Raw genomic sequence first — 57,671 nt, 5'->3', positions numbered from 1 at the left:
CAAAAATCCAGCGGCCCCGCATTTCAACGCATAGCAGGGCGGCCGCAGAGAATGTTAGTATACTCCGAGCCTCCAGACTGCTAGTACCAGTTTGGCGGTTATGCTGTCCATTGCTGTTGGTAGCAGCTTTGGGTGGAACGAAGTGGAGGGAGTGCAACTAGATTTTTGGGGGACGCGGGTTGCCTCCTGTGCAAGCAAAGCAACCTTTCATTTAAAAGCGTAGCCGCAGATGGGGGCCTCCGTCAACCAATTTTGGATTTTAGATTTTGGATTTTAGATTCGAGGGTCGATCGCACGGATCAATCTGTATTTTAGGTGTTTTGATGCGGGATTGCGAAGATTTGGGCGATCGGGCTAATGATGGTAAAAAGCGTTTTTTGAAAGTGCGATCGGCATTTTTACCCTAAAATTTAAGATCAACGTCCAGTAAATACTCGAAATACCCAGCCAAAAAGCATCACGCTCAAGAAAATCACGCCTCCGACAATTAACATCAAACCTAACAACAAAGCAGCGACAAACAGCCAGTCAGCTTTTTTTCCTGGATCGGGGCTACCTAAATGAGCGTCTAGCAATTCCATATTCTTGACATTAGCTTTCCAAGTAACATCAAGTAAATCTCCAGCAACCGGTACAGTGCCGGCAACTGTATCAAATACGATGTTAGCTGCCATTTGGATTAGGGTTTCTTGCGGTACTCCGAGTTGCGCGGATTTGAAGACTACGTAACCTGCAAAAATCGATCCGATTAAGTCGCCGCCGCCCGGTAGGAGTCCTAATATCGGATCGAGTCCGATGCGATATTTTGTGCCGGGAATGGGAATTGCATTGTCGAGTAAGTGGCTGATGCGGCGCAGACGGCGTAAGGATGCAGTCTGGGATTTGTTGAGTGTATTTGTCGCGGGAGTTTGTATAGGAGAACGTGACATTTGATTGCTCTCGATTGCGATATTACTGCTATTTTGACAAATTGTTGATACGCTTATTAAGCTATAAATTATCTGTCATTATCATAAATTGCCGCAGACAGCTTGGCATAAGTCCCTACAGGTAAAAACCTCTAATTTCTTTTTTGTAGCAATGTTTTTTCACGCTTACTATTATATCATGTCCGGTCGATTACCATCACAAAAACGGTTCGTTCGTTCGTAGTGCGTCCTGGCGTCCGCATCCTGAGAGCGGACTGAAGTCCTCACTACGAACCTTGCTCATTGCGGTTAATTGAGCAGACATCATATTACTGCTATTTTATGATGTTTATTGCAGAATATTTTAGCTTTTTTACTATGTCTCAAGTAATATTTTTTGTTGTTTTGTCCGATCGCCCTTTCGACATTCGACAATACGCAAGAAACCCGGTTTCTCTTCAAAACCGGGTTTCTTGCTTCTAGCTACCTGTTCTCAGTTTAACCAGGAAAGCCCCATCTATTTGCCATCAGTAAAGTCAGCATCAATCACGTCGTCGTCGCCGCCAGTTGGGCCGCCAGTCGGGCCTGCACCACCGTCAGTGGGGCCGCCTGCTTGCTGGTACAGGTTGCTGCTGACTGCGTAGAATGCTTGTTGCAACTCGGTTGTCAGTGTCTTGATGGCTGCGTCGTCTTCTTTGGCGATCGCCTCCCGCAAGTCTTTGATCAAGCCTTCAACCTTCGTTTTGTCAGCCTCAGGAACCTTATCGCCCAACTCTGCCAACTGCTTCTCAATTTGATAAGCTAAGGAGTCTGCTTGGTTTTTGCGATCGATCTTTTCGCGACGTTCCTTGTCAGCAGCCGCATTCGATTCGGCTTCGCGAACCATGCGATCGACTTCATTGCTGGGCAAAGTTGAAGCACCGGTAATGCTGATCGATTGCTCTTTACCAGTACCTTTATCTTTAGCAGCTACATTCAAAATACCGTTAGCATCGATATCAAATGTAACTTCAATTTGAGGTACGCCACGGGGAGCTGGGGGAACTCCATCTAAACGGAAAGTTCCTAAATCCTTGTTGTCATTAGCCAGTTCCCGTTCGCCTTGCAAAACGTGAATTTCTACGTTTGTTTGGCCGTCTACAGCAGTCGAGAATGTTTCCGACTTCTTGGTAGGAATTGTGGTGTTGCGAGGAATGATTTTGGTCATCACGCCGCCCAAGGTTTCGACACCGAGAGACAGCGGGGTAACATCGAGCAACAAGATGTCTTTGACTTCGCCTGCGAGCACGCCGGCTTGAATTGCTGCACCGACTGCGACCACTTCATCCGGGTTTACCGTTTGGTTGGGGTCTTTACCGAGGATTTTTTTGACGAGTTCTTGCACCGCTGGAATGCGTGTAGAACCACCAACTAAGACAACTTCATTAATTGCAGATTTGTCGAGTTTGGCGTCGCGGATGGCGTTTTCTACAGGAATGCGAGAGCGATCGATCAAATCGGAACAAAGCTCTTCAAACTTGCCGCGAGTCAAGGTGGTGTCCAAGTGTTTTGGCCCGTCTTGAGTCGCAGTAATAAACGGCAAGTTGATTTCTGCTTGAGTAACGCTCGACAGTTCAATCTTGGCTTTTTCGGCCGCTTCCGTCAGACGTTGCAATGCTTGCTTATCTTTACGGAGGTCAATTCCTTCGGCTCTTTGGAATTCATTAGCGATGAAATCGACGATTTTTTTGTCGAAGTCGTCACCGCCGAGGTGAGTGTCTCCAGAAGTTGCGAGCACTTCAAATACGCCGTCGCCGACTTCGAGAATTGATACGTCGAAAGTACCGCCGCCCAAGTCAAATACGAGAATGGTTTCGTTGCTCTTTTTATCTAATCCGTAGGCTAAAGCCGCCGCTGTAGGTTCGTTAATAATCCGCAGAACTTCAATACCGGCAATTTTTCCAGCGTCTTTAGTAGCTTGGCGCTGGGAGTCGTTGAAGTAAGCGGGCACTGTAATTACCGCTTGGGTAACAGTTTCGCCGAGGTATTTGCTGGCATCTTCTACGAGTTTACGCAACACTTGCGCGGAAATTTCTTCCGGAGCGAATTGCTTGCCGCGGGCGGGACAGTCGAGTTTGAGGCTGTTTCCGACTTTCAGGACTTTGTAGGAAACTTCAGTGGTTTCGTGGGTTACTTCGTCAACCCGACGCCCGATAAACCGTTTTACTGAGTAAAAGGTGTTTTCGGCGTTCATCACGGCTTGACGCTTGGCGATTTGTCCGACGAGTTGATCGCCATTTTTAGCATATGCTACTACGGAAGGTGTGGTGCGACCCCCTTCGGCGTTGGCTATGACGGTGGGTTTGCCGCCTTCCATAACTGCGACGCAGGAGTTTGTCGTACCTAAGTCAATTCCAACTACTTTTCCCATAGGGGTGTTCCGGCTCCAATCTCTACAAAATTTTGGTTTTCTATCTGTGCGATAGTCTGGTTATTCAGGACTGCGATTTTTACCTCGCGGTTTACGGGTACTGAGTCCTGCTTTAATACAGTCTTCGATAGGGTGCTTATCTCTATACTGCGGGCGGTTAGACCTTGGGATGAAGGCGTGTTTACCGAACCTGTTAGGGACGGTTGCATCGGTGGGGCTTGCACCGCTACAGCTTTGGACTGCTTTTTCTTTACTCTTCCTAATGTACGGGGTGCGATCGATTCGGGTATTGTGGCAAACCGTATATATTGTGTTGTATTTGCCGTCTTGTGCATCTAAATTGGGGAAATGCCCATTTTGGCGATTCCGGCTCGATAGCGCTACGCTTGACGCTGTTTTTGAATTCAAATATGATTGAATACTAATTTTGAAAAAGGACACGGCATTGCCGCGTCCCTACTCGTTTCTAAGCTGTGCCGGGGAGGACTATATTGAGCCATATGCTCAATCTGCCTGGTGGGCTTCTCGGATAATTATTGAATTATCCAGCCTTTGATAGCTATTTTTTACCGATGAGCAAAGCTGCGGGAAAGTAGCCGAGAGCATCACCAATTGCCAGCGTACCGTTACTTTCAACCACCTGATTTGTGATGGCATCTTTCCAAACCGACGGCATTTGCTCGGACAATTCTAGATTAGTATCTTTCCAGACTTGTTTGCCGATCGCCATTTCTTCCGGTTTGACAACTCCCGTCAAAAACCGGGGAGCGATCGCGATAATTGTAGTATCTTCAAAGCTGCGGGCAAAGGCAATCACATTATCTTTAAACGTGCCGACTACTTCCACAGGTCGATAGTCGCCGGAGCGAAAAACTTGCAGGTATTTTTTTCGGGCTTCTAGGACTCTTGCCGTCAAAAACAACTTAATTCTAGCATCTTCCCGGGTTGCCAGTAAATCTTCCACCAGTGCCAAAATATCCGTTTCAGCTTGCTGTTTAATTGACCGCAAAACCTCGATTCTGCGATCGAAATCCACGGGACGGCGGTTATCTGGATCGACATGGCTTAAATCCCAGAATTCCGTGCCTTGATAAATATCGGGAACTCCGGGCGCCGTAATTTTTAGCAGCGTTTGAGATAAAGAATTGAAAATTCCGTAATCAGCTACTTTTTTCCAGAAAGGTAGAAATTTCTTGAAAAACTGATTTTGTTCGCCTGATTCTAGAACGCTATCGATAAAGGTCATAAACCCAGTTTCGTAGTCGTTGTCAGGTCTCAGCCAAGCTGTGTACACTTTTGCTTCCCGCACAGCTTTAATGGCATAATCCTTTAGGCGATCGACATAATCAGTGTTTTCAATTCCCTCAAACGGAAAACTACCTAGCACAGTTTGGTAAAAGAAGTATTCGTCGTTAGTATCGGGAACCATGCGATTCACAAAGTTGACTTTCTTAGAAGAGTTTACCTCTCTCCAAGACCTGACTTGCTGTTCCCATTCATCGGGAATTTCTGAGAGTACATTAATTCTGGCTCGCACATCTTCGCCCCGTTTGGTATCGTGGGTAGCTGTAGCATTCATTTTGTGAGGCCAAGCTGCTTGCTGCTGCTTGTTGAACTCGTGAAAATCGGTCAGCGAAACGCCGAACTGACTGGGATTTCCTCCGACTTCGTTGAGGGATAAAAGCCGATAGTAGACGTATAGCAATGTGTCTTCAACGCCTTTGGCCATCAACGGGCCTGTCAACTGCTGAAGTTTCATCACAAAGTGGCGGCGCTGCTCTTTTTGTTCGGCTGTCAGGGTTTCTTCTTCTTCCAGCAACAGCACCGTTTCGATAAATTTCAGTTCTTTGAGGAGTCGCGGTACTAATTCTTTCGCCTGGGCGATCGCATATTTGACGTAAATGCGATCGGACTCTCGCAAACCCTCTTGATTTATGTAAGTTCGGTAGACTGGAAAAATTGTCAAAACCGCAGCCAGCGCTTTTTCCAAACCCGGACGAGTAAAGTCATTTCCCTGTCGGGATTGACCAGAAATATTTTTCAAAAGTTGAGCCAGATTGTCTACGTCTCCCGCCAAATTCTTCTCAACAATCAGCCCTTTTTTGTCTAAAAATAACTGTTGGTAAGGAACAGTCAAGCGAGTAAATCTCTGATATATTTCGGTAAACTGCTGTTCGCGATCGCACCGACAAAAAACGCCATTTACGTAGTTCAAAAAGTCGTAGCCGCTCGTTCCTTCGATCGGCCAATAGGAGGGCAAATCTTCTTCATGTTCCAGAATCTTTTCCACAGTAGTGTAAGTGTCTCCAACTCTCTCGCGGAGGCGTTTTAAATATTCTGTGGGGTCGTAAAGTCCGTCGATGTGGTCGATTCTCAATCCAGTAAATTTTCCCTCTTCCACCATGTCGAAGATCAAAGCGTGGTTTTTGTGGAAAACTTTAACCTCTTCAACTTTTACCGAAATCAATTCGTTGACTGTAAAAAACCTGCGGTAGTTGATTTCTTCGGCGCCAACTTTCCAGAATGACAGGCGGTAAAACTGCTCTGAAAGCAAACCATCTAGCAAATTAAAGCTTTCGGGATTGCCCTTTTCTCCATTAAAAGAATTGATATTTTCATCGATAAATTCCTGCACGATGGGATTTTGATTGTAGAGTTCCCACAGCAGTCCTTTCACAAAAGCTATCTGATCGTATCGGGCTTTACCTTTAGTTTCAGAAGGTGTATTCTTAATCAAATAAAGAATTCCCAGGAATTTAATAAAATCTGGATGCCGTCTACCTAATTCCCTGCCTAAGTGCCCCAAATTTTGACTAATGAAATTAGCATAAGATTCAATTTTTACGGGCAGTTTTAAGTCATAGTAATTGATAGTTAGCCCAATCTCACTGTATTTGAGTTGAATCTCGCCATTTTCCAGACATTCGCCATAAAAATTGCCCAACAGCGGAGCTAGCACTCGACCTCTGAGATGTTCGTAAGCGTGATTCCATTCAATATCAAAGTAATCGAAATAGTCGGAATCCGGGCCGTGTTCTAATACGTCTAAGAGCAACAAATTTTGAGTATCGTAGGCCATGTGGTTCGGGACAATATCTTGCAGCCATCCCATCTTCCGTTTCTGAATTTCGTATGTCAGGGCTTCAAAGTTTTCTGAGGTTCCTAATTCGGGATTGATTTGATTTGAGTCAACCACATCGTATCCGTGACTGCTGCCTTTTCTGGCTTTGAATATCGGCGAGGCGTAAATGTCGGTAATTCCTAATTCTTGCAGATAGCTGAGGATTTGTTTGGCAGCTTCAAAGTTAAAACCTGCATGAAATTGAATTCGATAAGTGGTTGTGGGAATTCTCAGCACTGTTAATTTTACTCCTAATTGATTAGTCGATCGGGTAATTTACAGAAATTAGAAAGAGTAGATTGGGTTGAGCGGTAGCGTATTAGTATCAGCCTAAGACTAAAACTATATAAAAATCTCGCTTGTATCTGAATTTCGATCCCCCTAAATCCCCCTTAAGAAGGGGGACTTTGAGAAGGCTCTTGTCCCCTTTAGCTGAATTTCGATCCGCTTTAATCCCCGAGATAGTCGGGGGACTTTGATGCTCTTGTCCCCCCCTTATTAAGGGGGGTTAGGGGGGATCGGGAAGACTAGGAAGTCGGTGATGGTAGGGTGCGTCAGCCGGCGCAACATCACGGCTACCGACTCCAGCATATTTCCCCGCTGACGCACCCTACGGGCGTGTCGGTGATGGTAGGGTGCGTCAGCGGGCGCAAGATAACGGCTACCTACTCAAGCATATTTCCCCGCTGACGCACCCTACGACAAAGAGTGATGGTAGGGTGCGTCAGCGGGCGCAAGATAACGGCTACCGACTCCAGCATCTTTCCCCGCTGACGCACCCTACGACTACGACAAAGAGTGATGGTAGGGTGCGTCAGCGGGCGCAACATCACGGCTACCGACTCCAGCATATTTCCCCGCTGACGCACCCTACGACAAAGAGTGATGGTAGGGTGCGTCAGCGGGCGCAACATCACGGCTACCTACTCAGGCATATTTCCCCGCTGACGCACCCTACGACAAAGAGTGATGGTAGGGTGCGTCAGCGGGCGCAACATCACGGCTACCGACTCCAGCATCTTTCCCCGCTGACGCACCCTACGACAAATACTAGGTGAGGTTTCTCTGCTGCTCGAACCAACCAACTATTTGATTAACTCGTAGAGTGCGAAACTCTGCGGCTTAACAGTCAATTCTTGCTCTGAAGTTATTTTTTCAGGCAAGCTAGAACCTGAACCCATCCATTTTACATCAGCAGAGTCTAAAATTTTGTGACAGTTACCTTGGGGAAATGCAGCAGTACAAGCTACCTCTTGCTTGTTAAAGTTTAGAATGCAGAATATCTGGCTTTCATCTGTCCAGCGACGGAGAAATAAGATTTTTTCTGCTTCTATACAGGAAACTTCTAGACTGTTTTTGTCTAGTTTTTTCAGGGCGGGAATTGTCCGTCGCAGTTGAATCAAATGTTGGTGCCATTCCCAGAGACTTTTGTGTTTCCCTGCTGTTTGTTTCTCCCAGTTTAACTTACACTTTTGGAAGCTTTCAGGACTCTGCGGATCTTGAAACTCGCCTCGATCTTCAAAAGCTTTAAATTCTTGTTGTTTGTCTTGGCGAATCGCTTCAATTAAGTCAGGATCTGAGTGGGAAACAAAGTACAAAAATGGTGCTGTTTCTCCGTATTCTTCGCCCATAAACAAGAAGGGAATGTATGGAGAAATTAAAACCGTACCCGCTGCGAGTTTGAGTGCTTCAAAGTCAACTATTTGCGAGAGTCGGTCTCCTAAAATCCGGTTGCCGATTTGGTCGTGGGTTTGGGCAAATACCAGAAATTTTTCGCCCGGTTCATCCTTGACAGAATTGCCATGTTTTCGCTTTCTGTGGGGTGCATACTGGCCGGAGTAAACAAAGCTTTCTTTGAATGATTTTTCTAGGTGTTCACACTTGCCGAAGTCTTGGTAATATCGGTCATTTTCTCCGGTAAGCAAGGCGTGCAGTGCGTGGTGGAAATCGTCGCACCATTGGGCATCTAATCCGAAGCCACCGAGTTCTTTGGGACGTACTGTGCGGACATCGTTTAAGTCACTTTCTGCGATTAAATAAATTTTCCTGCCGAATTCTTGGGAAATCTCGGCTGTGGCGTCGGAGAGTTCTTGCAAAAACGGTCGAGCACCTACTTCAAATATGGCTTGAATTGCATCTAATCTCAGGGCATCGATGTGATAGTCTCGAAACCAGTAGAGGGCGTTTTCAATAAAGTAGTTACGCACGCCGTCGCTGTAGGCGTCGTCGAAGTTGAGGGGGTCTCCCCAAATTGAGCCGTATTTTGATGTAAAGTACGGGCCGAATTGACTGAGGTAGTTTCCTTCTGGGCCGAGGTGATTGTAAACGACATCGAGTATTACTGAAATGCCGTGTTCGTGGCAGGCGTCGATCAGTTTTTTGAAGCCTTCGGGGCCGCCGTAGGAGTTTTGAACTGCGTAGGGATATACGCCATCGTATCCCCAGTTGCGATCGCCTGGAAATTGGGCAACTGGCATGATTTCGATCGCGTTGATTCCCAATTCTGTGAGTTGTTTGAGTTGGGGAATGATTGCTTCAAAGGTTCCGGCTTGGGTGAATGTGCCGACGTGCAGTTCGTAGATAATCATTTCGGCTAGCGGCACGCCTTGCCAATTTTTATCAGTCCAAGCAAAGGCGCTGTCATCTATTACTTGCGAGGGTGTATGTACGCCTTGGGGTTGATATTTGGATGCTGGGTCTGGTCGGTCGGTTTTTCCTTCGAGTTGGTAGGTGTAAAGGGTTCCGGGTGCGATGTCTTTAGCTGTGGTTTGCCAGTAACCTGCTGCCGATTGTTGCATGGGTATGAGGCGTTTGTCTGGGGAAACTATTTGGACTGCCATTTGTTTGATGGTGGGCGCCCAAACGGTAAATTCACATTGGTTGTTGCCGAGGTAGTTTGCTCCTATCTTCACTTTGAGTTATTCTCCTTATCAAATATGTTGGTTGTGCGATCGATCGCCCTTTGGACGCAATCAAATGCTATGTTGTTAAGATCCAGCACCTGTGTAGAGGGTAATATTACTTTAAATAACAAACAACTAACTTTAGACAGAGCAACGGTTAGAATTACCGCTGGCTAAAAAGTAGCGGTTGGTCATGTCTAAATTAGACCATGAATCTGCACTTTTAGCGATCGCCATTCTTGGCCACCTGCAATAATTAATATTTCTCGTTTATATTGTCTAAAATATATCTAAAGGTAGATCGCAAATCAGCGTGAGCGTGTATTCTATGGCTATTGCTTTTGGACGGGAAATCTGCTGCAATCTCGACTCGGCGGAGTCTCGGGAGTGGTTAGTGACAAACGGGATCGGCGGTTATGCTAGCGGGACGATCGCAAATCTGCTCACCCGCCGCTATCACGGGCTGCTGGTAGCCGCCCTGAAACCCCCGCTGGGAAGGACTTTGATGCTTGCCAAGCTGGACGAGACGGCCGTGTATGCCGATCGCGCCTACCCGCTTTATACCAACCGCTGGGCCGACAATATGATCGAACCCCACGGCTACAACTGCATCGAAAGCTTCCACCTCGAAGGTACAACGCCTGTTTGGAGGTATGCCCTCGCCGACGCTATCCTCGAAAAGCGGATTTGGATGCAGCAAGGTGCTAACACAACATATATTCAATACCGCTTACATCGCGCCTCACAACCGATCGCGATCGCCGTCAAAGCCTTAATCAACTACCGCGACTACCACCACATGACGGGCGCTGGCGACTGGCCTGTCAGCCTAGAAACCTTGAGTGCCGGGGTTTGTGTCACCGCGTTTCCCTGGGCGACGCCACTTTACCTGCTGACAGATGCCACACCAGAAGCTAAATTCAAAGTTGCTACGCCCTTATACAATTGGCACTACGGATTTAATTTGGCAGCCGAACAGCGGCGCGGGTTGGACTACTGCGAGGATCACTTGCACGCGGCAACTTTGCACTTTGCGATCGCACCGGGCGAGTCTCTCACATTGATCGCTAGTACAGAGAAAAATCCCGAACTCAACGGCGGTACAGCTTTAGAATTGCGTCGCACCTACGAGCAAGAATTGTTGCAAAAATGGTCAAAAGTGAGCGAATCTCCCGACTGGATCGAGCAGTTGGTGCTAGCAGCCGACCAATTTATCGTCAACCGCCCGCTACCGCAGGAACCCGACGGCAAAACGATTATCGCCGGATATCCCTGGTTTAGCGACTGGGGGCGCGATACCACGATCGCCCTGCCCGGCCTCACAATCTGTACCGGGCGCTGGGAAATTGCCCGATCGATTTTGCGGACTTTTGCACAATATGTCGATCGAGGAATGCTCCCGAACCGCTTCCCGGATGCTGGCGGCGCCCCGGAATACAACACCGCAGACGCTACGCTGTGGTACTTTGAAGCAATTCGCGCTTACTGCGACTGCACCGGCGACGACCAACTTTTGGCGGAACTCTGGCCGACATTATGTGAGATTGTGGATTGGCACGTGCGGGGAACTCGGTATAACATCCGTGTCGATCCTGACGACGGTTTGCTCTACGCGGGGGAAACAGGCGTACAACTGACTTGGATGGATGCGAAAATCGGCGATTGGGTGGTGACTCCTCGAATCGGTAAGCCGATCGAACTTAGCGCGCTTTGGTACAATGCCGTGCAAGCAATGGCCAGTTTTGCTCGCAGATTGGGCAAGTCTCATGATGAATATCAGCAGTTGGGCGATCGTACCGCCACCGGATTCACCCGCTTCTGGAACGACTCAACCAGTTACTGCTACGACGTTCTCGACGGCCCCGACGGCAACGATATTTCCCTGCGCCCCAATCAAATATTCGCCGTATCCCTACCCCTAGATTCGATTCCGGCGCACTCCGCAGCAGGGCGAATGGGGGGGACGGCAACTCGTTATACACCGTTACTCACGCCCATCCAGCGCCGCGCCGTCGTGGATGCCTGCGCGAGCGGACTTCTCACTTCCCACGGCCTCCGCAGCCTCTCGCCGCAGCACCCGCAGTACCGCGCAACCTATGAAGGCGACCCATTACAGCGCGACAGTGCCTATCACCAAGGCACAGCTTGGGGCTGGTTGATGGGCCCATTCGTCTTAGCGCACTTGCACGTATACAAAGATCCAAAACAAGCTCGCGAATTCCTGGAACCGATGGCACATCATATAAGAGCGGGCGGAGTTGGCAGTTTGGGCGAAATTTTTGAGGGCGACGCCCCCCACTCGCCCCGGGGCTGCACGGCTCAAGCTTGGACTGTGGCTGAGGTGTTGCGGGCTTGGTTGGCAATTAATAATCTGGATGTTTAAATGGGGAATGTTCTGTTGGGTGGAATCAGAGGTTTATGGCATTATTATTAGCGGGCGATATTGGCGGAACTAAGACGATTTTGCGATTGGTGGAAAGGACTGCTGATGGTGCAATGAATGCTCTTTACGAGTTTCGTTATCCGAGCGGAGAGTTTCCTGATTTAGTGCCGATGGTACAGCAATTTTTGACAGAAGCTGCTACTAAATTGGAGTTTACCCCAGAACTCGAAAAAGCTTGTTTTGCGATCGCCGGGCCAGTAGTCAACAACAGCGCTAAACTGACTAATTTACCTTGGGTGCTCGAAGCGAAGCGTCTCGAACAAGAATTAGGAATTTCCCGCGTCAGTTTAATTAATGATTTTGTCGCGGTTGGCTACGGCGTGTGGGGTTTGGAGGCCAATGATTTGCACACTTTGCAAGTGGGAAAACCCAGCCAGCACGATCCGATTGCTGTAATTGGTGCGGGGACTGGTTTGGGACATTGTTTTGCAATTCCCGAAGCAAATGGTATCAGAGTTTTTTCTTCCGAAGGGGGACACGGTGACTTTGCTCCTCGATCGGAGTTGGAGTTTGATTTGCTAAAATATTTGTTAGCAAAACATGACATTCAAAGAATATCGATCGAGCGTGTAGTTTCCGGCCAGGGGATTGTTTCAATTTACCAGTTTTTGCGCGATCGCAAGTTTGCTGCTGAATCACCCGAGGTGGGAGAAGCGATCGACAAATGGGAGTCGGAAATTGGTAAAAGCGAGAAGACAGTCGATCCAGGTGCGATAATTGCAGGGGCTGCACTCCAAAAGTGCGATCGGCTTTCCGAACAAACAATGCAAATGTTTGTAGAAGCTTACGGCGCTGTAGCCGGAAATATGGCTGTGTCACTTCTACCTTACGGCGGTTTCTACATCGCCGGCGGCATCGCTGCCAAGATTTTGCCACTAATTCTAGAAGGAAGTTTTATGCGAGCTTTCACCCACAAAGGCCGCATGGATTCGCTGTTAGAAATGATGCCAGTTCGATTAGTTTTGAATGACAATGTAGGGTTAATTGGAGCGGCGGTTTGTGCGGCAGGCCTTTAAGGTATTGTAGGGGCGGTGCCCCCGTGCCCGCCCCAGTTAATAATTGTAGGGTGCGCCAGCTTTAATCTGCTCGATTTTTGCTAAAATGGCGATCGGCTGACGCACCCTACTAATCTATAATTACCTCACCTTCAAAATCTTCATAGCCGCACTCTCAGACACCGGCATCACCGACAACCGATTACCTTTCCTCACCACCAAAAGCTCATCAGCACTAAAATGTGACTTCAGTTCATCCAAAGAAATTAACTTAACAAACTCCTCAACAAACTCAACCCTCACAGTTTGCCAGCGAGGCGCATCTAGCTGCGATTTAATATCATAATACTCGCTATTCATATCAAACTGACTCGGGTCAGCAATCCCCGTTTCCACAACGCGCGCCAACCCGACAATTCCGGGAGTTTTAGTATTAGAATGGTAAAAAAATACTAAATCTCCTGGACTCATTTGCCGCATAAAATTGCGCGCTTGATAGTTGCGAACACCGTCCCAAATAGAAGTGCGATCGCCCTGCAAGTCTGCAATACTGTAAACATCCGGTTCCGACTTCATCAGCCAATAATTCATACAATCAATTCGCTTGGGCTAGCCAAATATTCTTGAATATTATCTAAACACTGCTGCATAGCTTTTTGCATAAAAACCTGAACTAGCAACAATCCAAGCGGATAGAATACCGGAGAAGTCAGCATAAAATAAAACTCCCAATCAATCCGAGTTCCCTTTGCTGTAGCAGTGAAATTCCAATCTCCGCCACCAGACTCAATGAGTAGAGAAATGGGAAACTTAAACCCTCTAACCAGTCGGTAGGTTTGTCTTTCTGGCTTTTTGAAAGTAATGATTTCTTCATCAATCACCGAAGTATCGGAATTTTCTATCCGCCGCACACCGCCTTCACGCATCTCTCCACCATCAGCCATTTCAGCTTTAATAATTGCTGGAATTGGACCAAATCCGCGAAAGGATTTTGGCACATTCGATAGTGATGCCACAAAATCAAACACTACTTCCGGTGATGCAGCAATTTCTACTGACGCGTTGGTTTTAACTAACATTTAATCCTCATTTTTTTGCATTAATTAAGTGCAGATCCCTAATTATATAATACTTACGCAAAGCCTATAGCGGTTCTCAAAAAAGTGAGGTATGCCCACGGAGGCCACGGAGGCCTATGCCCATGAGTACCTCATCTTTTTGAGAAAGGCTATATGTCAATACGGTTTACTTAAGATTGTCATTGCGAGGAACGAAGCAATCGCAGTATCTATTTTTCATAGTGTTTTACCCCCAAGACGGCCTTAAGTAAACCGTATTGGGCTATATGTGTCCTATTGTTGATTTTAGGCAATTATTGTCGGCGAGGATAGATCCTTGTAAGGTGCGTCGCTGTGAGATTTTTCACTTTTCCAAGTAGATGATTGATAGCGACGCACCCTACGGTATTGACTCTTTAACTGTCAACCCCTCGACTCCGCGGGCGGGCTCTTCTGTCAACTCTTCGACTTCGCTCAGCGCAAGCTGTCAACCCCTCGACTCCGCGGGCGGGCTCTTCTGTCAACTGTCAACTCTTCGACTCCCCTCGACTTCGCGGGCGGGCAAGTCGCGAGCGCGCAAGCTGTCAACCCCTCGACTCCGCGGGCGGGCTCTTCTGTCAACTGTCAACTGCTATAAAATATCCTTCCGCTTCTGCAACCACAGAGTCAACATCAAATAAACGAAAATATGCACGCACAAAATCCCCCAATTTAAACTGAGATTGTGCCAAGTTGGATCGTAAACAGGAGTAGGCTCAAACGGCTGAGGAAGTATGCTCCCATCGGGCAAAGTAGTAGGCGCGGGAACCATCGCATTTACATTAACTAAAGAACCGTAAGCACCCACAGACCAGCGGCTTAACATCAACCAAGAAAACTTGCTCGCCACACCTTCCATCTTAAACAAAACTCCAGAAAAAATAATCTGAGGCAACAATATTAGAGGTAAAGCGCTATTAGCTTGAGAGCCATTTTTGACGATCGCAGAAACCAGCAATCCAAGACTTATACAGCTCATTAAAGTCAGGAATGTGGTAATAGCTGCTCCCACCGGCCAGGAAATTAAACTCGGTTCCGGGGATTTAAAAGCAATCAGAATCACTCCTACCATCAACAGCGTTTGCAATACCGCTAAGCCGGAAAGTATGAAAAGCTTTGAACCCAAATAAGCAAACAATCCTAAATTAACTAAACGTTCGCGCAAATAAATAGCCGATTCTTTGACAATCTCTTGCAGAGAAGTTGCGAGTCCTACCCAAATAGCCGCGCAGGTAAATACAAACAAAACGCGCATCGCTAAAGGTGCTAAAGTTGGTTCGGGTGCGCCAATTAACGGGTCTTTATCCCTGACGGCAAGCCGTAGCAAACTAATCCCGATCGGAGCCGTTAAAAGAGCTAAACTCAAGTTAACTAAGTCGCGGCAAATAAGCTGAAAATAGCGCTGAGCAAGCAGAACGAGTTGGTTTACAAAAGATACAGATTTGGGCTTGGGAGGCGCAGCAGGTGTTTTTCCATTAGCGTTGCCGGTGCTGAAGTGGTTGACAATATACTGCTGATAGTATGGAGATTTATTGAACTTTTCTGCCCAGCTTTGAACGTTGGTTTCTCCTGTTTCTAATTCGTTGTAAATGTCGGCAAAATCCCCAGTTTTGACATCGAAAAAATCCAGGGCTTCGGTGGGCGGGCCGAAGTAACAAAGCCGTCCGCCGCGGCCCATAAAGACAATGCGATCGCACATGGTGATATTTGCCGTCGCGTGAGTCACCAGAATCACCGTCCGGCCTTGACTTGCCAACTTTCGCAGTAGCTGCATCATCTTCTTATCCAACCCCGGATCTAGCCCGGAAGTCGGTTCGTCCAAAAAGAAAAGTTTCGGATCTGCTAACAGTTCAACTCCGATGCTAACCCGTTTGCGCTGTCCGCCACTAAGCTGTCTGACAACAGCAGTACGGCGGTGAGTCATTTCAATATCTTCTAAAGTTTTTGCGACTACTTGCTTAACATCTGTATCGGGAGGTAAGCGCAATTTAGCAGCATAACTCAACACTTCTTCTACGGTTAAATCTGCGTGAATAATATCATCTTGAGGGACGTAACCAATTTGATTGCGATAAATATTGAAGTTTTGGCGCAAGTTGTCGCCGTTGAGAAACACAGCGCCTTCAGTAGTTTTCTCAATCCCTAAAAGCGTCCGCATTAAAGTAGATTTACCCGCACCACTACCGCCGACTAAAGCCACAAACTGCCCTGGTTCGATCGCCAAAGTGATACGATCCAAACGCTTGGGAATCACCAGACTGTCAGCATCGAGGCGAATTTGATTGCCTCGGTCTTGCACCTCTAACGTATGATTGCGGTAAGTTAGAGTAAACGGGCCGATCCGAATCGCATCTCCCTCGGCCAACTGTGCAGAATTTGTGATGCGCTGACCGTTGACAAAAACGCCATTAACACTGTGGTCTCGTAAAATATAATTACCGCGACTGTCTGCATCGATTGTCGCGTGGCGCCTCGAAACCAGCGGCGCATCCAATTGCAGCGAAGCATTTGGATCGCGGCCCAACAAAACCGATCGATTGCTGAGAGGAATTGACTGTTTGCTGGGCGGAAAAATTTGACTCGCCAGCGGATTAAAATAAGTGACTAAAACTTGATTTTTTGGATCGAGACCGATTTTAATTTCTGTACCGTTTTTGAGACAATAACCGTCATTGGGAGTAATGCGAGTGCGATCGACAAATAAGCCATTAGTGCTCGGGCGCTGTCCGTCACCGTCGTAAATCCAGTAAGTATCCCCCTTTTGGCGCAACACAGCATGAACGCCGGAAACTGCCCGCCAAGGCTCGGGAACCACGAAATCAGCACGAGTGCGATCGCGCCCTAGTACGTGCTGCGGCTGTTTTAACTCTAACTGTATGGTTTGATCTTGACTCGTTAATACTAAATAAGGGCGATCGCTGACAGCAGTCGGTTGTCCTATATTACCTATCATATTTAAATCACATTTTTGGCGCTAACTTTTGTCAGCATATCAAAACTAGCGCCACAATCGACTTATTTATTTGAGAACTTATGCAAAATGTATCGTCTTCCGCGCACGTTACACCTATATTCTCTATTCCCTATTCATTCTGTCAACTGACAACTAACAACTGACAACTGACAAATGACTAATGACAAATGACAAATGACTAATGACTAATGACTAATGACTAATTACTGAATTTCCAATAGTTTAGCTGCGGCATTGACCACGATTTGGGCAGAACCGGCGAAAAAAGACCGATCGATAGTTGCGAGGGTATCGGTAGATTGGTGGTAGTGGGGCGATCGCAAATTTGCAGTATCCGTCACCAACACAGCACCAACTCCTTTATACCAGAACGGCGCGTGGTCGCTGCGTAAAACATCGGGAGTCAGCACCCCTTTCAGAGGAACCGGTAGAGTTACCACAGCAGGTAAATCAGCTTTTGGCGACTCCGCAAAAGCGCGCAACAGCAACGGATGTTCCGCATCCCCAACCACAGCGATAAACTCGCCCTTATCGGGAGATGTTACCCCGGCTGCATCTAGAAACGGTTGCGGTGTCAATCCTTCGGGATATTGCTGACAGCCTGACTTGTGGCAAGAATAACCGATCATATCTAGGACGATCGCACCCTGCAAATTTTTTAATCGCGCTGGGCTACCGGCGAATGCTAAACTGCCTAAAAGTCCGATTTCTTCCCTATCGAAAAATGCCACTTGCAATGTCCGAGGCGTGGGACTAGAACCCAGCAATCTTGCTACTTCTAAAACTGCTGCAACTCCTGTCGCATTGTCGTCAGCCCCAGGCGATTTTGGTACAGTGTCGTAGTGTGCAGCAACGAGAATTGCCCCAGCTTTTGAGTCAGTACCTTTTCTCTCGGCAAAAACATTGATTCCGCGATCGAATTCCTGCAATTTTGGCGAAAAACCGAAGGTTTGCAGTTGTTGCGAAATGTAGTCTCTCGTAAAAGTGCGAGATTGTTCTTCCACCCGTTCTCCTGCTAGAGTTTCAACGTGTTTCCACAATCTCAACGGGTCAATTTGCAGGCCGCTGGGTGCATCTTTTTCAGCAGTCAGTGGCGAGGTAGACGGGTTTTGGGAAGTGTGGATAGTGCGATCGATCGAAACTTCCGGCACAGCCGAAAAACGCTGCAACGAGCCAGAACCCCAACCCGCAGCCACCAACCCAACCAGAATAAATAGCGCTATCCAAATCAATCGTTTCATCATTAAGTCTATTCAAGATTGTAGACTGTTAGATTTTATATTTTAGCTTGACAATATCGTAAAAATAAACCTATTTCACAAAAATAAACTCAAAATTTTTAACCCGATCGCCCTCAGCACCCCTCTGTAATTATTTAATTGATTTTTTGTAAAACAAATATAGCATTTATCAAAAATATGAAGTATTGACAATCAATCTCTCAATCCCTGAATGTCCGAATCGAAAATATAAAATCTAAAATCTAAACCATAGCTCAGGTTTGATAAAAAGGCTATAAATAATTAAATGTCGCCGTCCCGTCAGAGTTATTGAGCAATTTTGCGGCGACATTCAACCTAATAATTTACCTGCAATTTCCACAGTAGAAAACTATTTTTTATCCCATTCAATCTCCTTATTTGCCAATATTAAGCCGCTGCTACTGGGAAAAGCGTAAGGAATAGTTTTTGCCGAAAAATCAACAACTTCAGTTTGTTGTTGAAACCACTCGGAATAACTGGGATTGAGTAAATCGTACAGTGCTTTTAAAGCTTGGATTTCCGCCTCAAGTTGTGCTGCTGCTTGATTGATTTTGCGAGCTTGTGCTTGCAAGCGCTTTTCCCCGGTTTGAACGTCGTTTTCTACTTTTTGCCAGTGCTGTCCCGCTAGCAATTTGTCTAGTTCGCCTTGTTTGTAATTGATTACCGCCTGTTTTTGTTCGAGTTGCTTTTCTATAATTTGAGTTTCTCGCTCAATCTCCTGGATTTGTTGCAACCACTGCTCCCCAAAGGCAGCATTTTGCTGGTGGAACTCGGCCATAGCCTCAGGAGTATTATTCTTCGGGAAACTGACTGTCACTCGGCACTCTGAGCGCTGTACGCAAAGTTTTTCGCGCGCCTCTTGCATGGTGGCAACTTCTGCTTGCAGCGCGCGGACTTCTGTTTGGAGTTCTGGGATCGTCTGGCTCATTGGTTCAATTCGTGGATCTGTGCATCGATTTTAAGCTAATTGTTTATTTTTATAACAAATCTTGCCGACTTATGAGGGGAATTCTCTAATTTTAGCGCGCTCCCAGCCGATCTCTACGCATAATGGCGGATAATTTGTGGCAAAATGGCCGATGACATATTTAAAATTATAATTAGAATTATAATTAATTATGGAAAAAAATTGAAAAATTTTGAAAAACTTAATTGTCCAAATTCACAAAAATAAAGGTTATATATGTTTTACGAGTACCTAAAACTTGGTTCGTTAATTTTTGTTTTTGTCACAGGAATTTAGTTAGCATTGATTTAAAATCAAGGATTCACAGAAATGAAAACGATAGACAGATTAATGTTGGGATATTTAACTGCTACTTTTTTGGGTGTGGAATGTTGCATTAATCCCAAAATTTTGCCCGCAATGGTAGGGGTTAGAGACGGCAATCTCGCGGCAAAAGCAATTTGGGTAGCACCTGACAACCACAGCTCTAGGCGATCGGCATCTGGCACTAATTCAAGAGCAGACTTATTTGTGGATAAATCCTCTTCTTATATAGAACCAATAAATACACGAACCTACAATTTTACATATTCTGATAAAGATTCCGCTCTCGCTCCGACTTTTAGTTTAAAAAAAATTAGTTTTTATCTGGTTTTTATTTCTCTAGCAATCTCGCTGTTCATCAGGAGGAATAAAATCGCAAATCTGTTGTCCAAGGCGAGCTGGGCTATTAAACAGAATTCTCAAACCGTGCAACACAAGCTACCACAGGGAGAAACTATATTGGAACCAAAAAAACTACAAGATATTGGGGATACTATTGCCAAAATGACCCAAGATTTGCAGCAAACTGCCGAATATGCCCTCGATATTTGCGAGGAAATGAGCGTCTCGATAATTGCCACCACCCCAGGCGGTCATATCCTGTCATTAAACCAAGCTACTTGTGAACTTTTAGGATATTCTAAAAAAGATTTGTTAGGAAAACAAATAGCCGGACTTTTTAAAGAGACTGACTCACCTGCACAAGGGTCAGAGTTAGCTAATTTAACAGCAGAAAATTGTGTGAAAAACGTCGAAAGAATCTACATTTCTAAAGATTATAAAAAAATAATTGTCCTGCTTTCTATTTCAACTATTCGGGACGACAAAGGCCATGTCAGCGGTAAGTTGTACGTAGCACAAGATATTACCGATAGCAAGCGGGCTGAAAGAGATTTGCGGCGCAGTGAAAAAAAGTTTCGGCAACTGGTAGAGACTGTTAATGCTGCTGCATTTATCTATCAGCGCCGACAGTTGCGCTTTGTTAATTCTCAGACAGAAGATATGACTGGATATACTCGCGAAGAATTGCTAGCGTTGGATTTATACGATTTAGTTCATCCAGATTTTAGAGAAACAGTTAAAAGATGGGGCAAATCCCACCAGATCCGAGAAAGTTTACTTTCAAAAAATGAAGTAAAAATTCTCACTAAAACCGGAGAAACACGCTGGATTGAAGCCACTGTAGATATTATCAAATTTGAAAGAAAAGCGTCGATATTAGTCACAGCTTTTGACATTAGCGATCGCAAATTAGCAGAGTTAGAACTAGAAACATCTCTTTCGTTGTTGCAAGCCACCATTGAGTCTACTGCTGACGGCATTCTGGCGGTTGACGGCCAAGGAAAAGTGGTCAGCTTTAATCGCAAGTTTGCCCAAATGTGGCAGTTGCCAGATTTCCTGCTGGATTCGAGAGATAGCAACCAAATTTTGGGGTTTGGAATAAACCAGTTAAAATACCCGGAAATCTTTCTTTACCGGGCTAAAGAATTGTCCGATCGCCCTGCTGTTGAAAGTTTCGATATCATCGAGTTTAAAGATGGCAGAATTTTTGAGCGCTACTCGCTCCCGCAACTGACTGGAGGCAAAATTAGCGGTAGAGTATTCAGCTTTCGCGATGTAACAGAACGCTGGCAATCCCAAGAAAAACTCCGCAAAAGCGAAGAACGCTTTCACCTGCTGACACGGGCAACAAATGATGCAGTTTGGGACTTGAATTTGTTAAAAAGCGAGTATTGGTTGAGCGAAGAGTTTGAAAAAGTTTTTGGATACAAACTTAACGAAACTCAGACGATAGAAGTAGAATCATGGTGGCAAAATATTCATCCTGAAGAACGGGAAAGAGTGAAGTCAAGCTTCAATTTAACAATGAACTCAGATGCTCAATGTTGGTCGGAGGAATACAGTTTTCGCCGCGCCGACGGGGGATATGTTTTCGTGCTCGATCGCGGGTACATCATCCGCAATGCCAGCGGCGAAGCAGTGCGGGCGATTGGCACTATGATGGATATCACTCAGCGCAAGCAAGCTGAAGAAATTATTCGCTATCAAGCTGTTTATGACCAACTCACTGGTTTACCGAACCGGATACTGTTTAACGATCGCCTGCTGGCGTCATTGAGAGAAGCTAAAAAAAATCAAAGAATGCTCGCTGTGATGTTTTTAGACTTGGACAGGTTCAAAAAGATTAATGATACACTAGGTCACGCTGCGGGCGATCGCCTGCTAGAAGGTTTTGCCGCACGCATCAGCGAGACATTGCGATCGACTGATACGGTGGCGCGCTGGGGAGGCGACGAATTTACCGTGCTGCTTCCCAAAGTCAATTGCTTGGAAGATGCACTAAAAACAGCTCAAAGAATTCTCGACAATTTAAAGCCAGCATTTAAACTAGAAGGACAGTCGCTTCACGTCAGCAGCAGCATCGGCATTGCCGTTTATCCCAACGACGGCGAAGATGCCGAAACTTTAGTCAAAAATGCCGATGCCGCCTTGTACTGTGCGAAAGAAAGGGGAAGAAATAACTATCAGTTATACACTTCAACAATTAATCCCCAAGGCAGCCAGTTGCTGAATATAGAAAACAGGCTGCACGAAGCTCTAGAGCAGGGAGAATTTGAGGTGTTTTACCAGCCTAAAGTCAACATCACTACTTGGAAAATTCAGGGTATGGAAGCCCTGCTGCGCTGGCAACATCCAGAATTAGGTTTAGTTTCTCCTGCGACATTTATTCCGATGGCAGAAGAGAACGGATTAATTGTACCTATTGGCGAATGGGTTTTGCAAACTGCCTGCACTCAAAATAAAGCTTGGCAGGATGCTTTGCAACCAGATTTGCGGGTAGCCGTCAATTTTTCGGCTCGGCAGTTCCAGCAATTTAATTTAGTGCAAATGGTGGCAAAATGTTTGGAAACAACTGGTTTAGCACCGAAGTATTTAGAATTAGAAATTACAGAGACTACGGCCATGCAAGATGTGGAATATACCACAAAAGTGCTGAGAGAGTTGCAGGATATGGGAGTGCAGATTGCCCTGGACGATTTCGGCACGGGTTATTGTTCTCTAAATTATTTGAAAAAGTTTCCGTTGAATATCTTGAAAATAGACAAATCTTTTGTCGGGGAACTGACGACTGATCCGTGCCAACGGGCGATCGCCAATGCTGTAGCCACGCTGGGGCGAGATTTGAATTTGAGCGTGGTGGCCGAAGGAGTAGAAACTAAAGAGCAGTTGGATTGTTTGCGATCGCTCCACTGTCACGAAATTCAGGGTCACTATTTCAGCACTGCACTCTCGGCTGGTGATGCTAGCAAACTTTTGGTAAATTCTCTGTTGAGGAAAGTGAAAATTTCTTGACTGTTGACCGTTGACTGTTAACCGTTGACTGTTGACTGTTGTCATTAGAAAAAGACGGCGGTTGAAACCACGTCTATAGAACCCATTTGACATCTTTGAGTTTTTGGGTTGGGTGACGAGAAATACCGAGATCAACCCGGTTTCTGAGATTTACGCCCGGGGCAAGAAACCGGGTTTCTACGAGTTTTTGGGTTGGTCACGAGAAATACTCCTAGAAACCCGGTTTCTGAGATTTACGCAGAATAGATCTCAAATGGGTTCTATACAAACGATGTCCGCCGGACGCCGACGAAGATCAGAGAAAGACGGCAGTTGAGACGGCAGTTGAGACGGCGGTTTCAACCGCTGTGTCTTCTTCAACCCACGGAGGTGCGTGAGTGTTTGTATCGACGCGGCTGAGACCGCCGTGTCTTGTGCGATCGATCGCCCGCGCGACTTAAAACTTAAAATAGTGTGCAGAATAACCGATTTGTGCCAAAAGACAGAGGAAAATATCGCTACCCCAACATAAATGCTTTGTCTATGCAGCCAATTCGCACGTTTAACGTTTCCCCGTCCCTACCCCCAATCCTCGAACCCCTACGCAAGCTTGCCTACAACTTGCACTGGGATTGGAACGTTGATACCAAAGACCTTTTCCGCCGCCTCGATAGAGACCTCTGGGACTCCAGCAACCAAAACCCGGTGCTGATGCTGGGAACCATTTCTCAAGAGCGACTGCAAGAAATGGCAGAAGATGAAGGCTTCATTGCTCAAATGAACCGAGCAGCGCAGCAGTTAGAGGATTATCTCAAAAATCGTGCCTGGTATCGCAAACAGCGCGGTACAGAGCTGAAAGAATGCTACGCTTACTTTTCGATGGAATTCGGCTTAGTAAAAGCCCTACCCATCTATTCCGGCGGTTTGGGTGTGCTCGCGGGCGACCACCTCAAATCTGCTAGCGATTTGGGCTTGCCCTTAGCTGGCGTGGGCTTGCTGTATCAAGAAGGCTATTTTTCGCAGTATCTCAACGCCGACGGCTGGCAGCAAGAACGCTATCCGCTGAACGATTTCTACAATATGCCACTGCACTTAGAACGCAATCCCGACGGTTCGGAATTGCGGATTGAGGTGGACTATCCGGGCCGTAAGGTGTACGCCCGGATTTGGCGAGTACAGGTGGGTACGGTTCCTCTGTACTTGATGGATACAAATATTGAACCTAACAGCCGCTACGATCAAGATATTACCGACCAACTCTACGGCGGTGACAAAACTCTGCGGATGCACCAAGAAATCATGTTGGGCATCGGCGGCGTGAAAATGCTCAAGGCTTTGGGCTTGACAGTTACGGCTTATCACATGAATGAAGGCCACGCGGCTTTCATGGCTTTGGAACGCATTCGGATGCTGATGGAGGAATATCACCTGAGTTTCTTGGAAGCGGAACAGGTGGTAATTTCGAGCAGTATGTTTACGACTCACACGCCTGTACCTGCTGGCTTTGACTTGTTTGAGCCGGATATGGTAATGCACTATCTGGGTCAGTATCCCAAGATGTTTGGTTTGTCGCAAGAGGAGTTTCTGGGATTGGGCCGGGAGAATACTGCCGATTCGTCTGCGCCTCTGAATATGGCAATTTTGGCAATTAAAATGTCGAGTTTTGTCAATGGGGTGGCGGCTTTGCACGGTGTGGTGTCGCGCCCGATGTTCCAGGGGTTGTGGCCGGGTTTACCTCAGGAAGAGGTGCCGATTACTTCGATTACCAACGGGGTTCACGCTCGCAGTTGTGTGGCCAAATCTACTCAGGAATTGTACGATCGATATCTTGGCCCGGATTGGGAAATGACGGCAAAGGACGATCGACTATGGGACAGGATGTCGTCGATTCCCGATGAGGAATTGTGGCGCAATCACGAACGCTGTCGATCGGAATTGGTGGTGTTTGCACGGGAATGGCTGCAAAAAACTCTACGCGAGCGCGGTGCGGCTCAAACCGAAATTGAGCACGCGCGGGAAGCTCTCGATCCGAAGGTATTGACGATCGGGTTTGCGCGCCGTTTTGCTACTTACAAGCGGGCGACACTATTTTTGCGTGATGTCGATCGCATTATGCGGATCATGCGCGACAAAAACCGCCCGGTGCAGTTTGTGATTGCTGGGAAGGCTCACCCGATGGATATTCCGGGTAAGGAATTGATTCGGGATATTGTTCATTTCATCCGCGAGCACGAAACTATCAGTTCGATGGTGTTTTTGCCGAACTATGACATTAATGTGGCTCGGATGATGGTGTCGGGCTGCGATGTGTGGCTGAATACGCCGCGCCGCCCCCGTGAGGCTTCGGGTACTTCGGGGATGAAAGCTTCGATGAATGGTTTGCCAAACCTCAGTATTCTTGACGGTTGGTGGGATGAAGCGGACTATGTTCGTACCGGTTGGCCGATCGGACATGGCGAGTTTTACGAAGATACTAAGTATCAGGATGAGGTTGAGGCGAATGCTTTGTACGACTTGATGGAAAAGGAAGTTGTACCGCTGTTTTACAACCGAGATTCCGATGGAATTCCTCGCGGTTGGACGGCGAAAATGAAGGATTCGATTGCTTTGAACTGTCCTTTCTTTAATACGGCTCGGATGGTGAAGGATTACGCACGGCGGGCTTATTTCCCCGTGAGCGATCGCTTCCACACGATGACCTCGGAGGGATGCGCTCCAGCTAAGGAGTTGTCTCAATGGAAGAAACACGTTCGGGCTAAGTGGCACGACATTAAGATTGAGTCTGTTGATATTTCCCAGGATAAGGAAGTTAAGGTCAATCAGTCGATCGCTGTTAAATCTCGCATCAATCTAAAGGGATTAACGCCTGCGGACGTGCAAATTGAACTTTATCAAGGTTCGGTTGATGCTAATGGTGATATTGTCGGCGGTGTGCCGGTGGTAATGGAGTATTTGGGAGAAGATTCTCACAATGCTAGTCTTTATACGGCTGACATTACTTATACTTCTAGTGGTTTGCAAGGTTTGTCGCTGCGGGTTTTGCCGAAGCATGATAATCTTAGCAGTCCCTATGAAGCTGGTGTGATTCTCTGGGCACATTAGAGAGTTTTGAGTTGAAGAGAATTATTAATTGATAATTCCGAACTCATCATTCATAACAAATCCGGGCGAATGGAATTCGCGGAGTTTACGGGCACACAAACAAAGCCCGCCTCCGCGGATTCTAAGAGTAGAGTAATATCCAATCCGGGCGAATGGAATTCGCGGAGTTTACGGGCACACAAACAAAGACCGCCTCCGCGGGCTCTAAGAGTAGAGTAATTCGCACGCCAAACAAATCCGGGCGAATGGAATTCGCGTCTACACAAACAAAGCCCGCCTCCGCGGGCTGGAAGAGTTGGGTAATATCCAATTCCGAATGAGAGCTCAGTGCGATCGTCCTCGCTCGCGAGCAGAGCGAAACCAGAGCGATACTCATAACTGTCGCGAGGGTATGACTATATAGCCGGTTGTGCGATCGCCCAATACGATATTCTTTTCGATTCCCCAGTACCACCAGTGGGCGCCGATATAAGCACATAGCAAGGCATCTAGCTGGTCTTCTAAGGCTTTGAGGGTGGCGATACTGGTGGGGATTTCGGGGAGTTGTGAACCGCTGATAAACGCTGATGAACGCGAATTTTTATTCTCGACATTGGTGAGATTTAGAGATGGTTTGAGAGTTGGTAAAATATCGATAATATACTGGCAGAGTTTCATCAATTCTAGTTGACGCTCTGCCAGTTTTCCTTTTTTGTATTTGAGTATTCGCTCTAATTGAAATAGATTGATTGTGGCTGGATGGGGAAAGACTTCTATTTGATATCGCCCTAATTTTTGAGCTTCAATCGTTGGTGCGTGGACAAATCCTCGGGCTTCTAAACTGAGGCCAAATTCTACGGTTTTTTGCGCGAAGGGGCGGGAAAGGTTGGCGGGATAGCAGCCTGCGTGATAGCGGCCGAAGTGTTTGTGGGTGAGTTTGTCGGCGAGGCGCATTCCGGTAGGATTGGCGATGATTGTGGGTGCGTCTACGGCGATGATTGCTGGTTCGGTTGGGGAGATTTGGCGATCGATCCAGGCGAGAATGTCGTTGGTTGCTAATTGGCGATCGCACTCGATGAATTGTAATCGGTTATTTTCCCAATTCAAACAGCATAAACCGCTGGCGCCTGAACTCCAACCTAAATCGATGCCGATAAATTTCATAATATTTTTAAATGAGTCCTGGACGCGCGCTGAGATGAGAAACCCGGTTTGTTCATATATTTATCGTTCCTGTCCGCAAACTATCGTAGAAACCTGGTTTCTGACCCCCATATCTCAGCCGTGATCATTATACATAAAAATGTAGCAGCGGATTAGGATACGGCAGTGTCGTTTCCCTACAGATGCTTGTGTGCCAGAGATAATTGCACCATCAAAAATATGATACAATGATGAATATCAAATTGGATAGGAGAAATATAGTATGTTGGCAGAAACAGAAAAACGCTACTATACTCCAGACGAATATTTGGCTTTAGAGGAAGCTGCGGAATACAAAAGCGAATATCTAGATGGAGAAATATTACCAATGACAGGTGGAACAGCTAATCACAATAAAATTGCGCTGAATTTTTGCCGCATATTTCCTTTGACTGTGAACGCGCAAAATTACGAGATATTTATCAATGATATGCGGTTGTGGATACCGCGCTATCATCTCTACACTTATCCAGATGTGATGGTGATTGAGGGTGAACCGATTTATCACGGAAGTAACACCACGACTGTGACAAATCCGTTGCTAGTTGTTGAGGTTTTGTCAAAATCTACTAAAGATTATGACAGAGGGGAGAAGTTTCTTTATTATCGATCGATTCCTGAACTTCGGGAATATATTTTAATTGACCAATACAAATATCATGTCGAACAATTGGCTAAGACGGCTGATGGTAAATGGCTATTTACTGAGTATGAGTCAGAAGATTCTGTATTAGCAATGGAGTCGGTTGAGTTCCAAATTAGTTTGACGGATATTTACGATCGCATAAATTTTGAAGTCGCAGCAGAATAGACTTGTTGCACAATCGTTTGGCAGCAAGGACTTCAGCCATCAGTCTCTTTGATTTGGGCGATGGCTACGCCCCGGCTTGCGCCTACGCCCAAACCTCACTTAATTTTTCTCCTGCTTTTCATCGGATGGCGGGGGCTGTTGTTTCATTTCCTTTTGATGTTCTCTAGCAGCTTGTTCTAAAACGAATGCTGCCAAACTGCTGATTGAACGGCGTTCCTGATTTGCCCACTCTTCCAGGATGTCGTAGATTCCATCAGCCAAATAAGTGGTTAAGCGTTTGGTCATCCGAGGCTCAGTATTTTGTTGTTTAGGGCGATCGTCATTGTGCTGTATATGGACTGTCTTGTCTAGGTTACGTCATATCCGTTACATATATGTGGTGTTTAAGTGATATACTGTGAGCAAGTCAAAAGCCAGCGTCATCCCTAGGAAAGTTCGTCGCTGGCTGATGGCCCCCAAATAAGCAAGGAGACAATCTCTATGGTACGGCCTGGAAGCGACGACTGCGAATATACTCGCGGCTATCAACAAGCTTTAGATGACTTTGGCGTGACGCAACTGCTGTCACGCATCCGCTGCTACTCGGATGACGATTTTGATGTCGATCGCGCGCAGTTGACTCAGCAAGAGCTGGAAAGCTTGGTGGCGATGGTGATTGAGCGCGTGGCGGCAAATATTAAGGGTAGTGCGTAGGCGCAAGCCGGGGCGTAGCCATCGCCCGTTATCTCAACACTCTCAGAAAAGCCCATTCTCCGATTGTGGGTGGCGATCGCAATTCTTGGGCGATCGTGCGGATTTTGCCGAATGCTCAGCATTACACGATTTCTCGTTTTTTCAACCGCCAAGATGCGGACGATCGTTTGAGGGCGTTGTGTCGGTTTATTCCTGACGGCGTGTTTGAGATTGTGTGGGTGCGATCGGCACTTTAAAGATACCAGGGCGGGCTAACCGAATTAAGTCCGTCGGGGGTTTAAACCTCTGTCGGACTGCAACAGGTGCAAGATATCAGTTGCAATGAACTTTTGCTAAAAGTGCGATCGCTTCAATACCGCTTGTACTACAATTAAAACCCATACTCTCTTTACTAAAACCGATGGAAACCATCAATCTTAAAGAAGAAGTCCGCAGCTTAATCGATCGGCTGCCTGAAAACTTTACCTGGTCTGACCTGATATCTGCAATTTATCTCAGGCAAGTATTGAAATCCGAACCTATCCAAGTTAAAGGCATAAAACAAGGTAAAAACATCCAACTGTCAGCAAATTTTAACATTCCTGATGGCTGCGAAGTTCTGATTGAAGTACGGGAAGTTTCGCCTGTCAACCATGAGGAGAAACTGAAAATGATGAAAGAGTTTCTGGCAGCTTTGTCAGATGAAGACAGAGGGGAATGGCAAAAAATTGGAGAATTCTTAGAAAGCGATCGCACAACCAATAGAAAATCATCGGTGATGCCTCCTAAAAAGCCCCGTGCACCACTGTTCGGCAGCGATCGCGATTTAATTTCAATATCTAACGGTTTTGACGAGCCATTAGAAGATTTCAAGGATTATATGTAATGAGACTTCTGTTAGATACTCATACCTTAATTTGGTTTTTTGCGGGCGATTCTCAACTCAGTACGACTGCACGAATTCTAATTGAGGATGAAGATAATAATAAACTGATCAGTATAGCAAGTATCTGGGAGATGGCAATTAAGGAAAGTAAAGGGCATTTAAATTTGAGCTTGCCTCTTCATGAGTATATCGGGCAAAAACTCAGTTTGGAAGACTTTAATCTCCTGAATATTAATTTAGATCATCTGAGTGAGATCGTGACCATGCCTTTTTATCATAAAGATCCGTTCGATAGGTTGCTCATCGCACAAGCAATAAGGGAAGGAATACCCATATTAAGTAAAGATTCTGCGTTTGATGCCTATTCTAAGAATATTAATTTAATTTGGTGAATCATAAAAACGATTAAACGAATTATTAGCAGTGCAGGAGGTAATCATCGAATGGAAAGAATAGAGCAGTACCGCCAATTTATCCGCCAGTTGCTAACCACTCATGCCACAGTCGATCAAAATTCAGATTTGGATGTTGAATGTCAGCTTGTGTTCGATACAGAACAAGACCATTACCAAATTTTAGACGTTGGCTGGGAGGGATACAAGCGAATTTATAACTGTTTCATTCACTTAGATATCAAAAATGGTAAAATCTGGATTCAACGTAATATGACAGAAGCTGATTTAGGACAAGAATTAGTTGATATGGGAGTACCTAAAGAGGATATTATTTTAGGGTTGCATCCATCTTATAAGCGCCCATATACTGGCTATGGAGTTGCTTAGGAAATACGTAAGGTTTCGCGGAGCAGAAAAACCTGTTGAGATCGAAATCATCAATGTATGACGGGGTACATCTCACTTTGGCAAATATGTTTGTAGGGGCGAAGCATGACCGCAGTCAATATGGGATTATAACTAATAACTTATATGCGGTCATGCTTCGCCCTCTTCAAAAGTGAGATGCACCCGTATGACGCACCCTACAAGTTGATTTAACTCTCTAACAATTAGCATCGAGATGATTTTGGTATTCAATCAACTCGCGCCGACTTTATTTCGACGGTTTAGGTTGAGAAGGTTCCGGACTGAGTATGAGTAATTGATCGCCGGATTCACTTTGTTGAACAGCAACTACTAGAGGGCGAGTTTTAGGGTCTTTTTGCTGTGATTTAGTTAAAGTGGGAAACATATAAATCCAGTTTCCCCTATGTAGAAGCAGTCGCCAAACTATAGGTTCTTGGGAGTTATTGATATGATTAAAGTCTTGCTGGCTCAAATCAGTAAATAAACCTATATCTCCAATCGCTTTAAATCCTTTCCCGGCGGAACGAAGAGTATCATCATCAAGTTTTCTGCCTAATGAAATATTGTCTTGTTTGGCGATTAAAGTGACAGCGGGTAAAGCAGAAGTTTCGCTGGCATCGCGTCGGCCATCGGCAATTCCTTGGTGGTAAGCAGACCAGAACAGCACTAGCAATACCAAACTGACGATAATAACTTCGTCAACGAACGATCGCAATAATTTGAGGGAGTTATATCTATTGATATTAAATTCTTCCCAAGACTTGATGATGCGGTAAAGCCACCTGAATCTTCTGCCGTAAGGATAGGAAAGAGAGCGGCTAATTATGCTATTGATTTTAGCAGCAACTGTCTTGTTGATACTGTTAACCAGCCACAAAGTGAGATAAATTGCAAAGACTGTCAGCAGAAAGGCGATCGCACTTCTGAATATCGTGGGCCCATCAGCTAAAAAAACCTGAAGTGGGGCCATGAAAAACGATTCCACTGGTAAATCGAGAGTCGTTACCTGTATCTGAAAAAAGTAAAAGTACGACCAGCGATAAATCCAGCCCGTGAAAAACAGGGCGGCACCAAGCAAGCCAACAACACTGGCAAATTTTCCTAAGATATTCGATTCGGGAGTAGGTTCTGGAGTAACGAGCACGGATTTACCCTCAAGGGACTGAAGTATGGGTTTATAACGGTAGCGGGTTAACGCTTACCCTTGAAGGGGGTTTAGGGGGACTATGAAACGCAAAACACTTTCTTTTCTAGTTGTAGCACTTTTTACAGTAACGGCGGGTATGGCGGCGCAAGTCAATGCCGCCAGTCAGGAAGTCCAGAAACAAAATTTGCCATCTGTACAAGCACAGGCTAAGGTCCGCCCGCCCATACCTGTAGCATTGCCCATAAAAGCAAAAATTGTGATGAAACGGGGCACTGCAAGAGACGGCCAAGTTTTAGAGATTGATGAGAAAGAGCAAAAATTATGGATAAAGGGAGCAGTGGATAAGAAATCGCTCCCCTTGAATCAAGTTGAGAAAATCGTGTTTCCCAACAATGCTCCCGCTTATCGCGCTGATGGAGGGCCGATTATTCGGGGTTCCGGCACTCCACCGGGACGTACAGAGACTTGGGGCGGTATTCCCATGAACGCTTTTCGCCTGGTAAAGCCGGAAACAGGTCAAGCAGAGTTGAATCTGGGGTCTGTTATTTCTGCTGACAAGTTGGACGGTATCATGTCTGTTATCGCTGGAAATGGGAAAAATACACCGCAATATGTCATTGATGAAATGCAGTTTGATGTGAAGAAAAAGACGATGACAATTAAAGCAACTCCGTATTAATTTCAGCTAGATAACGGGTAGGGACACGGCATTGCCGTGTCCTGTATTTCATCCTGAAGAGGAGACGGCAGTGCCGTTTCCCTACAGATATTGCTTCCAAATGCCGTGTTCTGTATTTCATCCTAAAGAGGAGACGGCAGTGCCATTTCCCTACAGATATTGCTTCCAAATGCCGTGTTCTGTATTTCATCCTGAAGAGGAGACGGCAGTGCCATTTTCCTACAGATATTGCTTCAAAATTACCTATGCTGCAATTAAGAGCAAAACTCTTTTGGTGAGAAGCGATACTCGTGATTTTATCAATATTCCTGTGTGGCAATTAGAGAATTGGTTAATTTGATGAGGAGAATTAGGTAAGGTTATGAAACGAATTATTATCAGTGTTTTGGTTTTGGGTGTGTTTTTAACTCCTCTGACTGTACCACCCATGGTGCAACCTAGTAGGGCGCAAAGTCCAAATGCACAGAGTCAAGAAGTAGAGAAACTGATACGGCAAGCAATGGAACAGCAACAGCAAGGAAAATCGCAACCGGCAATAGAAACATGGCAGCAGATTTTAAGCATTGTACGACAATTGAACGATCTAACAACGGAAGTATCAGTCCTCAATAGGATTGGTACGGTCTACAACAACATTGGACAACCAAAAGAAGCATTAAAATACTTTAACCAAGCTTTGCCTATTTCGCGAGAAGTGCGGGATCGCTATGGGGAAGTTTTGACTTTGACTAATATTGGTTTAGCCTACGACAAACTTGGAAAATCAACAGAGGCATTAAAATACTATAACCAAGCTTTGCCAATTTGGCAGGAAGTGCGCGATCGCTCTGGGGAAGCTAGAACTTTGACTAATATTGGTTCATATTACCAGAACACAGGAAAACCAGAAGAGGCATTAAAATACTATAACCAAGCTTTGCCAATTTGGCAGGAAGTGCGCGCTCGCTCTGCGGAAGCTAGAACTTTGACTAATATTGGTTGGGTCTATGACAGCATTGGAAAACCAGAAGAGGCATTAAAATACTATAACCAAGCTTTGCCAATTTCACAGGAAGTACACGACCGATTTGTAGAAGCTGTTGCTTTGAATGGTATTGGTTGGGTCCACTACAGAATTGGAAAACCAGAAAAGGCATTGGACAACTTTAAGCAAGCTTTAGCAATTTGGCAGGAAGGGGGCGATCGCTCTGGGGAAGCTACTACTTTGAATAATATGGGTTTAGCCTACGACAAACTTGAAAAATCAAAAGAGGCATTGGAATATCTTAAGCAAGCTTTAAAAATTAGGCAGAAAGTGAGGGATCGCCCAGGGCAAGCTGCTACTTTAACTAATATGGGTTTAGCCTATAACAACATTGGAAAACCAGAAGAGGCATTGGAATACCTTAACGAAGCTTTGCCAATTATGCGGTCAGTGGGCGATCGCTCTGGGGAAGCTACTACTTTGAATAATATGGGTTTAGCCTACCAAAACATGAAACAACCAAACAAGGCATTGAAATCCTATAACCAAGCTTTGGAAATTAGGCGGAAAGTGGGCGATCGCCCTGGGGAAGCTGTTACTTTAACTAATATGGGTTTAGCCTACCGAGATATAAATAAACCTACTGATGCCATCAAAAATTTGGAGGACTCCATCAAGATTACTTTAGAAATGCGGAGTGGTTTACAGCGAGAAAATCGCCAAAAATTTTTACAAGCTAATAACTTAACCCCGATCGCCCTCACATCGCTTCTCATCGATCAAAACCAAGCCGATCGCGCTTTTCAATGGGTCAACATCGCCACCACAGTAGACCTCGCCGACTACACCCGCCTCATCAACGCCAAAGTCGCCAACCCCCAAGCACAAAAAGCCATAGACGAATGGAATCAAAAAAATCAACAACTGCAATCCCTCCGCCGCCAACTAGAAGACAAATTCTCAGAAAATCTCTCCCGACAAATCCGGGAATCAGAAGCAGAAGTCAACCGCCAAGCCGAACAAATCTCCCGCAGTTTCCCGGAAGTCGCCGAACTATTTGAAACTAAACTCAAAGACATCGCCCAACTGAAAGCAAGTATCTCACCCGGAACCGTTGTCATTCAACCCGTCTTGCTGACAAATGCCAAAAATGTTCCCAATACGATCGCCATATTTGTCTTGACAAAAGACAGTTTAAATGTTAAAAAAATTGCAATAGATCCCACAGAATTCGACAAACTCATCACTCAATACCGCGAACAGATATCAAGCGGACTCACGTCAGATTACAAAGACACTGGTGGCAAACTATACGATATCCTGATTCGCCCAGTAGAAGACAAAATACAGGCATTTTCTCCCAAACAATTGAGCATCATCGCCACAGGAAAATTGCGTTATATCCCATTTGAAGCCCTTTTAGATAAGCAAACTGAGAAATACCTAATCGAGAAATATCCCATCAACTATCTCACCCGTATTTCAACCAGGTCAAGTCCTGATTCCAAATTACAAAGCGGCATCTTAGCATTAGGAAATCCCGTCCCCCGCCCTCCGCAAGATCTACCCGGTTCCGAAGCAGAAGTCAGAAATATCGCTCAATTATTCCCTGGCAGTCCCCCCTATATCGGCAATACCGCCACCCTCGACAAATTCAAAACCCAAGCACCTCGCTTTCCCTTTTTGCACCTAGCAACTCACGGCTGTTTCCAACCCGAAGGCTGTCAAAAATTGGACATGAAAGCAAATACACTTCTATTTGCTGACACTCAATTCAATATTGCCGATGCCGCGTTATTAGGATTGCAAAACACCAGACTTCTCACCTTAAGTGCGTGTCAAACAGCTTTGCAAGCCAATTCCAACGGGGAAGAAATATCGGGAATTGCCTATGTATTTGAGCGCGCGGGTGCGAATGCTGTGATGGCGAGTCTCTGGAGTGTTGATGATTCAGCTACTCAAGAATTGATGGTGGCATTTTATCAAAATATTAATAAAGGGATGAGTAAAGCGGAAGCTTTGCGGCAAGCTAAATTGAGTCAGATTAAGATTTCTCCTCATCCTTTTTATTGGTCGCCGTTTATTTTGATTGGTGATGCGCGGTAGAATAGCGGGCGGTTGAATACTCGGCGGTTGAAACCGCGTCGATACGAACAAAACCCGCCTCCGCGGGTTGAAGAGAAGACGGTGAAAATTACGTTATCTTCTTCAGTCCGCGGAGGCGGACATCGTTTCTGTAGACGCGGTTTCAACCGCCGTCTGATCTTTGTGTAGATGCGGTTTCAACCGCCGTCTTATACCATGCGTGACAAATTGTTGCTACGCACATTAAGCGTATATAAATTATATGTCATCATCATAAATTGCCGGAGACGGCAGTGCCGTATCCCTACAGGTAAAAACCTCTAATTTATTTTTTGTAGCAATGTTTTTTTAAATTGGTATTACTTCGTTCCTCGCAATGACACTTCTTAAGTGAACCCTATTGGATTATCATAAATAAACCGTTTGTAGTGCGTCCTGGCGTCCGCAGCCACAGAGCGGAATAAATTCCGCACTACGAACGGCCAGAGAGCGGAATAAATTCCGCACTACGAACGGTTTGTAGTGCGTCCTGGCGTCCGCAGTCAGAGAGCGGAATAAATTCCGCACTACGAACGGTTCGTAGTGCGATTAATCGATCGCACTATGCAGCTTTTCTCTGTTCTTTTCTTTGCACGTCTTGCAATTGCTTCTCTATCTTTTCCACCATTGGCAAATCTCCCAAATTTTGATATCCCTCTTTTGCTGACTGCAAATGGCGCCGAGCTTCGGGATAGTTCCGCATCGATGAATAAACTTGTCCCAAACCGTAACGCGCGTCGGTTAGCTCCTCGATATCGTCTGGTTTAGCTGCATTGATTGCCTTTTGATAATATACTTCCGCCTGCGGCATCAGTTGCGATCGCTCTCGATACAGTTCCCCCAACTTCCGGTAAATTGGCGCTGTCTCAACTCCCACTGTTGGTAAGCTTTCTAAGGTTTCTATTGCTTCGGCAATCAAGTTTGTGCTAAGATAAATATGGGCTGTTGCTAATTTTTTTGCCACGGCATTCGGTACCTGTTGGTCGATCGCCCCAACCGCATCTTTAACAGCCTGAGCTTCCTTCTCATCCAACAAACCAAACTCTCTATATCCCTCTCCTGCGGCACTTTCCGAAGAAACCCCCGTATTCGCCTCCACAATCAATCGGTACTTAACACCCGGTTTCAGCGCCGGTTCCCCCGCATACACCGCCTCAGTACCGTTAACCGTCATTTCCCAATTTAACTTCGAATTATTTTCGAGAAGGCTCAACTTATAGCTAGTCGCACCCGCAACCGGATTCCAGCGCAAAGCCGGCTTATTTTCCAGCAATTGCGTCCGCCTCGGACTGATTATATAAGGAATCGGCGCGTTGTTCCAAGCAATTTTATCATCACCGCGATCGGGACATCTAATTAAATTTTTATTGCAGTCAGACTGCGACTTGTCGCTCACCAACAAACAGCTATTTAATTGATTTTCACCCGCTTTAATTGACTTAATTCCTAAATCTGCACATTGGATGGTAATTTGTCCGTTTTGTGAAGTTTGCAGTTTGTCGCCCGGATAAATTGGCGTGCCGGTTGTCGCGCGAATACTGCGGCCATTTTGACGCTGTAACTGCACTTCGCCGCTAATATTCAGGATTTGTCCGTTGGATATTCTGCTCGTTGCTGCGATTGCTGGGGAAATTATGAGGTTGTTGGCGGATATTTTGGATAAATCTGTGTGACTGCCAAAGCGCGAATGAGGTAGAATATTGATTGAAATGACCGTACTGGCGATCGCGCTGGCGCCTATACAAGTGGCTATCTGTTTTTTCATGGGCTATTTCCTATTTTTTGTAAACGTTGTTTGGCTATTTGGATACACTCATCTTGTTCGGGAATTCTAGCCTCGCCAGATTTTATTGTTTCTGCCCAATGTTTTAGTGATTCTTGCGGTTTTCCTTTAGCTTCGAGTACCTTCGCTAAAAGACATTGAGCTTCTGGAGTTTTAGTGTTGAGAGATATAGCCGTTCTTAAATCTGCTTCCGCTGAGTCGTATTGGTTGTCATTGAAACGCAACCAACCGCGATTTTTCAAACAAGCTGATTTCACTCCATCAAATTCAGTTTGTTCTAAACACAGTCCGATTACTTTTAAAGCAGCTTGAGGTTTATTTTTGACAATCAGCGATTTAGCTAATTGGGCATAAGCTTCGGGAAGTCCGCGCCAGACTGCTTGTTTCATGGCTTGTTCCGCGCACTCGTCTTCGTTTATTTGATCGCAAAGTAAAGACAAATTATAAAAATAATAGCCATTAGTTGGATCGAGTGACGCAGCTAGATTGTATGAAACTTTCGCGATTAAAAATTGATTGTTGCGGTGTTTTTCCATCCCGAATGTGTTAATCACAGCTCCCAGATGCGGGCCGATCAATGGATAGCCGATCGCCACAACAGCTAAACTGATGCTCGCCCGCTGCATCAATTGAGTTGGAATCATGAAATTCCCGTGGTTTGGGCGATCGCCCGCCTGAGCCTCGGAGAAAGGTGGATTCACAGGGTTTTCGGCTTTCCACCTCGGTAAAATAAACTCGTCAAACGTCGGATGCTGACACAGCATGGGAATTCCGCTCGCACCCGGAAATCGAGGTTCCCACGACAGCAAATCATTTTTAGCTTTGCGAACCGCCAAAAACAAAGGATCTCCTAATGCCAAATATTCAAACAAAGACTTTACAAAATCGTGAGCAATGGGATCTGGTAGCGGCGCGCGCATCACAATTATTGACGGCAAATGCAAACCCTCAGCAACGATATCCGTAGCAATGCCCAAACTCGAACACGAATTAAAAATCAGCAACTGCAAGCCGTTACTGATAGCTTGTTTTAAACCAGATTTTAACTCCTCTACAGTGATAGTATTGTTGTCAGGATTTTGATTGATATACAGCAGTCCGTTAGCAGCATTCCAGTCGCTGTTGCTGTGTCCTGCAAAAAATAAAACTTGCCAGCCTTTCTCGTCAAACAGCTCCTCATACAACTTTTCAGCAGTCGGCTCTTTGAGAAAATTTAACTCGCAGCGATCGCCCAAAAGTTTTTCGATTGTTCTGCGATCTTTTTTAATATCAATGCCCTGACTGTTGCCAAACACGCATAAAATCCTGCCTTCAGAAAATCTAACTACTGGTACTGCGTTTCTCGCTCGCGTAATTGTTCCGTATTCGCACGAAGTCAGAATTATTTCGCAGTTGGCGTAAACTTCGCGCAAGGCCCACGCATCCCAAGGCAACTCCCAAAGCTGAGAATTATCGTTTTCTAAAAAGATTTTAAAAGATTCAGATATATTGCCGATGTAAGTTCTGAGATTCAATTCAATTTTTTTGCAAAACTCGTCAGATGCCAGCCACTCCCTCATGTGTTTGTACAAATTCGGATATATTTCTTCCGGTGTGTCCTCAGAAAAATTTGTGGTGACGCCTGGTGATTTCAATTTAATTCGACTCGCAGCGCTCCCAGGTTTGAGTGCGTTACAAAGCACTTTCCACCTTCTGTGCAATTCCTCAACTTCTGGTGCTGGGGGCAAGCTGGCAGGAAATTTAGCGAAGGTTTTTCCTGTTTCTTTGAGTTCCGCCGTGACGTGAGGAAACCCGCTTTTTAGACTCCCAGATCCCAAAGCCAAGATGATAGTCCAGCTCATAAATTGGATGCCCGCACAGTAAATTTCACTCATCATACCACAAAATTTTCTGTCACGCTCACATTTTTGAGAGCTACTTTGATGCTAAAGCTCTCTTGGGGTTCTACCTCAAAATCCTTCAGCACAATACACGAATTTTGCATCGTTGATTCAGCCTCGTGTAAAATTTCTCCGGTGTCGGATATTAACGAAAGTTTAGTGTGCGGTGGCAGATATCTTTGTCCCAGCGCCGGATGCAATTGAACGCAAACTCTCATAGTGCGATCGCTCTCTTCGGCAATAGCCACCAATAAAGCAACAGTTGTCCTTCCCAACTCCATGCCTAAATCAATCAACTTTGCCCTAGTAACATCAGCTTCTGGCAACCTGTAGACGCTGCTCTTACGGTCGAAAAAATGAGATTCGGCTCCCGAACTTCCACCGCCTCGGAATGCAAAAGTGTCGCGACTATCGCGAAATACTAAATCTTCCAAACTCTGCTTTCCTTGCTGAATTTTCTGCCAGCCCGCTTCCACAACATCATTTAACCAATTCCGCAATCTCGAAGGACGCGGATTTTCAATTATCTCGGCGGGAACCGCATCCGGCTGCGGGTTAACTACCGCTTCAAAAGGCTGCCAATCCGGCATAAACACATTTACCAACCACTGGCGCAGGTCAACTTTAGCTTCAAACAAATGCTCTAGATGCACCAAAAAATCGTCCAGAGAATGCAATTGCCTCAATACCAATTCGCCCGCCGCCGCACTTGCCGAAAAACCCAGCAATCTTGCTTCATTTTCCTCTTCATCAATTTCTACCGCAATATAGCCGATGCGTTCTGTCCTTGCTTCCACCGGCACCGGGCAACTCTCTAACGGCTGGGGAAATGAATTTAGATGCCGATTTTTAATCGGGCGGCATTCGATTTTACCCAATCCTTTAACATACAAATCCGCAGCATCTGCAAACAAGCGAATTACCGGATTCCAGCTATCGCATTGAGTCAAATCAGTTTCAATACTCAAAATTGTCAGGTAATCGCGAACTGCCAGGACTGCCAAAGTATTGAGATAAACTTGCTCTTGCTTTTGCGGGTGGGACTGTTGCCCAGAAAACTGCCGAGCAAGCTGCATTGCCTTTTGAGTAATTGGCATTGATAAAGAGTCGATTTCCCAAAGGTTGCTATCGTTCATTACTGTACACTCCTGGTATGTTGATTTGATATCCTTGATCTTCGCAAAATTGTTGCAGCAAATGGCGGCAGTCATTGTTTAACAAGTCATATAAAGTCGAAGCCGCGCAGCCAAACTCTTTTGCGAGTTCTTGAAGGCTTTGAGGTGACGAACACTGGCGCTGCAATAAAACTTGGCAATTGATCTGCGGTTTGCCTCTGACGTGTCTGCTTTTTAACTCGTTATTTGGATCTATTTCTATCCATTCTAGAATTTCTTGTAAATAAAAGAATGAATCAGTCACGGCTTCGATCTTGTCAATTGAATTGAGCGTTTCTTCGTCTTGTACTCCTTGCAATGAAACTATGCGACGGCGCGATCGTTCTGCTCTTTCTCTTTGTTCCTCCAAACGAAAATCTAACAGCCGATTTCTGAGATAGGCATTTAGCCAAGTAGTAAGGCGGCTGGTTTCCGGGTCATAGGGTCGTTTTGCTGTGGTAGCTTCACACAAATTATTAGCAAAATAGATCCATGTTTGTTGCAAGGCATCTGGGTAGTAAGGTGTGTTTTCTTTCCAGAGTTTGCCGGACTTGATAATGTCTCGAATCAGTCTATCCAAACAACGACGGCGCTGCGAACTACCCGGGAGATGCCCGCAAGCTTCAGTGATGAGTTCGAGTTCATCCGATAAGTGGTCTTCCCCCTCAGAGGGGTTGCATTCATCAGTCATAGTTAAGTGCGGCCGCAACTTTGTTCCTACATTTACTTATCGGGATATGTGGGAAAATTTTCTGCAAACTTCCCAAGTTTTTTTGAGTCTGCGGCTGAAACTATTGCTGTGCAGTCGATGCGGCTATTTGAATGTATGTTGAGTTTTGTAAAGCTGGCGATCGCCCCTTCAGCGATTGTCAGTCGGGAATATCTCATTTTCACAAAAATGACTTTTTTTCTAGTGCTGTGGCGATCGCCTCCTTGACAAAGCCCGCGAGCTCGCGACAGCACTAAAAGTCCACAACTCAGATCCACCCTGTTATACCAATTTTATAAAGATTTGCTAGAGATGAACTCTTAGCCCCCCCTTAGTAAGGGGGGGTTGGGGGGGTGATTGTATAACACTACTTTAGAAAAATGGTATTAGCCCTATCTCTCAAACAGCGAGTGAAACCAAGCAATCACTGAGGGTGCTCAACTAATAATCAAGAGTGCGGTTAGGAATGAAAATTTAATAACTTGCACAAGTTTGTGGGGTGTCTCGCCCGCCCCTCTCACAAGGGCGGGCGAGACACCACACAATAACAATTAAAATTGTAAGTTATTTAATTTGTGATCCTTAGCTATGTGATGCGTCACCAATAGCCGGTAAAACCCCCTTTCTACCTATAATATTTCTCGCTACTCAAACCAAAACTCGTAGCAACCGCGAATCATGCCAAATCCTGGTTCCCTACGCCCTTGACGATCGCCAATCTTGAATTCTTCAATGCTTCCATTCTTCAATCATTCAATCCCCAATCTCAAATCTCAAATAGCTTTAACAATTAACAGAGATGAATAACCCGGATTTGGTATCAGCACCCCATGCAGAAGCTGTTTGTCAGCCAGCCCTAAATAGATGATTGCAGTTGTTGCTTCCTGGAATTCCCCACCGCAAAACCCGACATTAGATATCGGTTCCATCCACGTCTGGCGCGTCTGTCAAGCTCAAACAAAGTCTTGCTTGCAGAGTTTGCAGCAGACTCTCTCTACCGACGAACAGACAAAAGCACAGCGTTTTCACTTTCCCAAAGATCGATCGCAATTTATTGTCAGTCGCGGCGCCCTCAGAGCAATTCTCAGCCGCTACCTCCACATAAATCCCAGCCTCCTGCGCTTTGAATGCAACCCCTACGGCAAACCCTCCCTCACCATCGCCCAAGGTGGAGACAGTTTGCGTTTCAATTTGTCTCACTCTCGCGGAATCACTCTAATTGCTATTACCAACAATCGAGATATCGGTGTCGATATAGAAGGCATAAATCCCGACTTTCCTTGTCTGGAGATTGCTGAAAAGTTTTTCTCACCATTAGAAAACTCCGTGCTGCATTCCCTGCCCCAACATCTTCAAGTCAGAGCTTTTTTCACCTGCTGGACTCGCAAAGAAGCCTACATTAAAGCAGTCGGCAAAGGCCTTTCTATTCCCCTGAATCAGTTTGCTGTCACCTGCGCGCCCGGAGAACCAGCAGCACTATTAACTATTACCGAAAACCCCGAAGCAACATCGAGATGGTCTTTAATTGAATTAATTCCCAGTTTAGATATGGTGGCGGCTGTTGCGGTTGCAGGAGATTGCTGCCAACTTAATTGTTGGCAGTGGACAGCAGAGATTTAAGTTAAGGTTCGCAGTAAAGTATGCAATTTTTACCAGATTAAAAAATCTCAATTGCAGTCCTCATACCATTTTTTTAAAGATGTGCTATGAATGAACTCTTAGCCCCCCCTTAGTAAGGGGGGGTTGGGGGGGTAATTGTGTAGCGGTACTTTATAAAAATGGTATCACTACCCACCGGGAGTTTTGAGTTAAATTAGGGACACGGCACTGCCGTATCCTCCATCTCTGAAAAATTCTGCAACAGTAGTTGTAGGGTGCGGATCTATGAACAATTCCTGGCATTTCACGCCAGATATCATAGATCCGCACCTTACACATTGGGTGGAGGAAACGAACCAATTTTTTGATTGTAGCAAGCTTTTTTGTGAATTGTATAATAATCAAAAATATCACGTAATATTACTCGTTATATTCTGTTATTTTAAGTCCCGAACTAATAGTTTCAATTAATTCCGATTGCAACCACGGCTTATACAAGCATGAATCAAGGTTTGCTTCCTTTTGCACCCTAGCAATAGCAGCTTCCTGCCCTTGCCCTATGAGCATTACTTTCACGATATTAGGGAATTGTTCGTGGATGCAAACCAGCAACTCGTCCCCCTTCATTCCTGGCATTAATGAATCTGATACAATCACCATAACTTGAATATTTTTTTCAATCAACTCCTTTAGTATTTCCAGAGCATCGATCGCATTTTCAGCCAATTCATAATAATATTTATTACCAAAACTGGACTTAAGCTGCGTTTTGATACTCTCCAATACAGAGATATCATCATCCACACATAAAATTACTGGTTTAGACATTTTTAATTTAACAGTTATATCCTGTAGATAAAAATCCGTATCTTACCGCAGTTAAACTCATTTGCTAATACAGGCGATCGCGTACACTCGCTCTGTATCACTATTTTAAATAATATATACACCAAATGCCACTTTTATCAAGTACATATACCAGTTCGATATCTCATCTGAGGAATCTCGCCGTCGCGAAAGCTTTCATCTAAAATCTCCAGTTAGAGATCATCTTTTTGACAAAGGCTATAAGTCCGCTAAAGTATGGGAAAATTCCCCTGGATTTCCTGACAGCGTTGCAAATAATTTTGGGCTACCTTATCCAGCGGATTCTTTCGGATGCAATCAGCAAACAGTTTTGCCGCTTCTTGATGTTTAGCAGCGGCGTAATTGTACAATGCTTCGATAAATACGGGCAAAGTTGCTAACTTTCCCTCTTTCAATTCCGGTATATCAGCGTCAAACACTTCGTAAATCGTCACCAAATCCGATTTACCTTTAACTCGAATACAGCCAATATTTCTGATTGCATAACTTGCGGGATTGCTCAATCCTAAAAAAGTATTTTGAGTGATCAACATCGCCACCCCGTAACTTTTGGTCAAGCTTTCCACTCGCGAGGCTAAATTCACCGCGTCCCCAATCACTGTACTGTCCATCCTGTTCGTTGACCCAACTGTTCCTAACATCAATGAACCCGTATTGATACCCAGCCCAATTTTAATTGGTGGGGAGCTGCAACTAATCAGATGTTGATTGTATTCATAGAGACTGTGCAGCATAGAAATTCCTGCTGTGACTGCATTGTCTGCAGTGTGGGCGAACAAAGCCATAATTGCATCGCCAATATATTTATCAATAAACCCGTGATTTTCAATAATGCTAGGCTCCATTCGACTCAAATAGCAATTAATAAAATTGAAATTTTCTTGAGGTGTCAGACTCTCTGAAAGAGCCGTAAAGTCCCGAATATCAGAAAACAATATTGACATTTCTTTTTCCACGCTGTCGCCGAGTCGAACGTCGCTCAAGCTATCGTGGCTTAGCAGCGAGACAAATTCATTCGGCACAAAGCGTTTAGCAGCTTCTGTTAATTGTAATTGCTGGGACAGAGCAAATTCTAGCTCTTGATTCATTTTCCGAAGTTCGGCATTTTGTTCTGCTAGTTTTTTATCCTGACTGTAACTGTGGACGGCTTCTGTTACAGTCAGTTGCAAGTCTTGAGTTTGCCAAGGTTTGCCGATGTAGCGGTAGAGTTTCGCCTGTTTGATGGCATTTCCTACCGCCTCAATAGTCGCCTGACCCGTCAGCATCACCTTGAGAGTTTTGGGAGAAATTTCGTGAACTAGCCGCAACAATTCATCTCCTTTCATGTCAGGCATTACGTAATCCGAGATAATCAAAGGAATTTCATAGCCGTTTTCGAGCAATTCAGCAATTAACTCTAGGGCATCTTGACCTCCTTCGGCAATTTCAATCTGATAAGTATTCCCTAAAGCCTCTTTTAATTCCGTCTTCAGGCTTTTGAGAATAGTTTTTTCATCGTCAACGCAAATAATGACTTGTTTGGTCATAACGATAAGGCTGTTTTAATGGTTTCAATTAACTCGATTTCCGACCAAGGTTTCAGCAAACACCGATGGAGGTTGGCTTCGTCAAAAGCCCTTTTTACTGCCTCTTCATCGGCTTGACCTGTCAGCATTATTTTTACTATTTTAGGAAATCTTTGATGCACCATAATCAGAAATTCGTCTCCTTTCATTCCTGGCATTAACCAATCCGAGACAATCAAGATAATTGAAATTTCGTCATCATTGAATTCATCAATTAACTCTAGAGCGTCGGCGGGACTTTCGGCTATTTCATAAGTGTAAGCATTCCCAAAAGCTGATTTTAGCTGGGTTTTAAGGCTTTGTAAAACTACTTTTTCGTCGTCAACACACAGGATAATTGGTTTAGACATTTTTGCTGGTTAACTAAGTGTTTAGGGGAGATTGACAGGTAGAACAACTGTAAAAGTAGTTTGGCCTGGAAAGGATTCAACTTCTATTTGACCGCGATGTTTTTCAACGATTTTTCTGACTATATCGAGACCGAGACCGCTGCCTTCTCCCGGGGGTTTGGTTGTGAAGAAGGGGGCGAATATTTTGGGCATGACTTCGGCTGGAATTCCGGCGCCACTATCGGTAACGCCGACTTTGATATAGTTGCCTTCTTGCCGGATGTCCAGAGTTAATGTGCCTTGATTGTCCATCGCTTGCAGGGCGTTGTGAATCAGATTTGTCCATACTTGATTTAGTTGGTCTACATAGCACAAAATCGAGGGTATTTTGGGAAAATTGCGGATTACTTCGACGCCGTGTTTGAGGTTATTTTGATACAGGGTGAGTACGGTTTCTATGCCTTCAGTTATATTAGATTCAACCATGGTTTCTGATGAGTCGTAACGGGCATAGGTTTTCAGGGCGAAGACGACTTTAGAAGCGCGATCGGCTGCGGTGTTAATTGTTTGGGTGCCTCGCTGGATTTCTGAGAGTTTGTAAGCCATTTCTAAGATGCGATCGCGATCGACCTTTTGCAGCAAAGACAGAAAGTCGTCCGCCTCATAAATCCCCATATCTACCAAAGTGTCGGCGATCTCATCGGCTTCGTCAATGTCTTCGCCTTCGAGTTGACTAATCAAAGCCCGCTTTAACTTCCTTTCTTCTCTAGCTGTTAAAGTCATATCTTTTTGTAGCGAGCGATACAGCAATGTGTTAAAATTTTCAGATTCGGTGGGGGAAAGCGACTGAAACAGTGAGGGTAAATTTGTGATGGTTTGGCCCAAAAACTTAGTCATATTTCCCGCACTCGATCGAATTGCGCCCAGCGGAGTATTCAATTCGTGAGCAACTCCGGCGACTAATTGGCCTAAAGCTGCCATTTTTTCCGATTGAATCAGCTCTTCTTGGGTGGTTTGCAGGTTGTCTAGGGCTGTTTTGAGCTCTTGGGTTCTTTCGGCGACTTGGGCTTCGAGAGTGCGGTTGTAATCCGCTACCAATTTTTCGGCTTGTTTGCGTTGGGTGATATCGGCAAAAGCTGCGATCGCATAACTCACCTTTCCCTTATCATCATAAATAGGCGTTCCCCAAACCTCGATCGGAATAATCCTGTCAAGCTGGCGAATTTCCATATCATCAACGTTAACGCTGGCTCCTTTAAAAGCATTGATAATTGGATCTTTTTCTGCCGGATAAACTTCGTTGCTACCTGCCAGATAAATTTGATAAATCTCTCTAAGTTCCTCCGAAGTATTAGCTACTATACCTGTTCCTAACAAATCCTGAGCGCGAGAATTAACATAATAAGGTTTGCCACTAGACTCGGCTACAAATATCCCCACCGGAACCGCCTCTAAAATTTGATTTAGCCGACTTTCACTCTCAGATAATTCGGCATTCAAAGCTTGCATTTCTGTGAAGGATACTTGCAGTTGCGCCGCCATACTATTAAATGAATTTGCAAGTTCTCCGACTTCATCATCGCGGTTGAGCGTTACACTTTTGCCCCATTCACCTTTAGCAATATTTTTGGCAGCCTCGTTCAAAGATAAAATTGGTTTGGTTACCCACCTCGCCGTAACGACGCCAACAATTATCGCGACGACAAAAGCAGCAATGCACAACAAAATGGTCGCGGTATTATTGGCATTAATTTGTGCCATGAAATCCGCTTCTGGAACCACCACCACAATCAACCAATCCAATCCTTTATCATCTTGCCAAGGCAGAACTTGTAAAAATTGTTTGTTACCCTCAACATCAAATTCTAGTGACTGCGCTGTTGTCAGAGATTGGAACTCGTTAAAATTAGATGCTAAATATTTAGCAGTGGTTTGAGTGAAAGTATTTTTACTGTCAATTGCTTTAACTCGTTCAGCTCCGTAGTCTTTGTTGGCGGTATGAAACGGTTTTTCGCCTGTGGAAGTTGCGACTAACATTCCCGATCGCTCTACAATAAAAACCTGTCCGGTTTCGCCGATTTTCAAGCTTTGCAAAAACTTGCCAATAGTGGACAAATTAATATTAGTTAGCAGCACCCCTTGCAATTTGCCTTGTTTGTCGTAGAAAGGCATAGATGCGCCGAGATAAGCAGTAATGCCAGCCGTATTGGAATAAATCTGACTCCAGGTGGGTTTGCCAGCAGCTACGGCAGCTTTGTACCAAGGGCGAATGCGCGGGTCGAAATTAGTTTTGTTGTTTAATACTGCGCCGATTTCGCCGGATTCATTGGTAGCATAGGTGCGGAAATCATAGTTACTTGCTGCTGTCGATACTCTCCAAGTCAGCGAGCCATTGTCGAGCCTTTCTGCCCCTAAGTTGTCTCTTTGTTCTAATGCTAAACCACTAAAAGTGAGGGTATCAAATATCTGAATCTGCCGCCAAAAATGACGCTGTAAAATAGGTAAATCTTCGAGGTTGAGGGTGCCGAGTTCGATCGCAGCAGCATTGATCTGGTTGACCTGATGGGGTACAGTCAGGTAAGTACCGAGATTCTGTTGAACGCGACTGCCTACTTCTGTCATTAGTCGATCGGCAATTTCATTCACTGCCTTCTGTCCGTTTTTAAATGAGAGATATCCTACAAGTCCCACCGCAGCGAACAGTTGCAAGACGAAGGGAACTATCAAAACTGTTCGCAGGGTTCGCGATCGAGCAGTTTTTGTGGCTTCGGTGGCAGTGGATGCGGTTTTGTTCACAACGTTAGTGCTCGATCTAATTAGGATCTGGATTTTTTTGAGTTAAGAAATACTTATAGGTGGTGGACATCCACCTGAAAAAATTGACTGTGCGATTCCCAAAATCGCCATGCAGTATATCCCTCTGTTTGGGATGTACAGGAGTAGAGACACCGATTTCGCGAGCAGATTTCTCGCTGCAAAACCAAGATTTATTATATAGAACCCATTTGAGATCTTTGAGTTTTTGGGTTGGGTGACGAGAAATACCGAGATTAACCCGGTTTCTGAGATTTACGCCCGGGGGAAGAAACCGGGTTTCTACGAGTTTTTGGGTTGGATGACGAGAAATACTCCTAGAAACCCGGTTTCTGAGATTTACGCAGAATAGATCTCAAATGGGTTCTATAAACTCGGTTTCTTATCGTAAGTTTTATCCTGGTTATTCAGTGTTGTTATAATCTGCTAATTTTTTAGGTGCGACTTGTCAACTGCCAGCGCACCGCAGAACTCTACAACATTTTTTATTGAATGAATGAATAAATACAAACGTCTGCTTTTGATTGTACAGCAAAATAGAGATACGATCGCGCTCGACTGTGCCGCATCTAGATTGCGTATGGTAATTGAGGGGAAGAGAGGGAGAAAGGGTGATGGGGAGAGGATTTGACGCTTTTTGATAAATTTAGGAAATATCCCATGTAAATGCTGTGCAGCTTGCATTTGGGGTATTTGTTGCACTTGCGAACTCAGAGTACCACAAATGCCAGCTTCGCCCTCTGGCAATAATTTGATTGATCGGAGAAATTCATAGCAGAAGCAAGGAAGAAGCGATCGCCTGCATGGATTTGGCCAATAGCTGTAAGGTAAGGTGCGCCGAAGAGCACCCCACCTACTTAGGTTTTGGATCGAGGGATTTGAGTGGAAAGGTCGATCGGCTTTTCCACTCAAATTCAAACTATAGCAATCGCCACAGCGGTGAGGACATAAATAACCTCATGAATAGAGGCTATAGCCCATAGCAGAAACAATTTGATTTTCTGACTCTGCAACTGTCAACTGTCCACTGTCCACTGTCCACTGCTATAAGTCAACCGCTGCGAATTCACCCGGCGAATTGCCACCACCGCAGGTTTAGGTGGATTATTAACTTTTTTGCCAGGCCAGTTAGAGCCTACAGGCACTTTTCGAGTCTGCAAAAACTCCTTACCATCAATAGTCTTCATGGCAAATTTCCGGCTGTCTGCCGCCATATCTTTTCGCATCCCGTTGATTTCTCCCGGATGTTGAATCGCCAAAAACAAAGTCTTTTCATCCTCAGTAAAAAACGGCCCAGTAGTTTCGCATTCCATCGGCCCAATGCCAAACAAGAAAGCCTCCCCGGCACTCTCACCAGAAGCAGGCAAAAACCAAATCGCATTGTTACCGTACAAACCGCGCAAATTAGATTGACTAATTGGTTTTCCATCTTTATCAACTCGGCCAGCAGCAACAGGCGCATTCAGTTTGTCAGAAGACATATCATTAACCATCCAAACATTGCCGCCCTTATCAATTACCAAATTATCGGGATTAGAAAAACCCAATCCGCCCGCAGCGGGTTCGCCGCCCGTCGCAAACATTTTCCATTGAAAAGTCATTGCAGAGGGCTCGTTACCCTCTTCAACTAAGCGCATAATCCAGCCGTATTCGTAAGGTTTGCCGTCCTTGCCTTGAAAAATTCGCAAATCCGGCCCGCCGTCGCTGTCGCTTGCAGAACCGGAAGTAAAGGTAATGTAGAGAGAACCGTCAGGAGCAATTTCAGTGTCTTCGGGACGAGCAGTGCAAGTGGCTCCTGCGGCACTGGCGGCATAGTGAGCGTCTATTAAAATTGCACCTTGTTTTTCATTAGCTGTGCCTTCGTAGAGGTCATTTAAAGTCTTGAATTTTTGTTTAAAAGCAACGGCTTCTGTATCTTTTTCGACTTTGACAAAACCGCCTTCCGGGCGCTGCGGCAAATTAATCATTCCGCCTGCATGAATGCTAGGCAAATCTGGATTGACAGGGGTATCAGTTTTTAGTGCAATCCATCTACCGGTGCCGTCAGCGTTAAATTTTGCAGCATAAAGCATTCCGTCTGTCAATAGCTGGGAATTCGATCGATCTTTGGGGTTTTTGACTGGGTTTTTGCTGACGAATTTGTAAATATGTCCGCTGCGGCGATCGCACCCGGAGTAAAATGCTAAGGGTTTCCCCGCTACCACACGAATGCCGACGGCTTCGTGGCGGCAGCGTCCCAACCAAGTGTGTTTGGTGCCGTAGTCGTTGGGGTTAGCCGGATCTACTTCTACCATCCAGCCGTATTTATTCCCCGCCAAGCCGAACGGATTACCCAAACCGCCAATTTCTTCGGCATCAATGTAGAAATTTTTCTTGCTTGGATCGAAAGATGTACCGTCTGCAAATACAGCTTCTGGCACAAAATTCTGAATGTTTTCTTCTGCACTAAAAACCGTTCCCCAAGGCGTAGTTCCGCCCGCACAGTTATTAAAAGTGCCGATGATTTTTGAACCCAACTTATCCGAGTAGCCTTTACCTTTTTTGTTGAACACAGCTACCGCTGGGCCGGTGGCTTTGAGGTAGCGCCCGTCTTCTAGGCCGGAAATGCCCGTAATTCGGCGATCGGCTGGAGAATTCGTTCTTACCCATTTACCGTCATCATTTATTTTAACAGAAATTACCCCAATTCCCACATCAATCAAAGCTGCTTTCGATACTTCTACAACCATTTTTTTAGTCGCGTCTTTGTCCGCAATAGCAAAAGCATTTATTCCAGCTTTTCCGGCGGGTGTCGCAGCCGCCTCTAACTTAGCAAAAGGCAGAGATTTGCCAATAACTTTTTGATAAGTTTGAATCCAAGGTTTGGCACTTATGTACTCAAAATTAACTGTTAAGAATCCCTGATTTTTGCCTGTTTCTACAAAAGACAGATAGTCATTGTTGTAGCCGAAGTGAGAATCGCCCACTTTGTCTCCCCAAGCAGCTACGATATCGTAGGTAAAGCCTTCTGGAAGTACGAGGTCGTCTGCTACTTCGTAAGTGCTGTAAGCTTCGGCTTGTTGCTGGGTGGATACGTTGCTAATGGGGATGAATTGTCCAGTTTTTGTTAAGGTGCTGCTGGTTAGCAAAGGCATCGGGCCCTTGACTGGTTGGAAGTTTAGGCCTGCTGCAATATTCCCGCCCTCCTTTGCAGAGTTAACAGGTTGTGGGAAGGGCATGGCATTTTTTTGTTCGCAAGAATTGAGTGCAAAAGTACCGGCCGTTGCACCCAAGAACAGTAAAAATTCTCGACGCTTGATAGTCATAGTTTAATCAGTTGACAGTTGATAGTTGACAGTTGGCAGGTATGGGTAGGGTGCGTCAGCAAAGGTAATTCTTGATAATTACGGACAATCTCTAAACTGACGCACCATTTATTACGGAGTACCCTACGATAATTAGCCTGGGATAATTGACAGGTATAGGTAGGGTGCGTCAGCAAAGGTAATTCTTGATAATTACAGACAATCTCTAAACTGACGCACCATTTATTCCGAGTACCCTACGATAATAGACCTCTTGCAAAAATCTTTTTTATCAACTTTTGGAACGGGCTCTTCGGCCCATTCCACATAAAAAATATCTTTGTGGAACGGGCCGAAGAGCCCGTTCCTAACTATTTTTGCAAGATATTTAATTAGCCTATACATACAAGTAAGGACACAACATTGTTGTATCCCTACGTCATATTTGACTGCAACTTGGAACCGTACAAATAATCTAAAAACTCAACCAAATCGATAGCCGAACCCCCGTACTGTAATGATATATTCCGGTTGACCAGGATCGATTTCTAACTTTTCGCGCAGCCAGCGGATGTGAACGTCAACTGTTTTGCTGTCTCCGATAAAATCTTGGCCCCAAATTTTTTCTAGCAACTGATCGCGAGACCAAACTCGCCGGGGATTAGTCATAAATAGTTCTAGTAAGCGAAACTGTTTAGGAGAAAGTTTCACTTCAATGCCATGAACTAACACGCGGCATTCTTCAGGATAAAGAGTTATGTTCTTATATTGCAGCATCATCGGTTGTGGTAACTGACCGAGACGTTGGCGCCGCATTAGTGCCCGACAGCGGGCGATAAATTCCCGCATTCCAAAAGGCTTGGTGAGATAATCATCCGATCCGGCTTCGAGATAAAAAGCGCAATTGTTGGCACTTCCTCTCGCACCGACAATCAAAATAGGAACGGGATTTCCTTGATGCCGTAACATTCGACACAGATCCAAACCGTTAATTGAGTCCATAATTAACAGGTTAAAACCGAATTCACCGTGGTAAGACGAGGAAGCCTGCACAGAAGGCAGAGCGTTGCGCCCGTCGCTAGTAACAACCACCTCATAGCCCTGTTCTTTTAGGGCCAAAGCTAGCATTTCCCGCAACAGGTCTTCACCTTCCAATAACAAGATGCGGCCGGCTTGTCCAACAGCCAGCCTTGAAGGACTTTCGCTTAATTCAGCAGAAGACATAAATATCAGTGGGAGTTGTGTTTGTATGTAGCTAGCGGGAGGTGCTTTCTTCAGTAGCTGAGGCACTCTCGCGCTGCGATCGCTCTTTATGTGCGATCGACTCTTGAATCACTTATAATCTTTCGCCAGTCCATCCGACAGACATACGCTCGACTGTTTTTACTTGTTCGTGCAAGAAATATAGCCGTTGAGCAGTTGCGATAGCTGCGCTGTCTGCCTGCGTCCAGGCGTTAGAAGCCCGGTCATTCCTAGGGTTCGGTATTACTTTGTAAAACATTGCCCGCTTGTGATTGACCAGGTTACACCCAATCTATAGGGAGATGGCTTTATCGTACAGGCAAAAGGTTATCAAAAGGTAAAGTTTTAGTAAATAAATGGTTAATTTATTTAAGTATCAGTAATGTTGCTGTTCAATTATAACCGAACCCTACAGCTTTGTGGGAAGATACAATCCCGATCGAATTTACGCTCAATCACCTGGGAAATAGAAAAATATGGCGCTAAATTAACTATAAATCTGGGAATCTGACGGGTTTTTGAGGAATAGTGTTTTGTGAGTTGGACGGGAGTTGGACGATCGCACTACCAGCCGATCGCCCTACAACTGACCCAGACCCGCTACGATCGAACTTACAAGTAAAAATTCTGTAGACTGCCTATAATGTTGCTGCATTTGAGTACATGGCCCGAGGTTGAAGCTTATCTAGAGAGCTCCCGAGGCATAATTATCCCGATCGGCTCCACCGAACAACACGGGCCCACCGGCTTAATCGGAACTGACGCGATTACTGCTTCTGCGATCGCCCAGAGTGTCGGCGAAGCAGCCAATGCCTTAATCGGCCCGACAATTAATGTGGGGATGGCCTTGCATCATACCAGCTTTCCCGGTAGCATCAGCCTCCGACCGCAGACGCTGATTCTGGTAATCAGAGATTATATCACATCTTTAGCAAAAGCCGGATTTGAGAAATATTTCTTTATTAACGGTCACGGCGGGAATATTGCGACGATGAAAGCAGCATTTTCCGAGACATACGCGCATTTGTCGGATTTGAATGTGCCAAATGCCGATCGAATCCAGTGTCAAATCGGCAACTGGTTCATGTGCGGTTCAGTCTACAAACTCGCCAAAGAATTGTACGGAAACCAAGAAGGTTCCCACGCCACCCCCAGCGAAGTTGCACTAACCCAGTACCTTTATCCAGAAGCAATCAAACAAGCACCGCTTTCGGAAGAAGTTGCATCCGGGTACAAAATTTATAGTGCTGCTGACTTCCGGCGCCGATTTCCCGACGGGAGAATGGGTTCAAATCCAGCCTTAGCGACTCCCCAACACGGCCAGCAATTTCACGAATTAGCAGTCAAAGAATTGACTAATAATTATTTGGAGTTTTTGAACTCAGATTGACAATTACCTGAAAATTTTGATAAATCGCGTTTTTAGCGTAGTCTCGATCCCCCTAAATCCCCCTTAAGAAGGGGGACTTTGAGATGAATCCTGTTCGCCCGGATAGTCGGGGGGACTTTGAATATTTCCTGTCCCCGCCCTTAAAAAGACGGACTTTGAACACTTCTTGTCCCCCCCTTAAGAAGGGGGGCTAGGGGGGATCTGGCCCTAATCATCAAACAGTAGATCCGTACTACTAAGACGTTAAGTTGACACAAATCTAAGCAGCGACTTCAGCTTCAGCTTCAGCTTCAGGTGCATCTGGGACATCTTGCTTAATCGTCAAATAGCGAATCACTTCTTCGCTCAAACGCATCGCGCGTTCCATAGGAAAAATTGCAGCGCCCGGAGCTGTATAGTTCATTTGAACGTATACTCCGTCGCGGTGCTTGCCGATTTCGTAAGCCAAGCGACGCTTACCGCGGTGCTGAGTTTCGATATTTTCAGCACCTTGATCGCGCAAAATGGTTTGATATTTCGCGATCGCCTGGTCAGTCATTTCTTCACCCAAATCAGGGCGCAGAATGTACATTGTTTCGTAAATAAACGGTTTCATGGCAATAATTCCCTTATGGACAAACAAGGCTTCTCGCGAAGCAAGGACTTATTATCATATACCAACCATGAACAATCTCAAAGCTAAAAAATCAAATTCCCCAAACCGTAGTCGATCGCCGTGGAGAACCCTGTGGACGTACAGTATCATGGGGGCGATCGCACTTTTAATGCTGTTTCCCTTGCTGTGGCTGCTCAGTACCTCCCTCAAATCCCCCAGCGAAAACATCTTTCAATATCCCCCGCAACTGTGGCCGCAACAGCCAACCCTCGAAAACTTCATCAAAGTCTGGGAAACCAACCCCTTCGGGCGCTACCTGTTCAACAGCACCCTAATTGCAGGCCTGACAGTCAGCATCAACGTTTTGTTTTGCGCCCTCGCCGCATACCCCTTAGCCAGACTTAACTTTCGCGGCCGCGAAGCCATTTTAATTACAATTATTTCCACAATCATGATACCCTTCCAAATAGTCATGATTCCGCTGTACATTTTGACAGTACAACTCGGATTAAAAAATAGCTATTTAGGCGTCATATTTCCCGGACTCGCCTCAGCCTTCGGCATATTTTTATTGCGACAAGCATTTCTCGCAGTTCCCAAAGAATTAGAAGAAGCCGCCCGCATCGACGGCTGCACAGAATTAGGCATTTGGTGGCACGTCATGATTCCCGCAATTAAGCCAGCTTTAGTCACATTAGGAATTTTTGTATTTATCGGTTCTTGGAGTGACTTTTTGTGGCCGCTGCTAGTTTTAGACAGGCCAGAATATTATACGTTACCTTTAGGTGTCGCCAATTTAGCCGGGACATTTTCCTTAGATTGGCGTTTGGTGGCGGCGGGTTCGATTATTTCGATTATTCCAGTTTTAGGACTGTTTGTGCTGTTGCAAAAATACATTGTACCGACAGAAGCGGCCGCCGGAGTCAAAGGATAGAAGAAGGAAGAAGGAAGAAGGAAGAAGGAAGAAGGAAGAAGGAAGAAAAGCTGATGTTTCAGCAATTAATAACGTGCCAGCCGTCTAGGCGGTTGCTACAATCAAAAACTAGGATAAACTCAAAATTTATCTGCGTGGGATGGGCGTCTCGCCCGTCTATGATTGGACGGGCGAGACGCCCATCCCACAGCTTTGTGTAAATTATTTAATTCACCATCCCTACAATGTACGAACTCCCAGAAATCCGCTGGATTGTGAACCGGGCTGCTGTCATAGATGCGATCGTAGCATTTGCAAATGCGATCGACGCCAAAGACTGGCAAAAATTGCGATCGCACCTAGCGGACGAAATAGATATCGACTATTCGGAATTCAGGAGTGAAACTCCCAGACGAATAACCGCAGAAGAGTATATACAACAGCGAGTAGAAGGACTTGCAGGTTTGCGAACGCTGCACATCAGCACAAATCATGAAGTAACTATTCACAACAATACAGCCAAATGCCAGTCTGCATACCAAATTTATCGACTTGACCCCACTCGCGAAGCCGGACAAAATCGGTTGGACACAGCAGGAAACTATTTTCACACTTTGATTCAAACAACAGACGGACATTGGGCGATCGATGGAATCAAGCAAACCGTAGTGATTGTCAGCGGCAATCCTCAAGTACATGGTGCCCTGCGCGGTACATCTTAAACGATTTTAGATTTTAGATTTTAGATTTTAGATTTAGGGATTGGGAATGATTTAATGGTTTTTAGGTTCGTAGTGAGGACTTCAGTCCGCATCAGATGGAAGGACAAATAATTTAATGGTTTTTAGGTTCGTAGTGAGGACTTCAGTCCGCATCAGATGGAAGGACAAATAATTTAATGGTTTTTAGGTTCGTAGTGAGGACTTCAGTCCGCATCAGATGGAAGGACAAATAATTTAATGGTTTTTAGGTTCGTAGTGAGGACTTCAGTCCGCATCAGATGGAAGGACAAATGATTTAATGGTTTTTAGGTTCGTAGTGAGGACTTCAGTCCGCATCAGATGGAAGGACAAATGATTTAATGGTTTTTAGGTTCGTAGTGAGGACTTCAGTCCGCATCAGATGGAAGGACAAATGATTTAATGGTTTTTAGGTTCGTAGTGAGGACTTCAGTCCGCATCAGATGGAAGGACAAATGATTTAATGGTTTTTAGGTTCGTAGTGAGGACTTCAGTCCGCATCAGATGGAAGGACTGAAGTCCTCACTACGAACCACCAAAATGGTATTTTACCATAAACAAAATATTCTAAAAATTAACTCACAAGTTTCTACCTCGGAGTAAAAACTGCACTAGGATAAGCAATCCGCTTGTGATTGAACTGTTCCCAAACCCGCACAAAAATCTCCGCAATTAAAGACATATCCTCCCGAGTCAAACCCGAATCCAGCAACTGATTATCCTGCCAGCGAGCCCTCAAAATCCGATTAACCATATTCAAAGCTTCCTCATGAGTGGCATCCTTGAGCGATCGCAAAGCAGCCTCACAAGAATCCGCCAGCATCAAAATCCCCGTTTCCCGCGACTGCGGAATCGGCCCGTCGTAGCGAAAATCCTGCTCCCTCACTTCCCTGGTTTTGATTGCTAACTTTGAATTACCCGCATCTGCCAAAGTAATATTTAAATTTTCCGGTTCTTTGGCAGCAATTTGCTGCGCTTGATGGTAGAAATAAGCAATTAACATTGTGCCTTGATGTTCAGGAATAAACGCCTGAATTGCCTTCGGCAATCTATGTTTCCGCGCCATTACCAACCCTTCGCTAACGTGCTTTTTAATAATTTCGGCGCTCGTCCAAGGGTTATTAATTTCATCGTGTTTGTTGCCCCCGCCCATTTGATTTTCGCAAAATCCGTTCGGGTCGTGCATTTTTCCGATATCGTGGTATAATGTCCCAGCCCTGACTAACTCAACATTGCAGCCGAGTTCTCTCGCCGCAGCTTCGGCCAAACTAGCCACAAATAGCGTGTGCTGAAAAGTCCCCGGAGCAACGGCCGCCAACCTCTTTAACAGCGGGCGGTTGGGATTGGCAAGTTCCGCCAGCCGGATCGGGGTAATTAGGTCAAAAACGTGTTCTAAATAAGGGCTGATGCCGATCGCCACAACGCTCCAAGCCAAACCCGCCAAACTTTGCGCGCCCACCGTACCGAGCACCACGTACCAAATCGCACCCGCAGCCGCGCTGGCAATCAAAGTCCCCACCAGATAAACCATGCCCTGAGTCAAGCCGACAGCCACGCCCAAAAGAGCCAACTCCTCGCGCGATCGCAATCTTTCTGCCATAAAAGCGCCCAGCAATCCCCCCGCCGCGCTAGCCACCAAATGAATCAACTCTACATCCAAGCCAATGGGTAGCAGCGCCGACAGCAGCCCCACCACAGTCACTCCCACCGCCGAACCGTAG

Annotated in this window: 47 protein-coding genes; 23 read left to right on the top strand and 24 right to left on the bottom strand. The window is 45.4% G+C overall.

Translation table 11 applies throughout. The features are described from left to right. Positions 1-266: 266 nt before the first annotated feature. The gene (locus QZW47_RS23765) at positions 267-407 is read left to right on the top strand and encodes a hypothetical protein (protein ID WP_293132479.1); all 141 of its coding nucleotides are present in this window, start codon (positions 267-269) and stop codon (positions 405-407) included. Positions 408-416: 9 nt separating this feature from the next. On the opposite strand, the gene QZW47_RS23760 is transcribed toward QZW47_RS23765, so the two are convergent. Both QZW47_RS23760 and dnaK read right to left on the bottom strand, forming a co-directional pair. Further along, positions 417-929: a DUF4112 domain-containing protein gene (locus QZW47_RS23760; RefSeq protein ID WP_293132477.1), complete on the bottom strand. Its 513-nt coding sequence runs from the start codon at positions 927-929 to the stop codon at positions 417-419. 496 nt (positions 930-1,425) lie between these two features. Continuing rightward, positions 1,426-3,318, bottom strand: coding sequence for a molecular chaperone DnaK (gene dnaK / locus QZW47_RS23755; RefSeq protein WP_293132475.1), 1,893 nt, complete (start codon positions 3,316-3,318; stop codon positions 1,426-1,428). Positions 3,319-3,450: 132 nt separating this feature from the next. Here dnaK and QZW47_RS23750 point away from each other — a divergent pair, with 132 nt between their 5' ends. After that, positions 3,451-3,657 carry a hypothetical protein gene (locus tag QZW47_RS23750; RefSeq protein WP_293132473.1) on the top strand — a complete coding sequence of 69 codons (207 nt, stop codon included), beginning with the start codon at positions 3,451-3,453 and terminating at the stop codon, positions 3,655-3,657. A gap of 220 nt (positions 3,658-3,877) precedes the next feature. Here the strand turns inward: QZW47_RS23750 and treY are convergent, their stop codons facing one another. Next, entirely contained in the window at positions 3,878-6,673 is a 2,796-nt protein-coding gene (treY, locus tag QZW47_RS23745; RefSeq protein WP_293132562.1) for a malto-oligosyltrehalose synthase, read from the bottom strand. A 401-nt stretch (positions 6,674-7,074) separates the two neighbouring features. Between treY and QZW47_RS23740 the strand changes: the two genes are divergently transcribed. Continuing rightward, positions 7,075-7,497, top strand: coding sequence for a hypothetical protein (locus QZW47_RS23740; protein ID WP_293132471.1), 423 nt, complete (start codon positions 7,075-7,077; stop codon positions 7,495-7,497). 27 nt (positions 7,498-7,524) lie between these two features. Here QZW47_RS23740 and treZ read toward each other — a convergent pair whose 3' ends face one another. Continuing rightward, entirely contained in the window at positions 7,525-9,351 is a 1,827-nt protein-coding gene (gene treZ, locus QZW47_RS23735) for a malto-oligosyltrehalose trehalohydrolase (protein ID WP_293132468.1), read from the bottom strand. Between the two features lie 319 nt (positions 9,352-9,670). Between treZ and QZW47_RS23730 the strand changes: the two genes are divergently transcribed. After that, positions 9,671-11,725 carry an amylo-alpha-1,6-glucosidase gene (locus tag QZW47_RS23730; RefSeq protein WP_293132465.1) on the top strand — a complete coding sequence of 685 codons (2,055 nt, stop codon included), beginning with the start codon at positions 9,671-9,673 and terminating at the stop codon, positions 11,723-11,725. Positions 11,726-11,760: 35 nt separating this feature from the next. Next, positions 11,761-12,801: a glucokinase gene (locus QZW47_RS23725; protein WP_293132462.1), complete on the top strand. Its 1,041-nt coding sequence runs from the start codon at positions 11,761-11,763 to the stop codon at positions 12,799-12,801. 120 nt (positions 12,802-12,921) lie between these two features. Here QZW47_RS23725 and QZW47_RS23720 read toward each other — a convergent pair whose 3' ends face one another. The 5 genes from QZW47_RS23720 to QZW47_RS23700 all read right to left on the bottom strand — a co-directional run bounded on the left by QZW47_RS23720 (position 12,922) and on the right by QZW47_RS23700 (position 19,041). After that, positions 12,922-13,371, bottom strand: a complete 450-nt coding sequence (locus tag QZW47_RS23720; RefSeq protein ID WP_293132459.1) for an EVE domain-containing protein — start codon at positions 13,369-13,371, stop codon at positions 12,922-12,924. Then, positions 13,368-13,859, bottom strand: coding sequence for an SRPBCC family protein (locus QZW47_RS23715; RefSeq protein ID WP_293132456.1), 492 nt, complete (start codon positions 13,857-13,859; stop codon positions 13,368-13,370). Before QZW47_RS23715 ends, QZW47_RS23720 begins: the two co-directional genes overlap by 4 nt. Positions 13,860-14,469: 610 nt before the next feature. Beyond that, positions 14,470-16,830, bottom strand: a complete 2,361-nt coding sequence (locus tag QZW47_RS23710; protein ID WP_293132453.1) for an FHA domain-containing protein — start codon at positions 16,828-16,830, stop codon at positions 14,470-14,472. 224 nt (positions 16,831-17,054) lie between these two features. Then, positions 17,055-18,095 (bottom strand): M20/M25/M40 family metallo-hydrolase, encoded by a 1,041-nt coding sequence (locus tag QZW47_RS23705; protein ID WP_293132450.1) that lies wholly within the window; start codon positions 18,093-18,095, stop codon positions 17,055-17,057. A 367-nt stretch (positions 18,096-18,462) separates the two neighbouring features. After that, positions 18,463-19,041 carry a hypothetical protein gene (locus QZW47_RS23700; protein WP_293132447.1) on the bottom strand — a complete coding sequence of 193 codons (579 nt, stop codon included), beginning with the start codon at positions 19,039-19,041 and terminating at the stop codon, positions 18,463-18,465. A gap of 348 nt (positions 19,042-19,389) precedes the next feature. Between QZW47_RS23700 and QZW47_RS23695 the strand changes: the two genes are divergently transcribed. Beyond that, a complete protein-coding gene (locus QZW47_RS23695; RefSeq protein WP_293132444.1) occupies positions 19,390-22,737 on the top strand; it encodes a GGDEF and EAL domain-containing protein in 3,348 nt (1,115 codons plus the stop codon). A gap of 522 nt (positions 22,738-23,259) precedes the next feature. After that, the gene (glgP, locus tag QZW47_RS23690) at positions 23,260-25,818 is read left to right on the top strand and encodes an alpha-glucan family phosphorylase (RefSeq protein ID WP_293132559.1); all 2,559 of its coding nucleotides are present in this window, start codon (positions 23,260-23,262) and stop codon (positions 25,816-25,818) included. A gap of 372 nt (positions 25,819-26,190) precedes the next feature. On the opposite strand, the gene QZW47_RS23685 is transcribed toward glgP, so the two are convergent. Then, the gene (locus QZW47_RS23685; RefSeq protein ID WP_293132441.1) at positions 26,191-26,961 is read right to left on the bottom strand and encodes a DUF429 domain-containing protein; all 771 of its coding nucleotides are present in this window, start codon (positions 26,959-26,961) and stop codon (positions 26,191-26,193) included. Between the two features lie 262 nt (positions 26,962-27,223). On the opposite strand from QZW47_RS23685, the gene QZW47_RS23680 reads away from it, so the two are divergent. Further along, positions 27,224-27,811, top strand: coding sequence for a Uma2 family endonuclease (locus QZW47_RS23680; protein ID WP_293132438.1), 588 nt, complete (start codon positions 27,224-27,226; stop codon positions 27,809-27,811). Between the two features lie 99 nt (positions 27,812-27,910). Here QZW47_RS23680 and QZW47_RS23675 read toward each other — a convergent pair whose 3' ends face one another. Next, positions 27,911-28,096, bottom strand: coding sequence for a hypothetical protein (locus QZW47_RS23675; protein WP_293132435.1), 186 nt, complete (start codon positions 28,094-28,096; stop codon positions 27,911-27,913). A 195-nt stretch (positions 28,097-28,291) separates the two neighbouring features. Here QZW47_RS23675 and QZW47_RS23670 point away from each other — a divergent pair, with 195 nt between their 5' ends. The 5 genes from QZW47_RS23670 to QZW47_RS23650 all read left to right on the top strand — a co-directional run bounded on the left by QZW47_RS23670 (position 28,292) and on the right by QZW47_RS23650 (position 30,151). Beyond that, entirely contained in the window at positions 28,292-28,504 is a 213-nt protein-coding gene (locus QZW47_RS23670) for a hypothetical protein (protein ID WP_293132432.1), read from the top strand. Between the two features lie 65 nt (positions 28,505-28,569). Next, the gene (locus QZW47_RS23665) at positions 28,570-28,740 is read left to right on the top strand and encodes a hypothetical protein (RefSeq protein WP_293132429.1); all 171 of its coding nucleotides are present in this window, start codon (positions 28,570-28,572) and stop codon (positions 28,738-28,740) included. Between the two features lie 164 nt (positions 28,741-28,904). Further along, on the top strand, positions 28,905-29,369 hold the full coding sequence (locus QZW47_RS23660; RefSeq protein WP_293132426.1) for a DUF2281 domain-containing protein: 465 nt from the start codon (positions 28,905-28,907) through the stop codon (positions 29,367-29,369). After that, the gene (locus QZW47_RS23655; RefSeq protein WP_293132423.1) at positions 29,369-29,761 is read left to right on the top strand and encodes a type II toxin-antitoxin system VapC family toxin; all 393 of its coding nucleotides are present in this window, start codon (positions 29,369-29,371) and stop codon (positions 29,759-29,761) included. The genes QZW47_RS23660 and QZW47_RS23655 overlap by 1 nt, the downstream gene beginning before the upstream one ends. Positions 29,762-29,812: 51 nt before the next feature. Further along, positions 29,813-30,151 carry a XisI protein gene (locus QZW47_RS23650; RefSeq protein ID WP_293132420.1) on the top strand — a complete coding sequence of 113 codons (339 nt, stop codon included), beginning with the start codon at positions 29,813-29,815 and terminating at the stop codon, positions 30,149-30,151. A 268-nt stretch (positions 30,152-30,419) separates the two neighbouring features. Here QZW47_RS23650 and QZW47_RS23645 read toward each other — a convergent pair whose 3' ends face one another. Continuing rightward, complete coding sequence (locus QZW47_RS23645) at positions 30,420-31,316, bottom strand: hypothetical protein (RefSeq protein ID WP_293132417.1); 897 nt, start codon at positions 31,314-31,316, stop codon at positions 30,420-30,422. Between the two features lie 82 nt (positions 31,317-31,398). Here QZW47_RS23645 and QZW47_RS23640 point away from each other — a divergent pair, with 82 nt between their 5' ends. Genes QZW47_RS23640 through QZW47_RS23630 form a run of 3 tightly spaced genes read left to right on the top strand, consistent with a single transcriptional unit; the run spans position 31,399 to position 35,068 of the window. After that, entirely contained in the window at positions 31,399-31,998 is a 600-nt protein-coding gene (locus tag QZW47_RS23640; RefSeq protein WP_293132414.1) for a hypothetical protein, read from the top strand. A gap of 31 nt (positions 31,999-32,029) precedes the next feature. Continuing rightward, the gene (locus tag QZW47_RS23635) at positions 32,030-32,338 is read left to right on the top strand and encodes a hypothetical protein (protein WP_293132411.1); all 309 of its coding nucleotides are present in this window, start codon (positions 32,030-32,032) and stop codon (positions 32,336-32,338) included. A gap of 21 nt (positions 32,339-32,359) precedes the next feature. After that, positions 32,360-35,068, top strand: a complete 2,709-nt coding sequence (locus QZW47_RS23630; RefSeq protein ID WP_293132408.1) for a CHAT domain-containing tetratricopeptide repeat protein — start codon at positions 32,360-32,362, stop codon at positions 35,066-35,068. 580 nt (positions 35,069-35,648) lie between these two features. Here the strand turns inward: QZW47_RS23630 and QZW47_RS23625 are convergent. From QZW47_RS23625 to QZW47_RS23610, 4 genes are read right to left on the bottom strand one after another with little or no spacing between them, the layout of a single operon-like run. After that, positions 35,649-36,851, bottom strand: a complete 1,203-nt coding sequence (locus tag QZW47_RS23625; RefSeq protein WP_293132405.1) for a tetratricopeptide repeat protein — start codon at positions 36,849-36,851, stop codon at positions 35,649-35,651. After that, positions 36,848-38,746 carry a CHAT domain-containing protein gene (locus QZW47_RS23620; protein WP_293132402.1) on the bottom strand — a complete coding sequence of 633 codons (1,899 nt, stop codon included), beginning with the start codon at positions 38,744-38,746 and terminating at the stop codon, positions 36,848-36,850. Before QZW47_RS23620 ends, QZW47_RS23625 begins: the two co-directional genes overlap by 4 nt. Then, on the bottom strand, positions 38,743-39,885 hold the full coding sequence (locus QZW47_RS23615; RefSeq protein ID WP_293132399.1) for a DUF1822 family protein: 1,143 nt from the start codon (positions 39,883-39,885) through the stop codon (positions 38,743-38,745). Before QZW47_RS23615 ends, QZW47_RS23620 begins: the two co-directional genes overlap by 4 nt. Further along, a complete protein-coding gene (locus QZW47_RS23610; RefSeq protein ID WP_293132396.1) occupies positions 39,875-40,594 on the bottom strand; it encodes a sigma-70 family RNA polymerase sigma factor in 720 nt (239 codons plus the stop codon). Before QZW47_RS23610 ends, QZW47_RS23615 begins: the two co-directional genes overlap by 11 nt. Positions 40,595-40,642: 48 nt before the next feature. On the opposite strand from QZW47_RS23610, the gene QZW47_RS23605 reads away from it, so the two are divergent. Both QZW47_RS23605 and QZW47_RS23600 read left to right on the top strand, forming a co-directional pair. Beyond that, positions 40,643-40,840 carry a hypothetical protein gene (locus QZW47_RS23605; protein ID WP_293132393.1) on the top strand — a complete coding sequence of 66 codons (198 nt, stop codon included), beginning with the start codon at positions 40,643-40,645 and terminating at the stop codon, positions 40,838-40,840. Between the two features lie 636 nt (positions 40,841-41,476). Next, positions 41,477-42,232 (top strand): 4'-phosphopantetheinyl transferase superfamily protein, encoded by a 756-nt coding sequence (locus QZW47_RS23600; RefSeq protein WP_293132390.1) that lies wholly within the window; start codon positions 41,477-41,479, stop codon positions 42,230-42,232. Between the two features lie 399 nt (positions 42,233-42,631). Here the strand turns inward: QZW47_RS23600 and QZW47_RS23595 are convergent, their stop codons facing one another. From QZW47_RS23595 to QZW47_RS23580, 4 genes are all read right to left on the bottom strand, one after another. Next, positions 42,632-43,039 (bottom strand): response regulator, encoded by a 408-nt coding sequence (locus tag QZW47_RS23595; RefSeq protein ID WP_293132387.1) that lies wholly within the window; start codon positions 43,037-43,039, stop codon positions 42,632-42,634. Between the two features lie 248 nt (positions 43,040-43,287). After that, positions 43,288-44,604: an adenylate/guanylate cyclase domain-containing protein gene (locus QZW47_RS23590; RefSeq protein WP_293132384.1), complete on the bottom strand. Its 1,317-nt coding sequence runs from the start codon at positions 44,602-44,604 to the stop codon at positions 43,288-43,290. Then, positions 44,601-44,993 (bottom strand): response regulator, encoded by a 393-nt coding sequence (locus QZW47_RS23585; protein ID WP_293132381.1) that lies wholly within the window; start codon positions 44,991-44,993, stop codon positions 44,601-44,603. Before QZW47_RS23585 ends, QZW47_RS23590 begins: the two co-directional genes overlap by 4 nt. Positions 44,994-45,014: 21 nt before the next feature. Continuing rightward, the gene (locus tag QZW47_RS23580) at positions 45,015-47,768 is read right to left on the bottom strand and encodes an ATP-binding protein (RefSeq protein WP_293132378.1); all 2,754 of its coding nucleotides are present in this window, start codon (positions 47,766-47,768) and stop codon (positions 45,015-45,017) included. A gap of 235 nt (positions 47,769-48,003) precedes the next feature. Here QZW47_RS23580 and QZW47_RS23575 point away from each other — a divergent pair, with 235 nt between their 5' ends. Beyond that, positions 48,004-48,138: a hypothetical protein gene (locus QZW47_RS23575; RefSeq protein WP_293132375.1), complete on the top strand. Its 135-nt coding sequence runs from the start codon at positions 48,004-48,006 to the stop codon at positions 48,136-48,138. Between the two features lie 664 nt (positions 48,139-48,802). Here the strand turns inward: QZW47_RS23575 and QZW47_RS23570 are convergent. Next, entirely contained in the window at positions 48,803-51,091 is a 2,289-nt protein-coding gene (locus QZW47_RS23570) for an alkaline phosphatase PhoX (protein WP_293132372.1), read from the bottom strand. Positions 51,092-51,553: 462 nt separating this feature from the next. Beyond that, positions 51,554-52,294 carry a response regulator transcription factor gene (locus QZW47_RS23565; protein WP_293132369.1) on the bottom strand — a complete coding sequence of 247 codons (741 nt, stop codon included), beginning with the start codon at positions 52,292-52,294 and terminating at the stop codon, positions 51,554-51,556. Between the two features lie 661 nt (positions 52,295-52,955). Here QZW47_RS23565 and QZW47_RS23560 point away from each other — a divergent pair. Then, complete coding sequence (locus QZW47_RS23560; RefSeq protein WP_293132366.1) at positions 52,956-53,702, top strand: creatininase family protein; 747 nt, start codon at positions 52,956-52,958, stop codon at positions 53,700-53,702. A gap of 259 nt (positions 53,703-53,961) precedes the next feature. Here the strand turns inward: QZW47_RS23560 and rpsF are convergent, their stop codons facing one another. After that, the gene (rpsF, locus tag QZW47_RS23555; protein ID WP_265234432.1) at positions 53,962-54,297 is read right to left on the bottom strand and encodes a 30S ribosomal protein S6; all 336 of its coding nucleotides are present in this window, start codon (positions 54,295-54,297) and stop codon (positions 53,962-53,964) included. Positions 54,298-54,364: 67 nt separating this feature from the next. On the opposite strand from rpsF, the gene QZW47_RS23550 reads away from it, so the two are divergent. The 3 genes from QZW47_RS23550 to QZW47_RS23540 all read left to right on the top strand — a co-directional run bounded on the left by QZW47_RS23550 (position 54,365) and on the right by QZW47_RS23540 (position 55,932). After that, positions 54,365-55,231 (top strand): carbohydrate ABC transporter permease, encoded by an 867-nt coding sequence (locus tag QZW47_RS23550; RefSeq protein WP_293132556.1) that lies wholly within the window; start codon positions 54,365-54,367, stop codon positions 55,229-55,231. Continuing rightward, positions 55,194-55,319, top strand: a complete 126-nt coding sequence (locus QZW47_RS23545; RefSeq protein ID WP_293132360.1) for a hypothetical protein — start codon at positions 55,194-55,196, stop codon at positions 55,317-55,319. The genes QZW47_RS23550 and QZW47_RS23545 overlap by 38 nt, the downstream gene beginning before the upstream one ends. Before the next feature lie 136 nt (positions 55,320-55,455). Then, positions 55,456-55,932, top strand: coding sequence for a nuclear transport factor 2 family protein (locus QZW47_RS23540; protein WP_293132357.1), 477 nt, complete (start codon positions 55,456-55,458; stop codon positions 55,930-55,932). Positions 55,933-56,539: 607 nt separating this feature from the next. On the opposite strand, the gene QZW47_RS23535 is transcribed toward QZW47_RS23540, so the two are convergent. Beyond that, on the bottom strand, positions 56,540-57,671 hold a 1,132-nt coding region (locus tag QZW47_RS23535), incomplete at its 5' end, for an HDIG domain-containing metalloprotein (protein ID WP_293132354.1).

Source organism: Microcoleus sp. bin38.metabat.b11b12b14.051 (assembly GCF_013299165.1).
Classification (GTDB): domain Bacteria; phylum Cyanobacteriota; class Cyanobacteriia; order Cyanobacteriales; family Microcoleaceae; genus Microcoleus.
This window is presented reverse-complemented; position numbering and strand designations above follow the sequence as displayed.

Excerpts from the sequence above, each read along its gene's own strand:
- QZW47_RS23760 (WP_293132477.1), bottom strand. The coding sequence starts at position 929 with ATGTCACGTTCTCCTATACAAACTCCCGCGACAAATACACTCAACAAA.
- dnaK (WP_293132475.1), bottom strand. The coding sequence starts at position 3,318 with ATGGGAAAAGTAGTTGGAATTGACTTAGGTACGACAAACTCCTGCGTC.
- QZW47_RS23730 (WP_293132465.1), top strand. The coding sequence starts at position 9,671 with ATGGCTATTGCTTTTGGACGGGAAATCTGCTGCAATCTCGACTCGGCG.
- QZW47_RS23725 (WP_293132462.1), top strand. The coding sequence starts at position 11,761 with ATGGCATTATTATTAGCGGGCGATATTGGCGGAACTAAGACGATTTTG.
- QZW47_RS23720 (WP_293132459.1), bottom strand. The coding sequence starts at position 13,371 with ATGAATTATTGGCTGATGAAGTCGGAACCGGATGTTTACAGTATTGCA.
- QZW47_RS23715 (WP_293132456.1), bottom strand. The coding sequence starts at position 13,859 with ATGTTAGTTAAAACCAACGCGTCAGTAGAAATTGCTGCATCACCGGAA.
- QZW47_RS23710 (WP_293132453.1), bottom strand. The coding sequence starts at position 16,830 with ATGATAGGTAATATAGGACAACCGACTGCTGTCAGCGATCGCCCTTAT.
- QZW47_RS23705 (WP_293132450.1), bottom strand. The coding sequence starts at position 18,095 with ATGATGAAACGATTGATTTGGATAGCGCTATTTATTCTGGTTGGGTTG.
- QZW47_RS23700 (WP_293132447.1), bottom strand. The coding sequence starts at position 19,041 with ATGAGCCAGACGATCCCAGAACTCCAAACAGAAGTCCGCGCGCTGCAA.
- QZW47_RS23695 (WP_293132444.1), top strand. The coding sequence starts at position 19,390 with ATGAAAACGATAGACAGATTAATGTTGGGATATTTAACTGCTACTTTT.
- glgP (WP_293132559.1), top strand. The coding sequence starts at position 23,260 with ATGCAGCCAATTCGCACGTTTAACGTTTCCCCGTCCCTACCCCCAATC.
- QZW47_RS23685 (WP_293132441.1), bottom strand. The coding sequence starts at position 26,961 with ATGAAATTTATCGGCATCGATTTAGGTTGGAGTTCAGGCGCCAGCGGT.
- QZW47_RS23680 (WP_293132438.1), top strand. The coding sequence starts at position 27,224 with ATGTTGGCAGAAACAGAAAAACGCTACTATACTCCAGACGAATATTTG.
- QZW47_RS23675 (WP_293132435.1), bottom strand. The coding sequence starts at position 28,096 with ATGACCAAACGCTTAACCACTTATTTGGCTGATGGAATCTACGACATC.
- QZW47_RS23670 (WP_293132432.1), top strand. The coding sequence starts at position 28,292 with ATGGTACGGCCTGGAAGCGACGACTGCGAATATACTCGCGGCTATCAA.
- QZW47_RS23660 (WP_293132426.1), top strand. The coding sequence starts at position 28,905 with ATGGAAACCATCAATCTTAAAGAAGAAGTCCGCAGCTTAATCGATCGG.
- QZW47_RS23655 (WP_293132423.1), top strand. The coding sequence starts at position 29,369 with ATGAGACTTCTGTTAGATACTCATACCTTAATTTGGTTTTTTGCGGGC.
- QZW47_RS23650 (WP_293132420.1), top strand. The coding sequence starts at position 29,813 with ATGGAAAGAATAGAGCAGTACCGCCAATTTATCCGCCAGTTGCTAACC.
- QZW47_RS23640 (WP_293132414.1), top strand. The coding sequence starts at position 31,399 with ATGAAACGCAAAACACTTTCTTTTCTAGTTGTAGCACTTTTTACAGTA.
- QZW47_RS23630 (WP_293132408.1), top strand. The coding sequence starts at position 32,360 with ATGAAACGAATTATTATCAGTGTTTTGGTTTTGGGTGTGTTTTTAACT.
- QZW47_RS23625 (WP_293132405.1), bottom strand. The coding sequence starts at position 36,851 with ATGAAAAAACAGATAGCCACTTGTATAGGCGCCAGCGCGATCGCCAGT.
- QZW47_RS23620 (WP_293132402.1), bottom strand. The coding sequence starts at position 38,746 with ATGATGAGTGAAATTTACTGTGCGGGCATCCAATTTATGAGCTGGACT.
- QZW47_RS23615 (WP_293132399.1), bottom strand. The coding sequence starts at position 39,885 with ATGAACGATAGCAACCTTTGGGAAATCGACTCTTTATCAATGCCAATT.
- QZW47_RS23610 (WP_293132396.1), bottom strand. The coding sequence starts at position 40,594 with ATGACTGATGAATGCAACCCCTCTGAGGGGGAAGACCACTTATCGGAT.
- QZW47_RS23600 (WP_293132390.1), top strand. The coding sequence starts at position 41,477 with ATGATTGCAGTTGTTGCTTCCTGGAATTCCCCACCGCAAAACCCGACA.
- QZW47_RS23595 (WP_293132387.1), bottom strand. The coding sequence starts at position 43,039 with ATGTCTAAACCAGTAATTTTATGTGTGGATGATGATATCTCTGTATTG.
- QZW47_RS23590 (WP_293132384.1), bottom strand. The coding sequence starts at position 44,604 with ATGACCAAACAAGTCATTATTTGCGTTGACGATGAAAAAACTATTCTC.
- QZW47_RS23585 (WP_293132381.1), bottom strand. The coding sequence starts at position 44,993 with ATGTCTAAACCAATTATCCTGTGTGTTGACGACGAAAAAGTAGTTTTA.
- QZW47_RS23570 (WP_293132372.1), bottom strand. The coding sequence starts at position 51,091 with ATGACTATCAAGCGTCGAGAATTTTTACTGTTCTTGGGTGCAACGGCC.
- QZW47_RS23565 (WP_293132369.1), bottom strand. The coding sequence starts at position 52,294 with ATGTCTTCTGCTGAATTAAGCGAAAGTCCTTCAAGGCTGGCTGTTGGA.
- QZW47_RS23560 (WP_293132366.1), top strand. The coding sequence starts at position 52,956 with ATGTTGCTGCATTTGAGTACATGGCCCGAGGTTGAAGCTTATCTAGAG.
- rpsF (WP_265234432.1), bottom strand. The coding sequence starts at position 54,297 with ATGAAACCGTTTATTTACGAAACAATGTACATTCTGCGCCCTGATTTG.
- QZW47_RS23550 (WP_293132556.1), top strand. The coding sequence starts at position 54,365 with ATGAACAATCTCAAAGCTAAAAAATCAAATTCCCCAAACCGTAGTCGA.
- QZW47_RS23540 (WP_293132357.1), top strand. The coding sequence starts at position 55,456 with ATGTACGAACTCCCAGAAATCCGCTGGATTGTGAACCGGGCTGCTGTC.